At 27.4% G+C, this 57,671-nt stretch carries 54 protein-coding genes; 15 read left to right on the top strand and 39 right to left on the bottom strand.

Annotation, left to right across the window (positions count from 1 at the left end; translation table 11 throughout):
• Window positions 1-9: 9 nt before the first annotated feature.
• The 5 genes from Q0V09_RS00270 to Q0V09_RS00250 all read right to left on the bottom strand — a co-directional run bounded on the left by Q0V09_RS00270 (window position 10) and on the right by Q0V09_RS00250 (window position 4,233).
• Window positions 10-138 (bottom strand): hypothetical protein, encoded by a 129-nt coding sequence (locus tag Q0V09_RS00270; protein WP_297486675.1) that lies wholly within the window; start codon window positions 136-138, stop codon window positions 10-12.
• Between the two features lie 72 nt (window positions 139-210).
• The gene (locus Q0V09_RS00265) at window positions 211-1,029 is read right to left on the bottom strand and encodes a carbohydrate ABC transporter permease (RefSeq protein ID WP_297407548.1); all 819 of its coding nucleotides are present in this window, start codon (window positions 1,027-1,029) and stop codon (window positions 211-213) included.
• A gap of 9 nt (window positions 1,030-1,038) precedes the next feature.
• Window positions 1,039-1,920: a carbohydrate ABC transporter permease gene (locus Q0V09_RS00260; RefSeq protein WP_297407550.1), complete on the bottom strand. Its 882-nt coding sequence runs from the start codon at window positions 1,918-1,920 to the stop codon at window positions 1,039-1,041.
• 10 nt (window positions 1,921-1,930) lie between these two features.
• On the bottom strand, window positions 1,931-3,184 hold the full coding sequence (locus Q0V09_RS00255; RefSeq protein WP_297486672.1) for a sugar ABC transporter substrate-binding protein: 1,254 nt from the start codon (window positions 3,182-3,184) through the stop codon (window positions 1,931-1,933).
• A gap of 77 nt (window positions 3,185-3,261) precedes the next feature.
• Window positions 3,262-4,233, bottom strand: coding sequence for a LacI family DNA-binding transcriptional regulator (locus Q0V09_RS00250; protein WP_297486669.1), 972 nt, complete (start codon window positions 4,231-4,233; stop codon window positions 3,262-3,264).
• A gap of 124 nt (window positions 4,234-4,357) precedes the next feature.
• Here Q0V09_RS00250 and Q0V09_RS00245 point away from each other — a divergent pair, with 124 nt between their 5' ends.
• The gene (locus tag Q0V09_RS00245; protein WP_297404437.1) at window positions 4,358-5,626 is read left to right on the top strand and encodes a Gfo/Idh/MocA family oxidoreductase; all 1,269 of its coding nucleotides are present in this window, start codon (window positions 4,358-4,360) and stop codon (window positions 5,624-5,626) included.
• Window positions 5,627-5,668: 42 nt separating this feature from the next.
• Here Q0V09_RS00245 and Q0V09_RS00240 read toward each other — a convergent pair whose 3' ends face one another.
• From Q0V09_RS00240 to megL, 13 genes are all read right to left on the bottom strand, one after another.
• Window positions 5,669-6,391, bottom strand: coding sequence for a hypothetical protein (locus Q0V09_RS00240; protein ID WP_297404435.1), 723 nt, complete (start codon window positions 6,389-6,391; stop codon window positions 5,669-5,671).
• A 133-nt stretch (window positions 6,392-6,524) separates the two neighbouring features.
• Window positions 6,525-7,244: an amino acid ABC transporter ATP-binding protein gene (locus tag Q0V09_RS00235; protein ID WP_297404434.1), complete on the bottom strand. Its 720-nt coding sequence runs from the start codon at window positions 7,242-7,244 to the stop codon at window positions 6,525-6,527.
• Entirely contained in the window at window positions 7,234-8,028 is a 795-nt protein-coding gene (locus Q0V09_RS00230; protein ID WP_297404432.1) for an amino acid ABC transporter permease, read from the bottom strand. Before Q0V09_RS00230 ends, Q0V09_RS00235 begins: the two co-directional genes overlap by 11 nt.
• Before the next feature lie 12 nt (window positions 8,029-8,040).
• Window positions 8,041-8,823 carry a transporter substrate-binding domain-containing protein gene (locus tag Q0V09_RS00225; RefSeq protein ID WP_297404430.1) on the bottom strand — a complete coding sequence of 261 codons (783 nt, stop codon included), beginning with the start codon at window positions 8,821-8,823 and terminating at the stop codon, window positions 8,041-8,043.
• A 63-nt stretch (window positions 8,824-8,886) separates the two neighbouring features.
• The gene (locus Q0V09_RS00220) at window positions 8,887-9,570 is read right to left on the bottom strand and encodes a LytTR family transcriptional regulator DNA-binding domain-containing protein (RefSeq protein ID WP_297404428.1); all 684 of its coding nucleotides are present in this window, start codon (window positions 9,568-9,570) and stop codon (window positions 8,887-8,889) included.
• On the bottom strand, window positions 9,558-11,120 hold the full coding sequence (locus Q0V09_RS00215) for a hypothetical protein (protein ID WP_297486667.1): 1,563 nt from the start codon (window positions 11,118-11,120) through the stop codon (window positions 9,558-9,560). The genes Q0V09_RS00220 and Q0V09_RS00215 overlap by 13 nt, the downstream gene beginning before the upstream one ends.
• Window positions 11,121-11,346: 226 nt before the next feature.
• Window positions 11,347-12,282, bottom strand: a complete 936-nt coding sequence (locus Q0V09_RS00210; protein ID WP_297404425.1) for a thiamine pyrophosphate-dependent enzyme — start codon at window positions 12,280-12,282, stop codon at window positions 11,347-11,349.
• 10 nt (window positions 12,283-12,292) lie between these two features.
• Window positions 12,293-13,540, bottom strand: a complete 1,248-nt coding sequence (gene porA, locus Q0V09_RS00205) for a pyruvate ferredoxin oxidoreductase (RefSeq protein ID WP_297404423.1) — start codon at window positions 13,538-13,540, stop codon at window positions 12,293-12,295.
• A gap of 12 nt (window positions 13,541-13,552) precedes the next feature.
• Window positions 13,553-13,855, bottom strand: coding sequence for a 4Fe-4S binding protein (locus Q0V09_RS00200; protein WP_297404421.1), 303 nt, complete (start codon window positions 13,853-13,855; stop codon window positions 13,553-13,555).
• The gene (locus Q0V09_RS00195) at window positions 13,855-14,430 is read right to left on the bottom strand and encodes a 2-oxoacid:acceptor oxidoreductase family protein (protein ID WP_297404419.1); all 576 of its coding nucleotides are present in this window, start codon (window positions 14,428-14,430) and stop codon (window positions 13,855-13,857) included. Before Q0V09_RS00195 ends, Q0V09_RS00200 begins: the two co-directional genes overlap by 1 nt.
• A gap of 18 nt (window positions 14,431-14,448) precedes the next feature.
• The gene (locus Q0V09_RS00190) at window positions 14,449-15,096 is read right to left on the bottom strand and encodes a PAS domain-containing protein (protein ID WP_297404418.1); all 648 of its coding nucleotides are present in this window, start codon (window positions 15,094-15,096) and stop codon (window positions 14,449-14,451) included.
• Window positions 15,097-15,191: 95 nt separating this feature from the next.
• The gene (locus Q0V09_RS00185) at window positions 15,192-16,553 is read right to left on the bottom strand and encodes a Na+/H+ antiporter NhaC family protein (RefSeq protein WP_297404416.1); all 1,362 of its coding nucleotides are present in this window, start codon (window positions 16,551-16,553) and stop codon (window positions 15,192-15,194) included.
• A 67-nt stretch (window positions 16,554-16,620) separates the two neighbouring features.
• The gene (megL, locus tag Q0V09_RS00180; RefSeq protein WP_297404415.1) at window positions 16,621-17,811 is read right to left on the bottom strand and encodes a methionine gamma-lyase; all 1,191 of its coding nucleotides are present in this window, start codon (window positions 17,809-17,811) and stop codon (window positions 16,621-16,623) included.
• A 235-nt stretch (window positions 17,812-18,046) separates the two neighbouring features.
• Between megL and glgB the strand changes: the two genes are divergently transcribed.
• The 6 genes from glgB to Q0V09_RS00150 are packed head-to-tail and all read left to right on the top strand — an operon-like array spanning window position 18,047 to window position 27,987.
• A complete protein-coding gene (glgB, locus tag Q0V09_RS00175) occupies window positions 18,047-19,921 on the top strand; it encodes a 1,4-alpha-glucan branching protein GlgB (RefSeq protein WP_297404413.1) in 1,875 nt (624 codons plus the stop codon).
• 1 nt (window position 19,922) lies between these two features.
• Window positions 19,923-21,041, top strand: coding sequence for a glucose-1-phosphate adenylyltransferase (locus Q0V09_RS00170; RefSeq protein ID WP_297404411.1), 1,119 nt, complete (start codon window positions 19,923-19,925; stop codon window positions 21,039-21,041).
• Entirely contained in the window at window positions 21,041-22,132 is a 1,092-nt protein-coding gene (gene glgD, locus Q0V09_RS00165; RefSeq protein WP_297404410.1) for a glucose-1-phosphate adenylyltransferase subunit GlgD, read from the top strand. Before Q0V09_RS00170 ends, glgD begins: the two co-directional genes overlap by 1 nt.
• A gap of 11 nt (window positions 22,133-22,143) precedes the next feature.
• Complete coding sequence (gene glgA / locus Q0V09_RS00160) at window positions 22,144-23,586, top strand: glycogen synthase GlgA (protein WP_297404408.1); 1,443 nt, start codon at window positions 22,144-22,146, stop codon at window positions 23,584-23,586.
• Between the two features lie 9 nt (window positions 23,587-23,595).
• Window positions 23,596-26,028 carry a glycogen/starch/alpha-glucan phosphorylase gene (locus Q0V09_RS00155; RefSeq protein ID WP_297404407.1) on the top strand — a complete coding sequence of 811 codons (2,433 nt, stop codon included), beginning with the start codon at window positions 23,596-23,598 and terminating at the stop codon, window positions 26,026-26,028.
• Window positions 26,029-26,037: 9 nt separating this feature from the next.
• Window positions 26,038-27,987 carry a glycoside hydrolase family 13 protein gene (locus Q0V09_RS00150; protein WP_297486663.1) on the top strand — a complete coding sequence of 650 codons (1,950 nt, stop codon included), beginning with the start codon at window positions 26,038-26,040 and terminating at the stop codon, window positions 27,985-27,987.
• 34 nt (window positions 27,988-28,021) lie between these two features.
• On the opposite strand, the gene Q0V09_RS00145 is transcribed toward Q0V09_RS00150, so the two are convergent.
• Genes Q0V09_RS00145 through Q0V09_RS00135 form a run of 3 tightly spaced genes read right to left on the bottom strand, consistent with a single transcriptional unit; the run spans window position 28,022 to window position 30,144 of the window.
• Window positions 28,022-28,741: a basic amino acid ABC transporter substrate-binding protein gene (locus Q0V09_RS00145; protein WP_297404404.1), complete on the bottom strand. Its 720-nt coding sequence runs from the start codon at window positions 28,739-28,741 to the stop codon at window positions 28,022-28,024.
• A gap of 18 nt (window positions 28,742-28,759) precedes the next feature.
• Window positions 28,760-29,488 carry an amino acid ABC transporter ATP-binding protein gene (locus Q0V09_RS00140; protein ID WP_297404402.1) on the bottom strand — a complete coding sequence of 243 codons (729 nt, stop codon included), beginning with the start codon at window positions 29,486-29,488 and terminating at the stop codon, window positions 28,760-28,762.
• Window positions 29,485-30,144 (bottom strand): amino acid ABC transporter permease, encoded by a 660-nt coding sequence (locus Q0V09_RS00135; RefSeq protein WP_297404400.1) that lies wholly within the window; start codon window positions 30,142-30,144, stop codon window positions 29,485-29,487. Before Q0V09_RS00135 ends, Q0V09_RS00140 begins: the two co-directional genes overlap by 4 nt.
• Before the next feature lie 460 nt (window positions 30,145-30,604).
• Between Q0V09_RS00135 and Q0V09_RS00130 the strand changes: the two genes are divergently transcribed.
• Window positions 30,605-31,051 carry a DNA starvation/stationary phase protection protein gene (locus tag Q0V09_RS00130; protein ID WP_297404399.1) on the top strand — a complete coding sequence of 149 codons (447 nt, stop codon included), beginning with the start codon at window positions 30,605-30,607 and terminating at the stop codon, window positions 31,049-31,051.
• 55 nt (window positions 31,052-31,106) lie between these two features.
• Here the strand turns inward: Q0V09_RS00130 and Q0V09_RS00125 are convergent, their stop codons facing one another.
• Entirely contained in the window at window positions 31,107-31,745 is a 639-nt protein-coding gene (locus Q0V09_RS00125) for a carbonic anhydrase (protein WP_297404397.1), read from the bottom strand.
• 155 nt (window positions 31,746-31,900) lie between these two features.
• Between Q0V09_RS00125 and Q0V09_RS00120 the strand changes: the two genes are divergently transcribed.
• The 3 genes from Q0V09_RS00120 (at window position 31,901) to Q0V09_RS00110 (ending at window position 34,366) form a co-directional block, all read left to right on the top strand.
• On the top strand, window positions 31,901-32,548 hold the full coding sequence (locus Q0V09_RS00120; RefSeq protein WP_297404396.1) for a bifunctional 2-keto-4-hydroxyglutarate aldolase/2-keto-3-deoxy-6-phosphogluconate aldolase: 648 nt from the start codon (window positions 31,901-31,903) through the stop codon (window positions 32,546-32,548).
• Complete coding sequence (locus Q0V09_RS00115; RefSeq protein WP_297404395.1) at window positions 32,541-33,551, top strand: sugar kinase; 1,011 nt, start codon at window positions 32,541-32,543, stop codon at window positions 33,549-33,551. Before Q0V09_RS00120 ends, Q0V09_RS00115 begins: the two co-directional genes overlap by 8 nt.
• A 65-nt stretch (window positions 33,552-33,616) precedes the next feature.
• Window positions 33,617-34,366 (top strand): IclR family transcriptional regulator C-terminal domain-containing protein, encoded by a 750-nt coding sequence (locus tag Q0V09_RS00110; protein ID WP_297404393.1) that lies wholly within the window; start codon window positions 33,617-33,619, stop codon window positions 34,364-34,366.
• Between the two features lie 31 nt (window positions 34,367-34,397).
• On the opposite strand, the gene Q0V09_RS00105 is transcribed toward Q0V09_RS00110, so the two are convergent.
• The 3 genes from Q0V09_RS00105 to Q0V09_RS00095 form a co-directional block, all read right to left on the bottom strand.
• Complete coding sequence (locus Q0V09_RS00105; RefSeq protein WP_297486660.1) at window positions 34,398-35,576, bottom strand: hypothetical protein; 1,179 nt, start codon at window positions 35,574-35,576, stop codon at window positions 34,398-34,400.
• Window positions 35,577-35,611: 35 nt separating this feature from the next.
• Window positions 35,612-36,337: a sulfite exporter TauE/SafE family protein gene (locus Q0V09_RS00100; RefSeq protein WP_297486657.1), complete on the bottom strand. Its 726-nt coding sequence runs from the start codon at window positions 36,335-36,337 to the stop codon at window positions 35,612-35,614.
• 132 nt (window positions 36,338-36,469) lie between these two features.
• Complete coding sequence (locus Q0V09_RS00095; RefSeq protein WP_297486654.1) at window positions 36,470-37,471, bottom strand: D-cysteine desulfhydrase; 1,002 nt, start codon at window positions 37,469-37,471, stop codon at window positions 36,470-36,472.
• Window positions 37,472-37,722: 251 nt separating this feature from the next.
• On the opposite strand from Q0V09_RS00095, the gene Q0V09_RS00090 reads away from it, so the two are divergent.
• Together Q0V09_RS00090 and Q0V09_RS00085 are read left to right on the top strand one after the other, a co-directional pair.
• Window positions 37,723-39,129 (top strand): PRD domain-containing protein, encoded by a 1,407-nt coding sequence (locus tag Q0V09_RS00090; RefSeq protein WP_297405975.1) that lies wholly within the window; start codon window positions 37,723-37,725, stop codon window positions 39,127-39,129.
• A gap of 98 nt (window positions 39,130-39,227) precedes the next feature.
• Window positions 39,228-40,223: a YeiH family protein gene (locus Q0V09_RS00085; protein WP_297405976.1), complete on the top strand. Its 996-nt coding sequence runs from the start codon at window positions 39,228-39,230 to the stop codon at window positions 40,221-40,223.
• Between the two features lie 41 nt (window positions 40,224-40,264).
• Here Q0V09_RS00085 and Q0V09_RS00080 read toward each other — a convergent pair whose 3' ends face one another.
• A complete protein-coding gene (locus Q0V09_RS00080; RefSeq protein WP_297486679.1) occupies window positions 40,265-41,704 on the bottom strand; it encodes an SUMF1/EgtB/PvdO family nonheme iron enzyme in 1,440 nt (479 codons plus the stop codon).
• A 244-nt stretch (window positions 41,705-41,948) separates the two neighbouring features.
• Window positions 41,949-43,991 (bottom strand): NAD-dependent DNA ligase LigA, encoded by a 2,043-nt coding sequence (gene ligA, locus Q0V09_RS00075; protein ID WP_297486651.1) that lies wholly within the window; start codon window positions 43,989-43,991, stop codon window positions 41,949-41,951.
• A 126-nt stretch (window positions 43,992-44,117) separates the two neighbouring features.
• On the opposite strand from ligA, the gene Q0V09_RS00070 reads away from it, so the two are divergent.
• Window positions 44,118-44,402 (top strand): co-chaperone GroES, encoded by a 285-nt coding sequence (locus Q0V09_RS00070; RefSeq protein ID WP_297405979.1) that lies wholly within the window; start codon window positions 44,118-44,120, stop codon window positions 44,400-44,402.
• Window positions 44,403-44,425: 23 nt separating this feature from the next.
• Here the strand turns inward: Q0V09_RS00070 and pcp are convergent, their stop codons facing one another.
• The 11 genes from pcp to secA form a co-directional block, all read right to left on the bottom strand.
• Window positions 44,426-45,067 carry a pyroglutamyl-peptidase I gene (gene pcp, locus Q0V09_RS00065; RefSeq protein WP_297405980.1) on the bottom strand — a complete coding sequence of 214 codons (642 nt, stop codon included), beginning with the start codon at window positions 45,065-45,067 and terminating at the stop codon, window positions 44,426-44,428.
• A gap of 15 nt (window positions 45,068-45,082) precedes the next feature.
• The gene (locus Q0V09_RS00060) at window positions 45,083-46,000 is read right to left on the bottom strand and encodes a DUF979 domain-containing protein (protein ID WP_297405981.1); all 918 of its coding nucleotides are present in this window, start codon (window positions 45,998-46,000) and stop codon (window positions 45,083-45,085) included.
• An 8-nt stretch (window positions 46,001-46,008) separates the two neighbouring features.
• Window positions 46,009-46,683, bottom strand: a complete 675-nt coding sequence (locus Q0V09_RS00055) for a DUF969 domain-containing protein (RefSeq protein WP_297405982.1) — start codon at window positions 46,681-46,683, stop codon at window positions 46,009-46,011.
• 158 nt (window positions 46,684-46,841) lie between these two features.
• On the bottom strand, window positions 46,842-47,723 hold the full coding sequence (gene hslO, locus Q0V09_RS00050; RefSeq protein ID WP_297486648.1) for an Hsp33 family molecular chaperone HslO: 882 nt from the start codon (window positions 47,721-47,723) through the stop codon (window positions 46,842-46,844).
• A 12-nt stretch (window positions 47,724-47,735) separates the two neighbouring features.
• Window positions 47,736-48,233, bottom strand: a complete 498-nt coding sequence (locus tag Q0V09_RS00045) for a helix-hairpin-helix domain-containing protein (RefSeq protein WP_297486645.1) — start codon at window positions 48,231-48,233, stop codon at window positions 47,736-47,738.
• A 7-nt stretch (window positions 48,234-48,240) separates the two neighbouring features.
• A complete protein-coding gene (locus Q0V09_RS00040; RefSeq protein ID WP_297486643.1) occupies window positions 48,241-49,635 on the bottom strand; it encodes a coproporphyrinogen III oxidase in 1,395 nt (464 codons plus the stop codon).
• A gap of 19 nt (window positions 49,636-49,654) precedes the next feature.
• The gene (locus Q0V09_RS00035) at window positions 49,655-50,458 is read right to left on the bottom strand and encodes an undecaprenyl-diphosphate phosphatase (RefSeq protein ID WP_297486640.1); all 804 of its coding nucleotides are present in this window, start codon (window positions 50,456-50,458) and stop codon (window positions 49,655-49,657) included.
• Window positions 50,459-50,466: 8 nt separating this feature from the next.
• Window positions 50,467-51,462 (bottom strand): ADP-glyceromanno-heptose 6-epimerase, encoded by a 996-nt coding sequence (rfaD, locus tag Q0V09_RS00030; protein ID WP_297406027.1) that lies wholly within the window; start codon window positions 51,460-51,462, stop codon window positions 50,467-50,469.
• Window positions 51,463-51,476: 14 nt separating this feature from the next.
• Window positions 51,477-52,316, bottom strand: a complete 840-nt coding sequence (locus Q0V09_RS00025) for a PHP domain-containing protein (protein WP_297406028.1) — start codon at window positions 52,314-52,316, stop codon at window positions 51,477-51,479.
• 75 nt (window positions 52,317-52,391) lie between these two features.
• On the bottom strand, window positions 52,392-53,126 hold the full coding sequence (locus Q0V09_RS00020; RefSeq protein ID WP_297406029.1) for a hypothetical protein: 735 nt from the start codon (window positions 53,124-53,126) through the stop codon (window positions 52,392-52,394).
• 9 nt (window positions 53,127-53,135) lie between these two features.
• Window positions 53,136-55,754, bottom strand: coding sequence for a preprotein translocase subunit SecA (secA, locus tag Q0V09_RS00015; RefSeq protein ID WP_297406030.1), 2,619 nt, complete (start codon window positions 55,752-55,754; stop codon window positions 53,136-53,138).
• 227 nt (window positions 55,755-55,981) lie between these two features.
• Between secA and Q0V09_RS00010 the strand changes: the two genes are divergently transcribed.
• Window positions 55,982-57,022: a putative sulfate exporter family transporter gene (locus Q0V09_RS00010; protein ID WP_297406031.1), complete on the top strand. Its 1,041-nt coding sequence runs from the start codon at window positions 55,982-55,984 to the stop codon at window positions 57,020-57,022.
• Between the two features lie 28 nt (window positions 57,023-57,050).
• Here Q0V09_RS00010 and gmhB read toward each other — a convergent pair whose 3' ends face one another.
• A complete protein-coding gene (gene gmhB, locus Q0V09_RS00005; protein ID WP_297406032.1) occupies window positions 57,051-57,596 on the bottom strand; it encodes a D-glycero-beta-D-manno-heptose 1,7-bisphosphate 7-phosphatase in 546 nt (181 codons plus the stop codon).
• Window positions 57,597-57,671 lie beyond the last annotated feature (75 nt).

The raw sequence follows: 57,671 nt of genomic DNA, 5'->3' as shown, positions 1-57,671 counted from the left end.
AACTCTATTTTAGAGTTCCTCTTCTTTATAAAAAATTCCAAATACAACTAAATAAATTCCATAAATAATATCTTTTATAGAAAAAACTCTTTCTTGCTTTAAACCACTAAACAATCTTTCTCTTAACCATTCTTTCATCTTTACCCCCAAAATAATAAAAGTTAAATCATTAATATCCTACTTCTTTTCTTTATCTTTTTCAATTTTTTTTTATTTTATTCCACTCGATGCCATTCCCTCTATAAATTTTCTCTGAAATATTATAAACATAATTAACATTGGCAAAACCCCTAAAATTGCTCCTGCCATAGCTAGAGGATAATCTGTTCCATGTTGCCCTGCTAAAGATGCTAATCCTGCTGATAAAGTCATTTTATCTGTTGATGTATTAACTATAAGAGGCCACATCAATTGATTCCAACTTGCTAATGATGTTATTATTACTAAGGCTACTAATCCCGGCTTTACAAGTGGAAGCATTACTTTATAAAAAATTTGAAAATGATTACATCCATCAATAACAGCTGCCTCTTCTAACTCTTTAGGAAGTGTCATAAAAAATTGTCTCATTAAAAATGTTCCAAATGAACTAAAGAGCCCTGGTAATACAAGTCCTGAAATTGTATTTAGTAATCCTAATTTTTGTATAATTATGTATTGAGGCAAAAGAAAAATTTGTCCAGGTACCATTAAAACAGCTAATAACATCATAAATATAGAATTTCTAAAAGGAAACTCTATTCTTGCAAAAGCATATGCTGCCATCGAACAAAATATTATCTGACCAATAGTTCTTACAACAGTATATATAATTGTATTATAATAAAATTGCATAAATGGCATAGTTTCTATAATTTTCCTATAATTTTCCCATTTATACTCTTTCGGAAAAATAATTGGTGGAATTTGTATGCTTTCTCCCAAACTTTTAACTGATGTTAAAAACATCCATATAAATGGAATTAATGTAAATATTACACCTAATATTAATATTACATGCAAAAATAATTGTTCTTTTTTATTATTCATAGCTCCTCCTTAATAATTTATTAATTTTTTTTGAAGTTTCATTTGAACAACAGTAAAAATTAATATAATTATAAAAAGTATTACTGCTATTGCTGCTGCATAACCTTTTTCTGACATTTGAAAAGCATTGGTATAGAAAAAATAAACTATTGTCATACTGCTTTCAAAAGCTGGATTACTTCTACTTACCATCATAAAAATCAAATCAAAAATTTGAAAAGAACTTATAAAAGACATTACTGTCACAAAAAATAATGTGGGACTTAAAAGAGGTAAAGTAATTTTAAAAAAGCAAATTATAGAACTAGCTCCATCTATTTTAGCTGCTTCATAATACATCTTAGGTATTCCTTGTAACCCTGCGAGTAAAATAACCATGTTATAACCAATACTTGACCATATAGCAACTATTATCACTGCATATAAAGCTGTCTCAGGATCTGACAACCATGCTCTTCCTTCTATATTAAATTTATCTAAAATCTGATTTAATATTCCAAAATCTTTATTGTACATCCATTTCCAAACCATAGCTATTGCTGTTGGCATTGTTACTGCAGGTAAAAAATAAAGCACTCTATATATTGTCAATCCTTTTATCTTACTATTAAGTATTGTTGCTATAATTGTTGAACACATAATTCCAATGGGCACTGAAAAAAATACATATATAAATGTATTTTTTAATGCTTTATACATTTTAGGATCTTTTACTATTTCTTTATAATTTTGTAAGCCTATAAATTCAAATTTTCCAAAAGCTCCTAAATTTGTAAAACTAAAATATAAGTTTTGAAAAAATGGAAGAATATAAAATATTGTAATTCCAATAACTAGAGGTAAAATCATAATGTAAGCCCAGATATAATTTTCTAATTTATCTTTTCTCATTATTCCTCCTTTAATTTTTCTCCTCTAAAAGAATTTTATTCATTTTTTCATTTATGATAGAACAAGCTTCTTCTGGTGACATTTCCCCTATCCAAACTTTATTTAAATACTCTTTTTGAATATCTTCCCATTTCGCTGTCATTAATGATGCCGGATATTCTATTCCTTTAGGATTCATATCTCCATATCCTTTTAAATTTAAATTTTCATATGATTTTAACCATATCTTTTGTGATTTAATATTTGCTGGTATAACTACTCCACTTTCTGCCTGAATATCATGTGCTTCTTTTGATGATAAATGTACTATTAATTTTTTAGCTTCTTCTGGATATTTTGTTTTAGAATAAATAGCATAACCAAGTCCATGAATTATTGCTGCATCTTTATTTTTTAGTGGAAGTTTTACTAGATTTATTTTATCTTTAATTAATTCATTGTTCATATAAGGTTTTATCATCCATGACCCTGAATATGTCATTGCTACTTTTTGAGATTGAAATAAATCAGAGGCTCTTGTATCAGAAACTTCACCTAATCCTGGTATTACTCCTTCGGATATTAAATTTTTAATTTCTTTTATCGCATCTATTGTATTTGGATTATTAAATCCACTTGTTTTTTTATCTGTGGAAATTACTTCTCCTCCAAATTGAGAAATTATCTCATAATAATCTTCTTGCCCTTCATAACTTAATGCTAATCCATACATTCCACTTTTTGCTTTAATCTCTTTAGAAGTATTTATCATATCCTCCCATGTCCAGTTATCATTTGGTTCAGATATATTATATTTTTTAAATATCTCTTTGTTATACCAAAGAGCTGTTGTATCTATATCTTTTGGAGATGCTAAAAGTTCTCCATTATAACTATACATTTTTATCATACCTTTTGGTAATTCCTCTATATTAATACTTTTATTATCAACTAAATTTTGAATTGGTAAAATCATATTAGCACTTGCATATTTTTTAAAATTAGGAGCATTTATCCAAAATATATCTTGAAGTTGTCCTCCAGTTGCAGAAGTTTCTAATTTTGTCCAGTATTGTGAAAATGGAGTTATTTCTACAATTACATTAATATTTGGATTTCTCTTTTCAAAATCTTCTATTATATTTTCAACTATTGGTTTTTGATTAGCATCCCATAATGCAACTTTTAAAATTTTCTTTTTTATTTCTTTTTTATCTTCATTTCCACAACCTGTAATTCCAATTAACACTCCTATTCCTAATAATAAAACTATTAATCTCTTCAATTTAAACCTCCTAAAATATTTTTTGAATACGTATGTATTTTTACAAATATACTTCAAAGAAGGCTTAATGTCAATGTCTATTTTATTGTTGATTTTCTTTTTACTATTTTGGGTATTAAAAAGATATTTTTTATTTTTTCATCTTTTTCTAATAATATATCTATTGCATTTTCTATCATTAACTCTGTTGGCTGAGATATACTAGTTATATTTAATAAATTAGCAACTATTGTATTATCAAATCCTACAATACTAATATCATTAGGTATTTTATAGCCTAATAACTCTAATTTTTTTATAGCTAAATATGCAACTTCATCATTTGAACACATAAAAGCAGTACACTCTATTTTTTGATTAATTGAAAATAAATTTAAATTATCAATGGATATTTTTTCTGAATCAATATTATAAAACCATTCTTTTTTGAAATTAATATTAGCTTTTTTCAATATATTTTTTAGCCCTTCAAATTTTGCATTATATCTAGTTCTATTATCTCCTATATATCCTATTTTTTTATGCCCTAATTCCAATAAATATTCTCCAACCAATTCTCCACCTTTAAAAAGAGATGTATAAACACTATTAAATCTAGGATAGTCATTGTTTATAGCTACAAATGCGATATCTAAAGAGTTTAAAAAATCTAGATTTTTTTCATCTACTGGTGCTATTAAAATTCCTTCTACTTTTCTAGCAAGCATCATTTTTATATGTTCTTTTTCTAAATTTGAATTTTTTTCAGAATTCATTATTAATAAACTATACCCTTTTTCTCTGGCTATTTTCTCTGCATATTTTGCCATTTCTAAATAATAATAATTTGAAAAACTAAAAACAATTAAACCTAAAATTTTGCTACCTACTCCTCTCATTGTTTTTGCACTTTCATCAGGTACAAATTTATATTTATCTATAAAATACTGTATTTTTTCACGAAGTTCCTCTTTTACCATATGAGGTTGATTTATTGCTCTTGAAACAGTTGCTTGAGATACCCCTGCCATTCTTCCAATCTCTGACATAGTTATTTTATTTTTTTTCATAAGTTATCCTCCTATATTTGTTACATAATACACTTTTAAAAAATAAAAATCAATTATTGACAATTTAATTTAAATAGAATATACTTTTAAAAATGAATACGTATACAAAACAAAGGGGGATTTTATGTTAAAAATTGGTCTTATTGGTGCTGGTAATAGAGGTAAGGATATTTATGCTAATTTTATTTTAAATTCTACAGATGAAGCTCAAATAATTGCTGTTGCTGAGCCTAATAAAATAAAGAGAGAACAAGTTATTTCTGCCCATAACATTAAGCCAGAATTTTCTTTTTCAACATGGGAAGATTTTTTGAAAAAAGATAAATTTTGTGATGCTATTTTTTTAGCTACTGGTGATGATCTTCATTTTGAACCTATTACAATTGCAATGGAAAAAGGATATGATATCCTTCTTGAAAAACCAATGTCCAATAAGGCTGAAGAGTGTGTTAAAATAGCTGATATGGCTGAATTTTATGGAGTTAAAGTTATGGTTTGCCATGTGCTTAGATACACTCCATTTTTTAGCAAATTAAAAGAACTAATTGATAGTGATATTATTGGAGATATTATTGATATTCAACACAATGAAAATATTGGAAACTTCCATTTTGCCCATAGTTTTGTTAGAGGAAATTGGAGAAATTCAAATGAATCTAGTCCACTTATTCTTCAAAAGAGCTGTCATGATTTAGATATTCTTTCTTGGTTGCTTAATGGGTCTCCTTGTAAACAAATAGCTTCTTTTGGAAGTTTAAAGCATTTTAAAAAGGAAAATGCACCAGAAGGTTCTTCTACTCGTTGTTTACAATGTAGTTTAATAGATTCATGTATCTATTCTCCTAAAAAAATATACTATAATAATATTGGATCTTGGCCCACTCTTATAGCTACAGAAATTCAAACAAAAGAAGCCCTAACTAACTCTCTAGAACATAATCAATATGGTAGATGTGTTTATCATTGCGATAATAACGTTGTAGATAATATGGTCTCTATTATTGAATTTGAAAATGGAGTTAATGTTACTTTTAATTTATGTGCCTTTACTGATGAAGTTTGTAGAACTATTAAAATTATGGGAACTAAGGGAGAAATTAGAGGTAATGACTTAAAAAATAATATCGAAGTTTATGAATTTGGAAAAGGACAAGGACGTTTTGATAATGGAGCTATTACCACAATTACACCTGAAGTATTAATTGGAGGACATGGAGGTGGAGATACTGGACTTATGAATGATTTTATTGACCTTTGCTTAGGAAAGAAAAATGATTCTAAAACAAGTCCTAGAACCTCTCTTGAAAGTCATATTATGGCTTTCGCTGCTGAAAAGTCAAGAATTGAAGGGAAAGTTATAAATATTAATGACTTTATTAATTCTTTAAGATAATATAAAAATCCTCATCCATAAAATTATAGATGAGGATTTTTTTTATTTTTCAAAATATTTATTAATTAAATTTACTAAATTAGCCATTTCAGTAGGAAGTTTACCATGTTCAGCTTCAAGACCTTTAACTAATTTTTCTAATTTATGTGCATGTTCTCCTAAAGTATGAACATATACTTCACCATCTTTACTTCTAAAGAAAGTATATTTAGATACTCCATTTAAATTCATATAAATTACAATAAAATCATTTACACTTTCTATTTGAGCATATCCTGTAAAAGTACCTTGAACTTCATTTAAAACCTCACCATTAATATTAATAACTGAATTATCCTTAACTATTACGTTTACAAGTTTTGATAAACCTAATACTTGAGCATCATCAGTTACTACAGTATCTCCTGTTAATCTTGTACTTCCAAATACTTTTGCTCTTTCACATATTTTTGAATAATCTGTAACTAATGCTGATTCATATACTTTTGCATTTCTTCTAACAACAGCTTCTTTAGATATTGTTGCCTCTCCATATACTATTGCACAGTCACATACTTTTGCATCTTCTTCTACTCTCGCTTTTTCATATACCATTGCTTCATTGTAAATCCATGAATTTCCACTTTGAGATAAATTTTCCTCTCTTTGTACATATCCTCCAAGTTGCCCATCCTTTACATCACTAAAATTTCTCAATGATTTTATTCTGTAAAGTGTTTGTCCTCCGTGGTTAATAGTTTCATTTGTTAATTCATATTTTTTCATTTGACACATCTCCTTGAAAATATCTTATAGTTGTAAAAGAAATAATATGTATAGTGAGCTCGTCTTTTTTTTCACTATATTTATATGTCCTCAGTATAGACCCCTTTTATTTATTTTTCAAGTGCTTTTATTTTTATTTTTTTAAAAAATTCTTTAATTCCTCTGTTTTAGGATTTGTAAAAAACTCATAAACCCTTCCTTCTTCTGCTACTTGACCATCATATAAATATATTACATAATCAGCAACCTCTTTAACAAAGTCTAAATCATGAGTTACTAAAATCATATCTTTCTTCTCTTTTTTTAACGTTTCTATTGATTCCTGAACTTCTTTTGTTAAATTTGGATCAAGTGCTGATGTTGGTTCATCAAAAATAAAAAAATTTGGTTTTATTCCCATTGCTCTGGCTATAGCAACTCTTTGCTGTTGACCACCTGATAATTCATGTGGTTTTTTAAATTTATGATCATTTAAAGAAAATTTTTCTAACATTTCATTACTAATTTTACTACTTTTTTCTAATGAAAATTTATGGACAACTCTTAAAGGTAACATTACATTTTCAGCTGCATTTAAATGTGGAAAAAGATTAAATCCTTGAAATACTACTCCTATACTTTTTCTATAATCTGATAATTCTATATTATCTTTTGGAACTTTTTTTCCATTTATATGTATATCTCCTGAATATGCATTTTCAAGTCCAGATAATATTCTAAGAAGAGTTGTTTTCCCCCCTCCTGATGGACCAATTATTCCTAAACAGTGAATATCTTTCATATTTAAATTCAAACTATTTAAAACTCTATTTTCATCAAAAGATTTATTTAAATTTTCTATTTTAATTTCCATAAGTAAACTTCCTTTCATAATATTTAGAAATATAAGATATTGGATATGTTAATATTAAATAACCTATTGCTAATATACAATAATTTTCTATAGGTGAAAATGTTAATGAATCAACTTCTTGAACATTTTTTGTAAACTCATTCACAGCTATAATTGATAAAAGAGATGAGTCTTTTATTAAATTTGCAAATTGACCTGTTAGTGGTGCCATTATCCTCTTTACAACTTGTGGAAATATAATATATCTATATGTTTGATATTTTGTTAACCCTAAGACTTTTGATGTTTCCCACTGTTTTTGTTCTATACTTTCAATTCCACTTCTAAGAATCTCTCCAACATAAGCTCCTGAAAAAATACCCATAATAACAACACCCATAACATATCTATTTTCCATATTCATAGCTGTTCCTATAACATAAAAAAATATATATATTTGTACAATTAATGGAGTTCCTCTTACTATCTCTATAAATATTTTTGAAAAATAATGAAAAGGTAAAAATCTACTCTTTTGAAAGTAGATTAATACCAATCCAATTACTATACTTAAAATTAAAGATAAAAAAGAAATTAAAAAAGTTATTCCAAATCCTAAAATAAATTTATATCTATATTCTTTTATTATATCTTCCCAATTATATATATAATCCAATGAATTAAAAGCATATAATATTCCAATCCCAACCAAAGATATAACTATCAAATAATTTATATACATAATATGTTTTTTTATGTCTTCATCTTCTTTTTTTATAAAAATGCTTTTAATTTTTTTTTTCATAATCCTCCTATGTTAATCAAAAAAGAAAGGAATATTTTTACTTTCAAAAAATTCTTTCTCATTTTTCAAATATTTTTCTGATAATTTATCAAATCCACCAGTATTTTTAAATTCTATTAGAAATTCATTTATTTGTTCGCCTAATTTTTCGTCTTTTTTCCCATATGCTATAGCCCAAGGCTGTGCTTTTTCTTCAAATCTTTCAAATAATGGAGTTGTTGTTTCTTGATTTTTTTCCCAAAATTTATATACAGTTAATGGATCATAAATAAAAGCATCTACTTTACCTTGAGCTACTTCTAACATACAAGCACTCTCTTTTTCAAATACTAAAAGTTTCGCCTTTGGAAAATATTTCTGAGCTACTGTATGACCGCTTGTCCCTTTTTTCACTGCTAATTTTTTCTTATTACTATTTAAATCCTCTGAACTTTCTATTCCTGAACTAATTCCTGCTAATATTGCTAAATGAGATGATGCGTAAGGTACTGAAAAGGAAACTGATTTTTTTCTACTTTCTGTTATTGACATTGATGATAAGATAATATCTATTTTCTTTGTTTTTAAAGATGGTATTAAACCTCCATAGGACATATCTTCTATAATTATCTCTCTTCCTAAGCTTTTACCTAATTCTTTGGCTAAATCAACACTTATTCCAGTTGGAACTCCATTTTTATCAGACATCTCAAAAGGAGGATATGCTAGTTCCATTCCTATTATCAAAGGCTTTGCCAATGCTCCACTAAATAAACCTAAAAATAAAACAAAAAAAAGCCAGAATTTTTTCATCATAAATATCTCCTCCAATTTTGATTTGATTATTATGATAATACATTATTTCTAGCTTCTTTCCTTTTATAACTCTATTCTATTTTTAAATAAATTTATATTTTCTTCTAAAATTTTTAATTTACTTCTACTTATAGAAAGTTTTTTCCCTCCATTAAAAGTAATTATTTCCCCTTTATAATCTAATTCTTTTACTAAATTTTTATTTATTATTGTTCCTCTATCTAAACGAAATAGAAATTCTAAAGAATTTAAACTCTCTTCAACATCAGAAAAAGATTTTTTTATAGTATATATTTTCCCTATTTTGTCAACGATTTCTGTCTTTCTACTTATCCTACAATAATTAATATAAATAATATCTCTTGAATCAACAATTGCTTTATAAAATGGATCATTTAATATAAGTTCATACCTTTTTTTAGGTTTTTCCATAACTTCATTTATGATATTTTCTATTTCAAAATAATCATTTTTATAAATACAATCATAAACTATTTTATTTTTAAATAATTTTCTTACTCTTTTAAGATCAATCTCTTTTGAGATTAAAGCAATAGTTATAAAAGCATTTATTTTAAATTTCTCTATCCTTTCATCATCCTTTTCCCTTTGAATATCAATTAAAAATATATCTAAATTTTTTAATTCATCTTCATTACATTCATTTATTTTATAACACTCTATATCCATAAGCTCTTCAAGTATCTCTTTCAAATTGGAATCTATATTTATCCCTATTTTATACACTTATCCAACTCCTTTTGAAGATAATTCATTCTAATTTTACTAGCTATTACAGATATTGTTTTTGCTAATTCTAATAAATATTTCTCCTCTTCATATATAAGACTATCTCTATTATTTTTAATTAAAATCAATCCTAAAAATCTATTTTTATTATATGACAATCTAATTCCGCCAGAATAATCCCCTAATATATCATCTTTTTTTATAATTATTTTATCTTCTAAATATATTTTTTCTTTTATTAAGGTTTTATATTCATCTTTTTTTATTAATAATTTTACTTTCAATCTTTTGACATCTATATTTTTTTCAATTTCTTTTGACAGTTGCTCTTCAAAATCTTCCTTTGTTTCAATTAAATAAAATCTATTAATTAAACTTTCAAATGATTTTTTTTCAATAGACAAAATTCCTTCAAATAAATAGGTATATATATTCATAATTATAAAAATTCCCCAAAATATCAAAATAGATAATATATCTTTTGTATATAATAAAAATACAAATGAAAAAATCAACAATAATGATACTCTTAAAAAGATATTTTGAATATTTTTTGAATTTTCTACTTCGGTTAATATTATAAACCAGAATAAAAACATCTCTTCAAATAAATTCAAATAAAAATAAACTTGATGATTATATGCATAGTTTTGAATTATTAAAGAAAAAATCAATAAACTTAAAATTACAATTTGTTTTCTCTTCTTTATTTTTTTTAAATTTTTTTTCACTTTTTCATTTAATGATTGTATTAATAAAATTGAAAGTATTAATACTGGTCCATCTATCCATTTATATAAAACTAAAAATATACTCTTATAAAAAGTTGTCTTTTCATAAAAATATATAAATATATTATTTGAACAAGAAATACTAAAGAAAATAATACTATTTAATATATAAATTGCAACTAATGTATATATTATTTTTTTGAATTTTTTACTTCTATTTATTTTTACAATATTCAACACATAAAATATCAAATAAAAATTCAAAAGTATTGAAAATGTCAAATTTATCTCCATCATATATCTCTCAGTAAATGTTGCTGAATTTGTAAAAATTATTTTAGATAATAATAATAGTAATGGAAATAACAACTCTTTATTTTTATTAAATATATCTCTATAGAAATAAAAAATAAATCCATTATATAAGAAAATTATACCTGTAAAAATGTTAATGAAGATTATTTTTTTATTAATTCCCATTATATTTTTCACTTTTATTTTCTCATTAAAATATTTTTGATCTTTTTTTATTAGAAAAGTTTCTTCCCCTTTTCCCAACTTAACTTTTAAGTAATAACTTCCTTTTTTTAAATTAGGATACATATTTCCATTTATATAATTTATACCTTTAACTTTATTTTTTTCCATATTAAATAGCTCTAAACTTTTTGATTTTTCATTAAACGGATCAACTTTTGATAAATTTGTAGAAACAAACATATACTCTTGAACATCCCTTGCTAAATACATAAATGTAAAATGGAAAAGTATAAACACTCCTATTATTAAAAACATAATTTTTTTAAAATTAATCATTTTTCCCCCTTTTTATACAACTGAAATATACAATATTATTTGTATTTAGTAAATATAAAAATGACCCTTCTTTCGAAGAGTCATCAAAGTCTATATGCTTAGACCTCGGGGCAACTTTATGCAATTCTTATTTTTATATTATACTTTATTTTAAAATATAATTAAACACTTCCTCACATTTTGCACCGTTTTAAACACATTTCTATCAATTTAAAACACAAATTACCTAAATTTCTCCACATCTTTTTAATAAAGCATTCCATCTTCTATCTACATCTTCTTGGATTTGTTCTATTAAGTGTTTATTTTCTGGTTTAAATAAATGAGAAAATCTTCCTTGAATTTTTAAAAATTCTTCAATTGGTAATTTTTTCTTAGGCTTATAAGATAATTTCCATTCTCCATCTATTACTTCAAATAATGGCCAATAGCAAGTTTCAACTGCTAACTTACAAACTTCCATTAATTTTTCTGTTGAATATCTCCATCCTCTTGGACAAGGTGCTAACACATTTAAAAATGCTGCTCCTTTTGTATATATTGCTTTTTCAGATTTTTCATGCATATCTTTAAAGTTTCCCATAAATGTTGTTTGTGCAACATATGGGATATTATGAGCTGCCATTATATCAGCTAACTCTTTTCTTCCTTGAGGTTTTCCTGTACAATCTATTCCTACTGGTGTTGTTGTTGTATCTGCATATTTTGGTGTTGCTGATGATCTTTGAATACCTGTATTCATATATGCTCCATTATCATAGCATACATAAACCATGTCATGCCCTCTTTCCATAGCACCTGACAATGATTGGAAACCTATATCATAAGTTCCTCCATCTCCACCAAAAGCTATGAATTTATATGTGTCATTAACTTTTCCTCTTTTTCTTAAAGCGTTATACGCTCCTTCTACTCCACTTAATGTAGCTCCTGCATTTTCAAAAGCTGAGTGGATAAATGAATCTTTCCATGCTGTATATGGATACATAAAAGTTGAAACTTCTAAACATCCTGTAGCATTAGCTATTACTGCATGATCTTCTTTTTTTAAAGCTCTTAATACTGCTCTAGCTGCTACTCCTGCTCCACAACCAGCACATAATCTATGTCCACCAGTAAGTCTATCTGGTTTGTTCATCTCTTCTTTAAAATTATAAGCCATTTCTTCCTCCCTAACCTCTTACTCCTAAATGTCTGTATACTCTACCGATTTCAAAGTCTGCTCCCTCTGGAAGTAGTAACTCTGGATTATAAGCTATTTCTATTTGATCCATTAACTCTCTTGAATGAGCTTCATGTAATAATTCATTAAATACACCTTTAATTGTATCAACTGTAACATCTCTTCCACCTAAACCATAAACAAAGTTAATCATTTCTGGTCTTTCATGAGAATCATAAAGTGCTGATCTTATCTCTGCAAAAAGTGGTCCACCCGCTCCTGAGAATCCTTCGCATTTATCCATTACTCCAACAACTTTAATTCCTGTTAAAGCGTGTTTAATTTCATCAAATGGGAATGGTCTGAATACTCTTATTTTAATAAGGCCTACTCTTTTTCCTTCTGCTCTCATTTCATCTATAGCTTGTTTTGCTGTTCCTGCTGTTGAGTTAATTAAAACAATTGCAACATCAGCATCTTCCATTTTATACTCTTCGAAGAAACTATATTTTCTTCCAGATAATGCTTCAAATTCTTTAGCTACATCTAATATTACTTTTCTAGCATTTATCATTGCATGAGCTTGTTGAACTTTATGCTCCATATAGAAATTTGCAGTATCATATGGTCCATGAGCTATTTGTCTTTCAACATTTAATAAATAATCTTCTGGATGATATTCTCCAACAAATGCTTTTACTTCTTCAGTTTCTAAAAGTTCAATATTTTCAACAGCATGTGATGTTATAAATCCATCTTGGCAAACCATAGTTGGAAGTTGTACGTCTTTATGTTCAGCTATTCTCATAGCTTGAATATAGTTGTCATAGGCTTCTTGATTTGTTTCACTATATATTTGAATCCAACCAGTATCTCTAGCACCCATAGAATCACTATGATCTGCATTTATATTTATTGGACCTGTTAAAGCTCTATTTACTAAAGCCATTGTTATTGGTAATCTCATAGAAGAAGCTACATAAAGCATCTCCCACATTAAAGCTAGTCCACATGACGATGTTGCTGTTACTGTTCTAGCACCTGCTGCTTGAGATCCAATACACGCTGACATTGCACTATGCTCAGATTCAACTGGAATAAATTCTGTTGTAACTTTTCCATCTGATACATATTTAGAAAAGTATTGTGGAACTTCAGTTGATGGTGTTATTGGAAATGCTGGCATTACATCTGGATTTATTTGTCTCATAGCTGTTGCCACAGCTTCGTTTCCTGACATTCTTTCTCTTATACTCATCTCTCTCTCCTTTTACTCTTTTGTAAACTCTATAGCATTAAATGGACAAACTGCGTAACAAACACCACAACCTTTACAGTGATCTTGATCAAAATCAAGTCTTTTTCCATCTTTTACTGGAATAGCAGAATCTGGACAAACAGGAATACAAAGCATACATTGTTTGCAGGCATCTTCAATAAAAGTTACCTTCATTGTTCTCCAATCTCCAGTTTTAAATTTTTCAGCACTTCCTGATTCATATACTATTCCACCTGGTGTTATCTCTTGCCAAGTTATTGTTTCATCAATTATTCTTCCATCTTTATTTCTCATTATCCATTCACCTCATCCATAGAACGTTTTAATGCACACATATTTCCTTCTAAAACTTGTGGTTTGCTAGCAAATTTATGTTTAAAAGATTCTTCCATATTTTTTATAAACTCTTCTTCTGGAATAATTCCACTTACTTTAACAACTGCTCCTAACATTGGTGTATTTGGAAAATATTTTCCTAAACACTCTTCAGATATCTTTCTAGCATTACAAGTATATACTCTTCCTGTATACCCTCTTAATTCTTTTCTAAGTTCTTCAGGAGTTCTTTCAGAGTTTATTATAATTGCTCCACCCTCTTTTAATCCTTTTTCAACTTCAATATTTTTTATTAGAGTCTCATCTACTACAACTACAAAGTTTGGTTCATAAATATTTGAGTGAACTCTTACTGGTTCATCTCCGATTCTATTATATGCTGTTATTGGTGCTCCCATTCTTTCAGGTCCATACTCTGGAAATCCTTGAACATACATTCCACTACTAAATGCAACGTCTGCCAATAAAAGAGAAGCTGTTTTTGCTCCTTGTCCACCTCTTCCGTGCCATCTGATTTCAATCATATTATTCATTTTTTACCATCCTTTATCTTAATCTATTTTAGTTAAGTAACGATATATTGTAGGCTCTGAAATATTCAGAGCCTCTGAAACTTCTAAAACTCCACCTCTTAAATCAAATATACCTTTCTTTTGAAGTTTTTTTATTATATTTAATTTTTCATCCATTTTCATATCTTTCCACGATTCTTTTCCCTTTAATAATTCTATTAAAGCAGTATTTATCATTGATTTCACCGAATGTGGAAAATCTGCTTTTATTTCTAAAGACTCATCTCCTTTAGTCTTGAGATCAAAATTCACAAATTTTTCTATTTCATGAGCTAATTCTAAATATTTTGTAATATTTATATTTACACAAATTAACCCTATTATTTTTCCAATCTCATTTTTTATAAAATATGTAGAAGATCTTAATACTTTCCCTCCAACAAGTCCTTTAGAATTACTTATAAAATCCTGTTTTTCATATATTTTTTCTTTCAGAATTTTCATCCCGAGTTCACTTATAGGAGCACCTTTTTTTCTTCCACTTATATGACCATTATATATTTCAACTCCAGATTCATTTATATCTATGAGGTCATGAAGTATCACTTCAACATTCTCTCCATAGCAACACGACATAAATTTGGCTATTTTTTTGTATTCTTCTAATATTTTTATATCTTTTTCCAAACACTATCGCCTCCTTTGTTGACAATATATATATATACTCCTATGAATTGTAAAAGTCAATAATATTTTTATTAAAGTAATAATATTTTTATCACTTATGCATCAATAGCTCCATCATTTATCGGTGTGTAAGGATTAATTTTAGGTACTGATAAAAACTTTTTATAATATGGAATAAATATTGAAATAATTGTAAATATTAATAAAAGTTGTTGATACCACAATAAAGGAATAACTTCGAATGGAGTGGCTTTCCCTCTTGTAAATCCAATTAATATTAACATTTGAGCTCCGTAAGGTATTATTCCTTGTGCTATACACGAAAATATCCCTAAAAGACCAGATACTCTTCTTTTATCAATACCATGTTCTTGAGATATTTTTTTAGCGATTGGACCATTTATAATAATTGCAACTGTATTATTTGCTACAGCTAAATCTGTTAATGCAACTAGCATTCCAATTCCAAATTGTGCACTTTTCTTCCCTTTTATTAACTTGTCAACCTTCCCAAGTATCCAATCTATTCCACCAGCCTTTGTTACAAGAGCTGCAAGTCCACCAGTTAATAAAGATAACAAGAAAATTTCATTCATATTTGTAAATCCCATATATATCTCTTTTGTAAATCCAATAACATTAAATGCTCCATAATAAATTCCTATTGCTCCAGATATTAATATTCCTCCAGTTAATACAACAAAAACATTTATTCCAGCAAGTGATAAAACTAATACAAACAAATATGGAAAAACTTTTATTAAATTATAATCATAACTTTGAGCTTGAATAATATCTAAAGGTTTTCCGAAAACCAAAAATAAGATAAATGTAATAATAGCTGCTGGTAAAGCTATTCCAACATTAGCTAAAAACTTATCCTTCATCATACAACCTTGTGTTCTTGTTGCTGAAATTGTTGTATCTGAAATCATTGATAAATCATCACCAAACATTGCTCCACCCATTACTGCTGCAAGTAAAATTGGCAATGGAATATGAGCCTTATCTGACAACTCTATTGCTATTGGAGCGATTGCTACAATTGCTCCAACTGATGTTCCTGTTGCTGTTGATATAAAACTTGTTATTAAAAATATTCCTGCTGTTATATATTCAACTGGAATATATGTAAGACCTAGGTTTGCTGTTGATTCTACTCCCCCCATTGCCTTTGAAACTCCAGCAAAAGCTCCTGCAAGTAAATAAATAACGCACATAATAATAATATCTGAATTTCCACATCCCTTTATAAAAGTATCAAATTTTTCATCTATGCTCTCTTTAAAAAGAACAAAGGCTGCAACAATTCCACAAGCAATTGCTACTGGTGACGGTAATTGATAAAAGGCCATTTCAACTCCTTTTAATTGAAAAAATACTCCTGTTCCTAGATAAACTAAAATAAAAATAACAAATGGTATAAGTCCTTTAAAACTTGCCTTACTTTTGTTCATATTTCCTCCTGAGTAATTTTTATAAAAAAAAGACTGCTTATAAAGGCAGTCTTTTGGATATTAAGTGTTATGCTAATTCTAACCCTTTTCTTAGGTCATCAATTATATCTTCTGCATCCTCTAGTCCTACAGAAATTCTTACTAATCCATCTGTTATTCCTGCTTTTAATCTCTCTTCTCTTGAGTATGGTGAGTGAGTCATTGATGCTGGGTGTTGAATTAATGTTTCTGTATCTCCTAATGATACTGCTAAAGAACATAATTCTAAGTTATTTAGTAAAGTTTTTCCAGATTCCATTCCACCTTTTAGTTCAAAAGCGAAGATTCCTCCAAAAGCTTTCATTTGCTTCTTAGCTATATCATGTCCTGGGTGAGTTGCAAGTCCTGGATAATATACAGTTTCTATTTTGTCATGTGCATTTAAGAATTCTGCTACTTTTTTAGCATTTGCACAGTGTCTTTCCATTCTAATTTCTAATGTTTTCATTCCTCTTATTATTAAATATGCATCCATTGGACTCAATACAGAACCTGTCATATCTTTAACTCCAACTAATCTAATTTGAGTTATTATATCCATTGGTCCTACTACAAAACCTGCAATTACATCTCCATGTCCATTTAAGTATTTAGTTGCTGAATGAACAACTATGTCAGCTCCAAGTGTTAATGGCTTTTGACAATAAGGTGTCGCAAATGTATTATCTACTACTACTACAGTATTTGGATTTGTATGAGCTACCTCTGCAACCTTTTTAATATCTACTATTTTTAGGTTAGGGTTTGCTGGTGTTTCTAAGTAAACAATTCTTGTATTTGGTTTCATTGCAGCTTTTACAGCTTCAATATTTGATGTATCTACAAAATCTATTTCAATTCCAAACTTTGTAAGACCATGACTAAGTAATGCAAATGTACATCCATATAAAGTTGTATCAGAAATTATATGATCTCCTGCTTTTAGTAATGTCCACATAGTTGAAGAGATTGCTCCCATTCCTGATGCTGTTGCTAATCCTGCTTCTCCCTCTTCTAATAGAGCTATTTTTTTCTCTACTACCATAGTTGTAGGATTTGCTAATCTTGAATAAATAAATCCATCTTCTTCTAGAGCAAATCTTCTTCCTCCTTGCTCCGCTGAATCAAAAACAAATGTTGAAGTTTGATAAATCGGTGTGCATAAAGTTCCAAAAGGATTTTTTTCACTTCCACCATGAATAGCTACAGTTCCAAAACCATTTTTCTTTTCGTTGTTCATTTTTATTCCTCCTACATTTAATTAAAATTTATTTTTTCGAAATATTTTTCACTTTCTTTATGTTCTGATTATATAATATTTACTCCAAAATGCAAACATTTATTTCAATAACCGTTATATAACACTTTGGATAATTAAAAATAAATAAATAAATATTTAGGTAGAAAAGGATTATTATTGAAAAGTTTGTATTATCTTTTTAACTAAAAATAAAAAAAGAAGGGGGCCTTTTTTTATGGAAAATCTTAACTTAAACATTTCAAATTATAATCTTCATACTATTTTTGGAGCACATATAAAAATAAAAAAAGAAATTGTGGGAACTCAATTTACCGTATTTGCTCCAAATGCTAAAAAAGTATCAGTTGTAGGGAATTTTAACCACTGGAATTTTGATAAAAATCCAATGACCCGGATTTCTGCTCAAGGAATCTGGTCTCTTTTTATTCCTAATATCTTACAAGGAGAAATATACAAATATAAAATTTTAACAAAAGAAAATCAATTGATTATAAAAAGTGATCCTTTTGCATTTTTTTCACAAATAAGACCGCATACCTCATCAATTGTTTATGATATTTTCAATGATTTTTTATGGAGCGATGACAAATGGATAAAAAAAAGAGAGCTTAGAAACATCTATAAATCTCCAATATCCATTTATGAAATACATCTAGGATCTTGGAAAAAAAATGATACTTGTTTTTTAAACTATAGAGAGATTGCAAAATTTTTAATTCCATATTTATTAGAATTAAATTTTACTCATGTTGAATTTTTGCCATTGACTGAACATCCTCTTGATGATTCTTGGGGCTATCAAGGAGTTAGTTATTTTTCAATTACAAGCCGCTATGGTTCTCCTCAAGATTTTAAATATCTCATTAATGAATTACATTTAGCAGAAATAGGCGTTATTTTAGATTGGGTCCCTGGACATTTTTGTAAAGATTCTCATGGCCTTTATCATTTTGATGGAAAACCATTATTTGAATATACAAATAATACTTTAAAAGAAAATCCTCTTTGGGGAACTGCAAATTTTAATCTAAAAAATAATTTTGTTAAGAACTTTTTAATTTCAAATCTAATTTTTTTATTTGAAACTTTTCATATAGATGGTGTTCGAGTTGATGCTGTTTCTAATTTAATATATTTAGAATATGAAAAAGAAAAAACAGGACTAACAAATGAATTAGGAAGTGATACTAATCTAGATGCTATTAATTTTTTAAAAGAAATGAACGAAGCTATTTTCAAACGATATTCCACCCCTTTAATTATTGCTGAAGAAGCTACTTCTTGGCCATCTGTTACAAAACCAACTTATATGGGAGGGCTCGGTTTTAATTTCAAATGGAATATGGGTTGGATGAATGACATTTTAAAATATATGTCTCTAAGTCCTAAAGACAAAGTAAACTCATCTAATTTATTAACTTTTTCACTTATGTATTCATTTAACGAAAATTTTATACTTCCTTTATCTCATGATGAAGTTGTTCACGAAAAAAAATCTCTCTTAGATAAAATGTACGGAACATATATTGAAAAATTTGATTCATTAAGAATGTTTTATGGTTTTATGTTTGCTCATCCTGGAAAAAAATTGATTTTTATGGGGGGAGAAATTGGACAATTTGTTGAGTGGAGATTTTATGAAGAGTTAGAATGGAAACTTTTAAAATTTCCTCAACATGACTCTATCAAAACATATTTATCTCACCTTAATTTATTTTATAAAAACGAATCAGCTCTATGGGAAAATGATTTTTCATCAGAGGGATTCCAATGGATCAATCATCAAGCTCACAAAAATAAAGTTATAACTTTCATTAGAAAAGGAGAACATAAAAACAATTTTTTAATTATTGTTTGTAACTTTACTACTAATCAATATGTTAACCATTGCATTGGAATTCCTAGAATGACTAAATATATTGAAGTTTTCAATAGTGATAAAGATATTTATGGTGGGAATAATTGCTTAAACAATGAGATTATTCTTCCTTTAAATAAAGAAATTGATAATCAACCATTTTCAATTTCAATAAACGTTGCACCTCTATCTACAATTTTTTTCAAACCTATTTTCTTAAAGGAGGAGTAAAATGAACAAAAAAATGATCGCTATGATTCTTGCCGGTGGCCAAGGTAGTCGTCTTAAGTTATTAACTAAACATGTAGCTAAACCTGCAGTTCCTTTTGGTGGAAAATATAGAATTATTGACTTCCCCTTATCTAATTGTATTAATTCTGGTATTGATACTGTTGGTGTTGTTGTGCAATATAAACCTTTTATTTTAAATAGATATATAGGTATTGGTAGTTCATGGGATCTTGATATTGATGATGGTGGTGTTAGTATTCTTCCTCCATATGCTACAGAAAATGAAACTTGTTGGTATAAAGGAACTGCTGATGCAATCTTTCAAAACTTTGAATTTTTAAATATGTATAGTCCTGAATATGTTTTAATTTTATCTGGAGATCATATTTATAAGATGGATTACAATAAAATGTTGCAACATCATATTAATACAGAGGCTCAAGGAACTGTTGCCGTTATTGATGTTGATATTTCAGAAGCATCTCGTTTTGGAATAATGAACACTCTTTCTTCTGGAGAAATATTTGAGTTTGAAGAAAAACCAAATAATCCTAAAAATACTTTGGCTAGCATGGGAATCTATATTTTTAATTGGAGCACTTTAAAAAAAGTTCTTAAAGAAGATAATTTAGATTCTACTTCATCTAAAGATTTTGGAAAAAATATTATTCCAAAAATGATTAAAGAAAAATATAAATTAATGACATATAAATTTTCTGGATATTGGAAAGATGTCGGAACTATTGATAGTCTCTGGTCTGCAAATATGGATCTTCTAAACAATAAAAACCAGATGAATTTATTTGATAAAAATTGGAGAATATATTCTCAACCAACAAACAAACCTGGTCATATTATTGAAGGAAATGCCAATATTAAAAATTCTATAATTTCAGAAGGATGCATTATTCGGGGAGAGGTTATTAATTCAGTTTTATTTTCTGGTGTCATTGTTGAAGAGGGTGCAAGTGTTAAAAATTCAGTTCTCTTGGATAAATCTATTATAGAAAAAGATGCCCAAATTGATAGAATTATTGTGGGTGAAAAAACTATTATTAAAAAATCAAAAATTATTAAAAGTTCCAATGAAATTTTACTTATAAAAGAGGAGGATAATTAATGCTTAATAATCATATTGGAATTATAACTGCCTTTGAAAATAGAGATCTTCTTAAAAATTTAACTTCTCATAGAGGGTTATCTACAGTTTCTATTGCTGGAAAATATAAAGCTATTGATTTTCCTTTATCTAATTTTATTAATTCTGGAATTAAGAATATAAGTATTTTAGCTGAAAAGAATTGTCGCTCTCTTAGAAATCATGTTGAAATGGGAAAATCTTGGGGATTAAATAGAAAAAATGGAGGACTTTTTATCAATAGTAGTGATGCTCTTTGTGATACCCAACTCTTAAATGAAAATATTGATTTTTTATATAGACAACATGGGGAAACTGTTATTATTTCACCAACTTATATGCTTGCAAATATTGATTTAAAAGCTGCAACTACCTTTCATGAGTCTTCTAAAAGTGATATAACTGTCATTTATAAAAAAACAAATGATACTTCTAATTTTATTAATTGTGATCTTTTAGAGTTTAACGAGCTAAATACTCTAACAAAAGTACAGTGTAATTTCAATCAAAAAAAAGATCAAAATATCTCTTTAGAAATTTTTATTTTAAAAAAAGATTTACTTCTTTCTCTTATTCAACCACATGAAAATTGTACCTTACCACTGAAAGAGATTATTTATAAAAGCAAATACAACTTAAAAATTAAAGGTTTTGAGCATAAGACCTATCTTTCTTGTTTGAATTCTTTAGGAAATTATTTCAAAATAAATTTAGAAATGATTAATAGCTCTATTCTTCAAGAAATCTTTTTCAATGAATATCGACCAATTTATAGTAAAATAAAAGATTCGATTCCTACCCATTACTATAATAAATCACATGTTAAAAATTCTATTATATCAAATGAATGCTCTATTAAAGGAACTGTTATTAATAGTGTTCTTGGAAGATATGTCACTATTGAAGAAGATGCTCATGTTGAAAATTCTATTATTTTACAAAATTGTACTATTAAATCAGGTGCAAAACTAAAGAATTTAATTATTGATAAAAATGTTAGTGTAGAAAATGGAACTGAAATAGAAGGAAATCCTTTTTATCCCATTGTTATACAAAAGAAATTTTCTTTATAGGAGGTTATTTTATGTCTGCTATTAACATACTTTTTATTACATCAGAATCTGATCCTTTTATAAAAGTTGGTGGATTAGGAGATGTATCCTATGCTTTACCTAAAGCATTAAAAAAAATAGGTGTAAATATAAAAGTCATTCTTCCTAATCATGGAACTATAAAAAATAAATTTAAAAAAGAGATGAAATTTGTTAGTTCTTTTTCTGTCCCTGTTGGTTGGAGAGATCAAAAAGCATCTTTATTTTATCTTAAATATAATAATATAGATTTTTATTTTATTGATAATGAGTATTATTTTAAAAGACATATTCCTTACGGAAACTATGACGACGGTGAAATATTTTCTTTTTTTTCTAGAGCAACATTGGAATCAATAAAATATATCCCAAATTTCAAACCTAATATTTTACACTGTAATGATTGGCATACTGCTATAATTCCTGTTCTCCTAAAAGAGTTTTATTCTCATTTAAATTTATATAAAAATATTAAAACAATTTTTACTATACATAACTTAAAATATCAAGGAGTTTTTAATCCAACTGTTTTACAAGATCTTTTAGGTTTAAATAACAGCTATTTTTCAGAAGATAAACTAAAATTTTATGATAACATTTCATTTATGAAAGGAGGATTAAACTATTCAGATATTATTACTACAGTAAGTGATTCTTATGCTAAAGAAATTATGTATCCTTTTTTTGGAGAAAATCTAGATGGATTAATTTATCATTTAAAAGATAAAATATTTGGGATTATAAATGGGATAGATTATTCTTTATATAACCCAAGAAATGACTCTTACATTTCTAATACATATGGAATTACAAACTATTTAGAAAAGGTTAAAAACAAAACTTCATTACAAAAGAAATTAAACCTTCCTATTAATGAAAATGTCTTTGTTATTGGTTTAGTTTCTCGATTAGTTAGCCAAAAAGGACTTGATTTAATAAAAAGAGTTCTTGATGAAATATTAAATTTAAATATTCAATTCATTATACTTGGAAGTGGAGACTTACAATATGAAGATCTTTTTTCCTATTACTCTCAAATTTATCCAGATAAACTTTCTGCTAATATTACCTTTAGTAGTTCTCTAGCTAAAGAAATTTATGCTGGATGTGATCTTTTTTTAATGCCATCACTTTTTGAACCTTGTGGTATAGGTCAATTAATAGCTATGCGTTATGGTACTGTTCCTTTAGTAAGAAGTGTAGGAGGCCTTAAAGATACTGTTTTCCCCTTTGATAAAACTACTAAAAAAGGAAATGGCTTTACTTTCCATAGTTATAATGCACATGACATGCTTAGTTCTATTGAAAATGCATATAATCTATATTACACTGATAAAAAATCATGGAATATTTTAATAAAATCTTGTATGAGATTTAACTGCAATTGGAATGAATCAGCAAAAAAATACAAGTCTCTTTATTCATCTTTAATTTAGGAGGTCATTGTGAATATTAGTAAAAGAAAATTTAAAGAAGATTATTTAAAAAGACTCACTTTTACTTTTGCAGTAACTGCAGAAGAAGCATCTTTAACTCAAAAATATTTTGCTCTTGGAAAACTTATTAAAGACTATATAAGTGAATCATGGGCTGCTACTAACCATACTTATAGTCAAAAAAAAGCAAAACAAGTTTATTATTTCTCTATGGAATTTCTTATTGGAAAATTATTAAATACATATCTTTTAAATCTTGGTTTAAGAGATGTTGCTAAAAACTCTTTAAAAGAATTAAATATTGATTTAGATTCACTATTAGAGCTTGAAGACGATGCTGCTCTTGGTAATGGTGGCCTAGGAAGACTTGCCGCTTGTTTTATGGATTCTTTAGCTACTCTTTCTCTGCCTGGTCATGGTTGTGGAATTCGTTACAAACACGGTTTATTTAAACAAGTTATTGACGATGGTTATCAAAAAGAGATTTTAAATACATGGCTAGAAAAAGATTTTATTTGGGAAATTAAAAAACCTGAAAAAAGTGTTCTAGTTAGATTTGGTGGAAATGTTATTTTAAGAGAAACTCCAACTGGATTAAAACCAGAATATGTTAATGATGAGAAAATACTAGCTGTTCCATATGATATTCCTTTAGTTGGTTCAGAAAATAATCAAGTTAACACTCTTAGACTTTTTAGTGCTGAACTTCCTCAAGAGGATTTTCAATTATACGAATTAAAAAAAGGTGAATATCAAAAACATCTTGATAAAAAATTTGATGTTGAAGCTATATCTCAAGTTTTATACCCTGATGATTCTAGTTATGAAGGTAAACTTCTTAGGCTGAAACAAGAATACTTTTTTGTAAGTGCAGGTATTCAAAGTATTATTCGATCTTATAAAAAACTCAATGAACCTATTTGCAAATTAGCAGATTTTGTAGCTATACATATAAATGATACTCATCCTGCTGTTGCTGTTGGAGAACTTATGAGAATTTTATTAGATGACTTAAAAATAGAGTGGGATTTAGCTTGGAATATAACTACTAAAACATTAGCATATACTAACCATACAATTTTAGCTGAAGCACTTGAAAAATGGCCATATGATATGTTTAAAAAAACTTTGCCTAGAATCCTTATGATCATTCAAGAAATTGATAATCGATTTATTGAAGAAATTAAAAAGAGATACCCTGATAATCCTAATAAAATTAATATTATGAGAATTATTCATAACGGAGAAGTTAGAATGGCTAATCTTGCTATTGTGGGTTCTCATTCTATTAATGGTGTTGCTAAACTACATACTGAAATTTTAAAGAAAAAAGAACTTCACGATTTCTATCTTATGTTTCCTAATAAGTTTAATAACAAAACAAATGGAATAACTCATAGAAGATGGTTAAAAAATGCAAATCCAGCTTTAACTAAACTAATTAAAGAAAAAATTGGAGCAGATTGCTTATCTTGTACTAGTCGATTTATTGATCTTTTAAAATATGTTAATGATGATAATACTTTAAATGAAATAGATACTATTAAACTTTTAAATAAAAAAAGAGTTATTGAGTATGTAAAAAAACATCAAAATATTGAATTAAATCCATATTCTATTTTCGATGTCCAAATAAAAAGATTACATGCTTACAAAAGACAATTATTAAATATTTTTCATATAATATATCTTTATAACAGATTAAAAAAGAATCCTGAACTTGATATAGTACCAAGAACATTTTTCTTTGGAGCAAAAGCTGCTCCTGGATACTATTTAGCTAAAAATATTATAAAATTAATTAATTCTGTTGCCCATGTTATTAATAACGATGATTCTATTCAGAATAAAATAAAAGTTGTTTTTTTAGAAAATTACAATGTAAGTATTGCTGAACTAATCATTCCTGCGGGAGATGTTAGTGAGCAAATATCTACAGCTTCGAAAGAAGCTTCTGGTACTGGAAATATGAAATTTATGATGAATGGAGCTATTACTCTGGCAACTCTTGATGGAGCTAATATTGAAATAGCTGAAGAAGTTGGAAAAGATAATATTATTATTTTTGGATTAACATCAGAAGAAGTTATTGAGTACTACTCAAAGAATAATTATAACTATGAAGAATCTCTTAATAACTTTCCTGAATTAAAAGAAATTTTAGAACAATTACATAATGGCACTTTCTCTAATAATGTAGATGAATTCAAAGAAATTTTAGATCATCTGTACAATGAAAAAGATAATTATTTTGTTTTTAAAGATTTCCCAGCTTATGTTGAAGCACAAGAAAAAATTAATTCTCTTTATGAAAACAAGAAAAAATGGCTTCAAATGGCCCTTATAAACATTGCTCATTCAGGAAAATTCTCATCAGATAATAGTATTCGAGAATATGCAAAAGATATTTGGCATATTTGCGAAACTAAAACTGAGTGTTAAGAGAATATTATGAAGAAAATCTCATATTCTCCTTCAAATAATCTTGTGTTATTTGACTCTCAAAACTTAGAATTTAAAAATCCATTTGGTGCTGTTCCTTGTAATGAACAGATCACACTAACTATACATATTCATAAATCTGTTCTATGTAAAGGTGTTAATCTTTTTCTTATTAAAGATAATAAAAATAATATTAATAATTCAAAAATTAAAATAATACCATTAAAAAGATCAGATCTTTCAAAGAATTATGAAATTTGGAGTGTTAAATTTAACACTCCAAAGTTTCCAAAATTACTATTTTATTATTTTGAAATAAATGGTAAAAACAAATTTTTTTACGGCAATAATAATCTTAATCTCGGTGGGATAGGAGACATCTATTTTAATAATCCTAAATTATTTCAAATAACTACATATTATAAGGATTCTTTTACTCCAAGTTGGTTTAAAAACTCCATTGCCTATCAAATTTTTCCTGACAGATTTTTTAATGATAATTATAACAATTGTATAAAAAATCCTAAAAAAAACTCTTTTATTTATGGTCATTGGGATGATATACCCTTATATATTCGCGGAGAAAATCAAAATATTCTACGCTGGGATTTTTTTGGAGGAACTTTAAATGGAATTTCAAAAAAAATTCCATATTTAAAATCTATAAATATTAATTTAATCTATCTAAATCCTATTTTTAAAGCAACAAGTAATCATCGATATGATACTGGTGATTATCTTAATATTGATCCAATATTAGGAAGTAACAATGATTTTAATCATCTAATTAAAAATTGTAAAAATGAAAATATAAATATTATTTTAGATGGAGTTTTTAATCATACTGGAAAGGATAGTATCTACTTTAATAGAAACAATACATATGACTCTATTGGTGCTTACAATTCTAAAAAATCACCATATTACTCTTGGTATAAATTTAAAAAATTTCCAACTTCTTATGAATCTTGGTGGGGAATTGACGATCTTCCAACTGTTAATGAATTAGATCCAAATTTTTTAGATTTTATTATTGAAGGAAAGGATAGTGTAACCAATCACTGGTTATCTAAAGGAATTATGGGGTGGAGATTGGATGTTGCTGATGAACTTCCCAGTTATTTTATTGAAAAATTAAAATATAAGTGTAAAGAACTAAATGATGAATCCATTTTAATTGGTGAAGTTTGGGAAGATGCAAGTAATAAACTTAGCTATAATCAAAGAAAAGAATATTTTAGTGGATTACAATTAGATTCTGTTATGAATTATCCACTGCGTGAGTACCTTTTAAATTTCTTAAATTTTTCAATTGATTCTTCCACTCTTTGTATGTTTATGAAAAGTTTACAAGAAAACTATCCTAAGGAAAATTACTTTTCTTTATTTAATCTTTTAAGTAGTCATGATGTTAAAAGAATAAAAACTGCTGTTATTGATATTCTTCCCTCTCCTACAGATAAAGATAAATTACAAATTACTCTTAAAAGTCTTAGTCTTATTCAATTTACTCTTCCTGGAGTTCCCGTTATTTATTATGGTGATGAAGTCGGTTTAGAGGGTGATAAGGATCCTGATAACAGACGAACTTACCCTTGGGGAAATGAAGATTTAGATCTTTTAAAATGGTATAAAAAAATAACTTCTTTTAGAAGTGATTATAGTCTTTTAATTCAAGGAGAAGTTTTATTTTTCTCTCCACATATTGATATATTTGCTTATTTTAGATACTCTAAAGATAAAAATAACTTCATATTGGTTATGTGGAATAGATCTAATAAAAATATTTTAAATTTTTCTTTTAATTTAAAGGATTTTCTCCCTATATACAGTAAAAATATAGCATCAAACATCTATCAATGGAATGCTCCCCTTAACATTCCACTTGATTTTTCTACTGATTTCCTTATTAAAATCCCCCCACTAGAGACACTTTTGTTTTATAATAAAAATGTCTAAAAAGCCGAGTGATTCCCCTTACTCGGCTTTTTAATTACATATATTTTTCAATTAGTTTATCATATGTTCCATTCTTTTTTAACTCTTCTATAGCCTTATTAATTTCAGATAATAATTTTGGATTATTTTTACTTATTGCTATTGCATACTCTTCTAAATCACCTTTTGAATCACATAATTTTATTCCTTTATTATGTTTAACATAATTTATTGCTGTTTGAGAATCTAAAACTACAGCATCAATTTTATTGTTTTGAAGTTCCATTATAGCTCCATAAGATGCATTATATTTTTTACTATTTACATCCTTCATCTCACTAATAACTAAATCTCCTGTAAATCCTAAAACAACTCCCACAATCTTTCCATTAAGATCTTTAAAACCTTTAATATCTTTATTATTTTCATTTAATATGATAACTTGATTAGCTTCATAATACGGAGAAGAAAAATTAACTGCTGCTTTTCTGTCTTCTGAAGCTGTCATTCCTGCAATAACAATATCTACTTTATTCATTTGTAATGCTGGAATCAAACCATCAAAAGCCATATCTTTTATAACAATATCTTTATTTATTTCTTTCCCAATAGCATTAATTAAATCTATATCAAACCCTACAATTTTTCCATCTTGTAAATACTCAAATGGCGGAAACTCTGCATTTGTACCCACATATATTTTTCCTTTACCAAAAGCAGAAACTGATAATATAAATATTAAAACCCCCATAACTATTTTTGATACTTTTTTCATTTTATTCCTCCCTTTATTTTAGTGATTCAGTACTTTTTCTATAAATTCTTTTGCTCTACTTTGTTTATTTCCATTAAACAATTCATCTGGTGTAGTATCCTCTTGTATTATTCCTTTATCCATAAACAAAACTCTATCTGCTACTTTTCTAGCAAATCCCATTTCATGAGTTACAACTACCATTGTCATTCCCTCATCTGCTAGAGATCTCATTACATCTAAAACTTCTCTTATCATTTCTGGATCAAGTGCTGATGTTGGTTCGTCAAATAATATTATATCTGGATCCATACAGAGTGCTCTCGCTATAGCTATTCTTTGTTTTTGTCCTCCCGATAGTTGTTCTGGATATGCTAAAGCTTTATCTTTTAATCCAACTTTCTTTAATAAATCTATTGCTTTTTCATCAATAATCTCTTCTGAAATTTTTTTTATTTTTCTCGGAGCTAATGTTAAGTTTTCTAAAATAGTTTTATGGGGAAATAGATTGAAATGCTGAAATACCATCCCTATTTTTTCTCTCACTTTATTTATATCTGTTTCAGGACTTGTTAAATCTTCTCCATTTATTAGAACATGTCCAAATGTTGACTCTTCAAGTCTGTTTAAACATCTTAAAAATGTTGATTTCCCACTCCCTGATGGACCAATTACAGCAACAACTTCCCCTTTTTTTATCTCTGTTGAAATTCCTTTTAAAACTTCTAATTCTCCAAAATTTTTATATAAATCTTTTACCTTTATCATGCTGTTTTCAACCCCTTTTCCACATGTCTCATTATTTTTGTAAATATTCCTACTAATATTAAATATATTAATCCAACCATTAATAATGGTTCTACTCCTCTATATGTTTGAGAAGTTATAATACTTGCAGATCTTAAAAGATCTACCCCACCTATAAATCCAACAATTGAAGTTTCTTTTAATAAAGTTATAAACTCACTAACTAATGCTGGTAAAATTTTTCTAATTGCTTGTGGCATTATAACCTCTTTCATAGATATCTTGTAATTCATTCCAAGAGCTCTTGCTGCTTCCATCTGGCCTTTATCTAACCCCTCTATTCCTGCACGAATTATCTCAGCTACATAAGCACTTGAATTTATTCCAAAAGCTATTCCTGAAATTAAAAAAATCGGCATATCTCTAAAACTTGCAAAAACTATATTTGCTAAAATTAAAAGTTGTACAACTGCTGGTGTTCCTCTTATTAAATCTATATAGATAATAGCTATTTGTTTAAACTTTGACAATCTCAATAAAGCTAATAGTACTCCCACTACAATTCCAAACACTGCTGAAAATAAAGTTACACCTACTGAAAATCCTAATCCTTGTATCATATATTGATATCTGTGTCCATCAATAAAAATTGCTTTTAACGTTTCTAAATAATCCATTACTCACTCCTTTTATTTTAATTTATTTATATTTTGAATAAAAAAGAGCCCAAGAGATATACTCTCTTGGGCTCATTAATTTTATATACTAAAATTAATATAAATATATAAGCTTCTTATCCAAAAAGAAACTTTTTATAGTTTTCACTATAAATTTAAATTTGGAAAATCAGCATTAGCCAATAAGAATATAATAGAATATTGAGTTTTATTTTTCTTTACCCTTATCCTATTAACTCTAAATAACATAATGTGACCTCCCTTATCTTTTTATTTTTATAAGCATGATTATAATCTATGATTACTTAAATGTCAACTGTTTTTTCACTTTCAAAAAACTGTTATAGAACAGTTAGTGTGTTCTGAATTTGACATTAACATAAAAAGGAGTAAAATGAAAACAGATAGAAAAGTTACTTAGAAACAGTAATAAAACAGTTTCATTATAAGGAGGTTTATTATGGATATGAATAAAGATTTAATATTTCAAATGAATAAATTCGTTGGAGATTTACATGTTTTTAAAACTAAATTACATAATTTCCACTGGAATTTAGTAGGAGAGCAATTCTTTGTTATTCACCCAATGCTTGATGGAATTATGGGAGAAGTTGATACTCAAATTGATGCTGTTGCTGAAAGACTTCTTATGAAAAATGAAAGACCTTTCGCTTCTTTAGAAGTATATTTAAAACATACAGTTATTAATGAAATTGAAAGTAAAGCTTATAATGGTAAAGAAGTAGTTACATGTATGCATGAAGACTTTAAACTTCTTTTATCTGAAATTAATATTATCATTAAAATTGCTGAAGATGTTGACGATCAAGAAACATTAGCACTTTTAACTGATGCTGCAGCTCTATATCAAAAACATATTTGGATGTTTGGAGCTTGGTTAGCTTAATTCGCCATGAGTTAAAATAAAAAAAGGGATGACCATCCTGCGGCCATCTCTTTTTTTATTTGTTATATTCTGTAGGAATTATCCCCTTACTTTTCCACTCTTCTATTGGAACTTCTATCTCTATAATCTCTCCATGTCTTATATCTAAAATCCATCCATGAATTTTTGGATATTTCCCACTTTCTATTTTATTTCTCACAATTGCTAATTCAAAAAGATGTTTTAATTGTTCTAATACATTTAACTCTGTTAATCTATCTAATCTTTCATCTTCATCCTCTATCTCATTTAATTCCTCTTTGTGTTCTACCTCTATTTTTTTTATCGGCATTAACCAACTTGATAAAATGTTAGATTTTCTACATTTATCATGTGCCGCTTTAATTCCCCCACAATTATAATGTCCTGAAACTATAATGTGTTCTACTTCTAAAACATCAACAGCATATTCTAATGTAGCTAAACAGTTCATATCATTAGAAAAAATTTGATTGGCTATATTTCTATGTATAAAAAAACTCCCAGGCTCACTTTGAGTAAAAGTATCTATAGGCATTCTACTGTCTGAACATCCTATGTATAAAAATGGTGGCTTTTGTCCCTCTGAAAGTCTTTTAAAATAATCTTTATCCAAAGATAATTTTTTTCCAACCCATTCTAAATTATCTTCAAGTATATCTTCATACTGTCTCATTTTTTCCTCCTTGAAAAAGTATTATTTTATATCATACTCTATTTTACAAAAATGTGCTAGTTTAATTTCATATATGAAACTTTATAAAAAAATTACCATTGTTTTTTATTTCTTTTTTTTTTAAAATTAATATAAAAACAAAGGGGGAATTTTTAATGTTAAATAAATATAATATTATCAATAAATTAATTGAAACTGGTATTGTAGCTGTTATTAGAGCTAATAGTTTAGATGAGGCTAAGCGTATCTCTATGGCTTGTATTCAGGGGGGTATAACAGCTATTGAAATCACTTATACAACACCTAATGCCTCTTTTATTATAAATGAATTAAACAAAGAGTTTTCTCATAAAAATCTACTTATTGGAGCTGGTACAGTTCTTGATAGCGAAACTGCAAGAATAGCAATACTTTCTGGTGCTAAATACATTGTTTCTCCAGCTTTTGATGAAAACACTGCTAAACTTTGTAATAGATATCAAATTCCATATATGCCTGGATGTATGACAATTACTGAAATGATCACTTCTTTAGAATTAGGATGTGACATTATTAAACTTTTCCCTGGAAGCAATTTCGGTCCTGATTTTATAAAAGGGGTTAAAGCACCTCTTCCTCAAATAAATATAATGCCTACAGGTGGGGTTTCTTTAGATAATGTGCAGGAATGGTTTAAAAATGGTGTAATTGCTGTTGGAGTTGGTGGAAAGTTAGCAAGTGGTAAAAGTGAAGATATTACAAATACTGCTATTGAATTTATAAAAAAAATTAAAGAGATTAAAGAGGTGATAAATAATGTTTAAAATTGTCACTTTAGGTGAAATTATGTTGAGATTATCCACTGAAAATAATAAGCGTTTTTCTCAATCGTCATCTTTTCAAGGAGATTATGGAGGTAGTGAAGCTAATGTGGCTATTTCTTTAGCTAATTTTGGAATAAATAGTGAATTTGTTACTAAAATCCCTAATAATCCCTTATCTGAATCTCTTCTTAAATATTTAAAAAGTAATGATGTTTGTACTACTAACTGTATTTTAGGAGGAGAGCGTCTTGGAACTTACTATCTTGAGGTTGGAACTAGTGTTAGAAGTTCCTCTGTTATTTACGACAGAAAATACTCTTCTTTTTCTACGTTAAATTTTTCTGAATTAAATATTAATAGTATTTTAGATAATTGTAAAATTCTTCATTTGTCTGGCATCACACCAGCTCTGTCTAGCTCTTGTAGAGCTCTTATGTTATTTATTATAACAGAAGCTAAAAAAAGAAAGATTCTAATTAGTTTTGATTTTAATTATAGAAGCAAACTTTGGACAATTGAGGAAGCTTCTAAAGTTTTAACTACCTACCTACCTTATATTGATATTTGCTTTGCAGGAATTCTTGATGCTAAGTACATTTTAAAAATATCTCTTGAAGAATCTTCTTTAAACTTTAAAGATAATCTAAGAAGCTATTATAGTATAATATCTAAAAAATATCCCAACATAAAATATTTTTTATCAACAGAAAGAATTGTTCACTCAGTTCACGAAAATAGTTTAACTGGATTTTTATATACTAATAATAAATTGTTCACATCTCAATCTTATAACTTTCAAATTGTTGATAGAGTTGGTGGTGGTGATGCCTTTGCTGCTGGTGCTCTCTATGGTATCTTCATGTCTTTACCCGCACAGGAAGTTATTGATTTTGCCACTGGCGCATCTGTTTATAAACATACTATAAAAGGAGATGCTAACCTTGCTAAAAAAGAAGAAATTTATAATTTAATTAATAACAATATTTCTAGTGTTTCTAGATAATTTGTTTACAACTTAATATCCATAAGTTATTATATAGATAAAATAGTAACTTATGGGAGGTTTACATGAACAATTTAGTTCCATCTGTGGAAAAAATTGATAAAATTTTTAATCACTTATTTCTTTGTGAAAATGCTACTCAATCTGAAATTTCTAAAAATTTAAATATTTCTAAAGCTACAACTAATAGACTTTTACACTCTCTTATAATGTTAAACTATCTAAGTTTTAATGGTAAAGAATATTCCCTTGGAGAAAAATTCAAATATTTTTCTAGTAAATTTCACGATACTACTTTATTAAAAAATATATCCTTACCTTTTTTAGAAGATCTTTCATTAAATTTTAAAGAAACTTTTAAAATAAGTGTTTTTGAAGATAATAAAATTAGAGTTATCAATAAAATAGAAAGTAATGATATACAAAAAATTTCTGTACCTGAAAATGCTATCTTTCCTCTTCATGCAGGTGCTGCTAGTAAACTGCTTATATGTCAATTTAGTGAAAAAAAACTTAATTCTCTTCTCCCGAATATTTTACCAAAATATACTCAATATACAATTGAATCTAGAGAAGAATTAAAAAAAGAACTCTTTAAAATTAATATAAAAAAAATAGCTTTTGATAATAAAGAACATTGTGAAGCCATTTGCGCAGTAGCAATTCCTATATTCAGTAGTAATAATCGAATTATTGCTGCTCTTAGTTGTCCCATGTTTAGTTCTAGTTTTAAAGATGACTATGTTTCAAAATTAATTATCTCTATGAAAAAAGCATCAAAACAAATAACAGATAAAATTAATAATTTCAAATAAAAAAGGAGCAGAATATCCTGCTCCTTTCATCTTAGATTATATGATTTGTTGCTGCTTCAACTTTTTTAGCTATCTCTTTAACTGTTTCTTTTGTTATTGCTACATACTCTTGTAGCTCTTTTTCTGTTAAAAATGGAATTGGATTTTCTTTTGCATATTCTTCAGTAACAACTAAATTAATTACTGCTGAAGTTTTCTTAATCATTCCAGCTCCACCAATCTCTTCATGTAATTCATTACTCATAAAACTTATTCCACCACAATCTTGACTTACAACAAGAGCTATTTCACCGATTATATTTACTTTCTCTTCAGATGTTTCAGCTTTACTTAAAGCTTCTCCTAAAGATTTAATCTTTTCTCCAACATTTTTTGTATTTGTTCTTAAAGCATCTTTTGTTCTTTTCATTCCTGTTAAATGATGTCTTATTGGAAGAGTTAATGTTGAACAAGCATTTTTAATCGCTTCAACTACATAAGGATTATCATCCTCTTCATCTCCTCTTACAAAGTATGTATTTTCTGCTAATCCTTTAGAAAAACCTGAAGATATCATAGCCTCTACAACAATTGTAGGCAATTTATCCATTCCTAACTTTTCTATAATCTCTTTTTTAGAATAATTCGGTGAATTTCCTTCTAAATCTTCATTGGGACCTAATCCTCCTACAGTTGCATTTACAGTTCCTAACACACTTGTTGGAATTCCATCAATATCTAAAACTGTTCCAACTATATTTCCATAATTTCCTGGTACAGTTTCTACTGTTCCAATGAATTTTTCTGGATAATTAACTAAAAAACTATTTAGTGCTGCATTAGCTAGAGCTGTTTGAACTGCTACTGGAGTTTCTGTTACTCCTTGTCCATATATCCTTCCAAACTCTTCAAGAACTATTGTATGTGTATTTATTACTTCTTTTCCTACAATTCTATTTATCATATTTTTTTCATGCTTTGTTATGCCACGTCTAGCTATTCCATATCCAGTTCCACCATTTTCTAAAATAGCTACTACTTTATTATCTTCAAATATAAACTCTTTAACTTTTAATGATATTCCTGTTGCTTCTTTAAATAAGCTTAAAACAACTGAAAGACCAGGAGAATCATCTTGAACTTGGTTATTCAAACTATGACAATGCCCACATCCAACATGACCTGCTATTGCTACAATTCCCTTCTTTTTATCGCTCAAATTTATTTTCACTCTATATGCCTCCCCAAAATTTTATTATACAACAATTATAAGAATAATGAAAATCCTGATATTGATAATAAAACATATACTACTTTTAAGAATTTTTCTTTTGATAATATTTTAGCTAAATATCCACCAATTGCAACTCCTAAAAATACTCCTGGTAATCCTATTAATGTCACAATTGTGTTATGAGCTGTAAACTGTCCTGTTAAAAACTGATTTACCATCATATAACCATTCAAGAATATCCATACAAAACATAAAGTTCCTCTAATTTGATTTTTCTCTTTTAATTTCTTAGCAACATAAATTATTAATAAAGGTCCTCCTGAAACAAATAACCCTTGAAATATTCCCGCTAATATTACTACTCCAATTAAAGCTTTATCTCCAAAATCTAGAGCTCCTTTATAAAACATCTCTTTAAAAGCTATTAAAATTATAAATGCAGCATAAACTTTCAATAAGATAGCTGATTCCACTACTCCTGAAAGGTAAATTCCACTTACTAATCCTATCCCCATTAAGGCTAATAATTTTTTTGCTTCTTTCCAATCTATTTGTTTATAATTTTTTGAAAATATAATTAATGAACTAATAAGTCCATAAGTATTTACTGCAACCTTTGCAGTATCTAATCCTTGTAAATGTATTGATGGTGGCATTGCCAGTAATGATCCTGCAAATCCAGTTAATCCCTGAATAATATTTGCAATAAAAATTCCTAATCCAAATAATAAATTTCCGCTTGATAATATTTCTTCCATATTTCCTCCTAGTTTTTTTGTTTATAGTTTATATTTGAATTTTCCAATTAAAAAAGCTGTTATTAACTAAATAATAACAGCTTTTTTAAAAAGAAAATCCTCCCTTCTCTTTTTACAGAGAAGGGGAATTTATTATTTTTTTAAAACTGTTGCTTCGTATGCATATAAAGCTGGTGATCCACCTGTATGTAAGAAAAGAACGTTATCCTCTTTCTTAAACTTTCCTTCTCTAACCATTCCAATTAATCCTGCCATTACTTTTCCTGTGTAAACTGGGTCTAATAAAATCCCCTCTGTTCTAGCAAGTAATTGAACAGCTTCTACCATTGCATCTGAAGGTAAAGAGTATCCTGGACCTACATACTCATCTGTTACTTGAACCATATCCTTTGTTATTTCAGTAGCTATTCCTACTCTTTCCGCTGTTGCTTTAGCAAGATTCCAAACTGCATTTGTTTGAAGTTCCTTATTTCTATTTACACTTACTCCTGTTACAGGTATATTTCCATTAACTCCAACCATTCCAGCTATAATTCCAGCATGAGTTCCAGCTGATCCTGATGGTATTACCATATGATCAATATTGATTCCCTTTTCAAATAACTGAGACATAATCTCTTCAGCACAAGCTACATATCCTGTTGATCCAATAGGATTAGATCCTCCCCCAGGTACGATATAAGTTTTTCTTCCTTCTGCTTCTAATTTAGCAGCTAATTTTTCTAACTCTTCCATCATATTTGTTCCACCAGGTACAACAAAAGTTTCCTCTACACCTAATAAGTTGAATAAAAAGTTATTTCCACTTCCTTCTGGCTTATAGCTTCCTGCTACTCTCTCTTCTAATATCATTTGACACTTTAATCCCTCTTTAACTGCTGCTGCAAGAGTTAATCTACAGTGATTAGATTGAACTGCTCCACATGTTAAAATTGTATCTGCACCTTTTGCTATTGCATCTGCCATTAAGAACTCTAACTTTCTAGTTTTATTTCCTCCAGAAGTTAATCCTAAAAGGTCATCTCTCTTTATATAAATAGTTGGTCCTCCTAAAGCTTTTGAAAAATTTTCTAATTTTTCAATAGGTGTTTGACCTTCTGTATATCTCTTTCTTGGGAATTTTGCTAAATTCATTACTACCATCTCCTCGTTATAAAATTATTTCGTTTTTTATTTCTTTATGATACAAATATAACCGAAAATATACTAAAAGTAAAGTTTATTGACGCTTATTTTCATTAAAAAAAACATTTTATTCTTGATAATCTATTGATTTTAATGGTAAAATACCAAGTATATATCATTTGATTTTTTTATTTTTAAAAAAAAGTAACCCTTTACAAATAAAAAATTAATTATATAATAGAAGGTTTAAGGAGATGAAATTGAAACTTACAAAAGATGATTTTGACTTTATAAATACGCTTATATTATTAAATAAAAAAAAAATAACTCCCCTTGATTTTCCTAGCTTAAAAGGATCTCAAATACAATATAAATTTGATAAAATCAACTATTTATTAAAAATAACAAATAAAAGCATTATAAAAAAAAGATTTAACAATTTTTATATCCATAATTTTTCAGATTTAAAAAATATAACTTCTAATTTTGATTTTACTTTTTTTAATAAAACACAACGACTTAATATAATTATCAAAAAACTACTTATTGATAACTATATTAGTATTGGTCCTTTAGAAGAACTTTTTTCACAAAGTAAAAGCTCTATAAAAAAAGATTTAAAAGAACTAAAAGAAAAACTAAAAGAAAATTCATTAAATTTAATTTATAAAAATAGATTAGGACTTACAATAGAAGGAAGTGAAAATGATATCCGTTTTTTCTTTTTAAGTTATTTTTTAAAAAATTTCAATTTCTTTTTTAAAAACATAAATATTCGTGAATCAGAATATCTAATTTTCAATATGCTAAAAGGTAAAAATTCATCTTTCGAAACTTCTAAAATATTATCTATTGTTTTATCTGTACAATATTATAGAATAAAAAATAAATTGATTCTCACAAAATTAAAAGATCCTCTTTTTACAATATCTAATAATTCAGAATATAAACTTAAAACTTATTATAAATTTATTGATAATATTTCTAATGTTTTTGATAATTATTATGAGAAATCATCATTATTATTTTTTTTATTTGGACTTTGTTATTCAGGAAACAATCCAATAATTTTAAAAAAAGAGGAAATATTTTATTCTAATCTTATTAATATTTTAAAAAACATTGGAGATGACTATAACTTAAATTTACATTCTGATAATTACCTTATTAAAACTTTAGGATCACATTTAAAATCAGCTATTTTTAAAATTTCAAATAAAATACCTATTATCAATCCATGTTTACAAGAAGGAATTGTTGACTATGCTGATTTAATAAATAAAATAAAAAAAGAATGTAAAGAACTTGAAAATACTTTTAAAATTAAATTTAATGACGATGAAATTATATTTATCTTTTTTCATATAAAATCAAGCATGTTAAGACTTGAAAAAAATAAAATTCATAAAAAAAATATTTTGCTTGTTTGTAACCTTGGTGTTGGTGCTTCTAAAGTTTTAAAAGATCAACTTTCTAAAAATTTTCTGCTTAATATTATTGATGAAATATCTTTTTATCAATTCCAAGTATATAATTTAGAAAAAGTAGATTTTATTATTCACACTGTTGATTTTTTAAATAGTCATATTCAATCTATTAAGGTTAATCCTTTATTAACTATTAAAGATGTTCAAACTCTTGAAAAATTAGGATTTATCAAGATCTAGTTATTTTTTAATTTTTTTTTCATAAAAAAGTACCCTTTACAAAAATTAATATTATATATAAACTAAATCGAAATATATATTAACAAAGGGGAGTTAAAATGTTAAAAAAATTATCAACAGGTCTTGCACTTACTTTTTCAATTGCATTTATTGCACTTAGTCTTTATGGAACAGAACTAAATAAGCAACTACATATTAGTTCACTTCTATATGCTATTATTATTGGTATGATTTTTTCTAATTTTACTAATATTAATAAAATGGAAATTTTTCAACCAGGTGTTAAATTTACAAGTAAAAAAATTCTGAGATTTGGAGTTATTTTACAAGGATTCAAACTTAGTCTTACAGAATTAACTAAATTAGGTTTTACAGGAATTATTTTCATAGCTTGTCTTTTAACAGCTACTATTTTAACAATTAAATTTGTTTCAGATAAATTTGGCTTAGATGAAGAGTTAGGTATTTGCTTAGCAGCTGGTACATCTATTTGTGGCGCATCTGCCATTGCAACTATAGGTCCTATAGTTGATGCTGATGAGAAAGATACAGCCTTTGGAATAGGAGCTATCACATTCTTTGGTACCATTGCTATGTTTGTTTTCCCAATGATCTATAAAGCTCTTAATTTAGATCCACAATTTTATGGTGCATGGGTTGGTGTTACTCTTCCTGATGTTGCTGAAGTTGTTGCGGCTAGTGGTGCTGTTGGATCACCTATTGCTGAATCTATGGCAATTCTTACTAAATTAACTAGAGTTTTATTTTTAGTTCCAGTTTCTATAGCGTTTACAATATGGAAATCAAGAAAAAATGGAAATCAAGAAGGGAAAAAAATTGATTTTCCAATTTATGTTTTAGGTTTTATTCTTGCTGTTATTATTAACTCTTTACAGATTATTCCACCAGAAATAAATAAATTTATTCCTAAATTTGCAAATATAGTTTTAACTATTGCAATGGCTTCTCTAGGATTAAAAATAAATTTAAAAAAATTATTTAAAGTTGGTATTAAACCTTTTATCGTTGGTTTTATTGGAATGGTATTTATACAAACCTTTGGTTGTCTTGGTGCATATATCCTTTTTAATTAATTGTAAAAAAATAAAAAAAAACCAGAAAATTTCTGGTTTTTTTATTTTGCTGTTCTAACTACTCTTAATCCTATATTACTGCCATATCCTACTGCTCCACCATAATAACGGTAACTTGGAGTACAATAATTTTCATAATTTCCCCAAGATCCCCCTTTTAATCTTCTATATCCCTCTGTTATATCATACAAATATGGCTTTTCTTTTGAAATTTCACCTTGAGTTTTAGTATCATAACACCATTCCCAAATATTCCCACTCATATCATAAATTCCTAATTCGTTTGGATCTTTTTTTCCAACTTCATGACTTTTTCTAAAAGAATTATCCCAATGCCATGCCACTTCATCCAAATTATCACTTCCACAATATTTTGTTAAACTTTTTCCTAAAGTTTTATCTCCACCTTTAGCTATCCATTCCCATTCTGCTTCTGTTGGCAATCTAAATCCTTCTGTTTTTCCAAAATCTGCCATATTTGCTTCTACTATTTCTCCCGATAAATAGTTTATTTTTAAATTTCCACTTTCCAAATTATAAACTGGCAAAAATCCATAAGCTTCACTTAAATTATTGCAGTATTCTAAAGATTTCCACCAAGATATCCTTTCTACAGGTAAATTTTCACCTTTATCATGACTTGGATTCTCTTTCATTAAATCAACCCATAAACTTTGAGTTACTAAAAATTTAGAAACATATAAATTTACAATTTCTATTTCTTCAAAAGAAAAACTAGGTTTAAATATTCCTCCTTTAGAATAAACTAAATCACTTTTTCTCATAATTTTTTTTATAACTATATTTTTTTCTAATTTTTCAGATGATAATCGAAACTTTAATTCTTTAACAGATTCTTTAATTTTTTTAATTTTTTTCTCAAATATTTCTGATAATGGTTTGTTATTTTCAATAATATTTATAGTTTTTTCAATAGTAAAATTTTCCTCTTGAATAAATAACTCTTCTATTAAAATTTTTGATATTTTTTTCATCTCATAACTGCTATATCCTTGAAATAACAATGATAATTTTTCAAGAATTAAACTATTTTCATCTATTTCTAAAATTTTTAAATAAATTTTTAAAATATCTATTCTTTCCTCGTTGTTTGGTAAATCTATAAAAAATATCTCATCAAATACATTATTTTTTATTTCATTAAGAGAAGTTGAAAATATGTCTCTAAGTATTAAAATTGGAATTATTCTATCATTTTTATCTTTTAACCAATTACACAATTCTAAAAATATATTTTTTTCAAAATTTCCCCTTCCATCATTTAAATCAATTTCATCAATCCAAAGAATACATGGTTCTAATTTTTCTATTTTTTTTAGTAGAACTTTTATATTATATCTTAACTCATTAATTTCTTCTCTTAAGAGCATCTTAACATTTATTTTTATTAAGGGTAAATCAAAAATTATTGATGCTAATTTAGGTATTAAATTTTTACCACATCCTGGGAATCCTGTTATTAATATTCCCTTTGAAAAATCTTCATTTTCTTGATCTATTTTTTTTTGAATATCATATGCTTTTTTTCTTTTTATTAAATTCTTTAAAGGCTACTCTTTCTATTACAGAAGACTCTACAATATATTTTTCCTGTAATTTATTTTCCATATCTATCCCCCCGAATTGAAAATTGAAAATTAAATACTCAATCTAAGCTACAACTATTATAATACATATTATTCTAAAATAACATATTTTTTCTTTTTATTTAATCATCTGTATAAACTCATCCTCTGTTAATATATTTACAGTTCCTAGCTCTTGAGCTTTTTTTAATTTACTTCCTGCATCTTCACCAACAATCAAATAATTCAATTTCTTATTAACGCTTGAACTATTAACTCCTCCTAAAGATTCTATTAAATCTTTAATCTCTTCTCTTTTAAATTTTAATAATTTTCCTGTAAATAAAAAAGTTTTTCCAAATAAATTTTCATTTACTTTTCTTTCGCTTTCTTCTTCTTTTTTATTTTCAATAGAAAAATTAATACCAATCTTTTTTAATTTATTTACAATATTCAAACTTTTTTCATTTCTAAAAAAAGAATAAACTGATTCCGCTACCTTTTCTCCTACTCCATCAATAGATAATAACTCCTCTTTTGTCATCTTTTCTAAATTATTAATATTTTCACTTTTTTTAGAAAGTAAATTTCCTAAAAATTTTCCCACAAAAGGTATTCCTAAAGCATATAAAGTTTTCCCATAAGGTCTACTCTTACTTTTCTCAATTGATAATAGTAGTTTTTCAACACTTTTTTCTCCCATTTTATCTAATGTTATCAATTCCTCCTTATGTTCATGTAACTTATATATATCACTTATATTTTTTATATAATTTAATGCTAACATTTTTTCCACTATCTTACTTCCAAAGCCAGATATATTCATTCCATCACGAGATACAAAATATTCTATAGTTCCTTGAATTATTGCTGGACAATCTTCATTTACGCATTTTAAATCAACTAGTCCCTCTTCTTTTTCTAATTTGTGATTACATATAGGACAATCTTTTGGAGCTATAACTTCTTTTTCCTCTCCTGTTCTTAAATCTTTAACAGAACTTACAACTTGTGGTATTATCTCTGCTGCTTTTTCTATAAAAACTCTATCTCCTATTCTAATATCTTTTCTTATTATTTCATCAATATTATGCAAACTTGCTCTTTTTACTTTACTTCCTGATAATTCTACCTCTTCAAGTTCTGCAACTGGTGTAACCTTTCCTGTTCTTCCCACTTGCCAAGTTATATCTTTTAATAATGTTGTCACTTGCTTTGCTGGAAATTTATAGGCTATTGCCCATCTAGGACTTTTAGTTGTATATCCAACCTCTTCCCATAAAGAGATGTCATTTAATTTCAACACTAATCCATCAGTTTCATAATCTAATTTTTCTTTTTCTTTCTCCCAATAATCAATTCTATTTTTCATTACATCCATACAAGTAATCTCTTCAGCTATTCCAGTTGTTTTTAATCCTAACTTTTCTAAATACTCTAAACTTTCTTTATGTGTCTTCATATCATATTTTTCTGCATCAACTAAAAAATAAAAATATGCATCTAATCCTCTTTCTTTAACTATATTAGCATCAAGTTGTCTCAATGTTCCACTTGCTGCATTTCTTGGATTAGCAAAAATATCCTCTCCATTTTCAAGTCTACTTTCATTTAATTTTTTAAACTGACTTATTGGTAATACTATTTCTCCCCTAACTTCTAAATCCACTTTTTCTTTTAAATAATTTGGAATACTTTCTATAGCTAAAATATTGTCTGTAACATCTTCTCCTTCTATTCCATCCCCTCTTGTAACTCCCTTAACTAAAACTCCATTTTCATATTGAATACTTATACTTGCTCCATCTAGTTTCAATTCTAAAATATACTCTAAATTAGAATATCTATTTTCTAAATTTTTATTAACTCTCTCTCCAAAAGCTATTACATCTTCAATATTATAGCTGTTGCTCAAACTTAACATCGGTTTTTTATGTATTACTTTTTTAAATTTTGACTCTTTTAAGTTAATTGCTCCCACATTTTTTGATGGAGAATTCTCTTTTTTTAAATGAGGATTTTCCTCTTCTAGTTTTTCAAGTTCTTTTAAAATTTTATCAAATTCAACATCAGATACTAATGATTCATTTTTAGTATAATAAAAATAATTATATCTTTCTATTTTTTCTCTTAAATCTTTTATTCTATTTTCAGCTTGATTATTATCAAATAATTTCAACATTATCCCTCTCCTATTTTTTCTTTATTTTTCTAAATTATATCATAATTTATACAACATTCTTTTTATCTTATTTGATTTTTTCTATTTTTTTTGTTAAAGTTTAATAAAAGATCTTTAGGAGGAACTATGAATATTAAACCTATTGGAAAAAGAGTTTTAATTGAAAAAATACAACAAGAAGAAAAAACAACTAGCGGAATTCTTCTTCTAGCAACAAATACAGAAAAAACTTACAGTCTTGGAAAAATAATATCTTTAAGTGAAAATTCAGAAATAATCGAACAATTTAATGTAAATGACTCTATTATTTTTAAAAATTCTTCTGGCTTCCAAATCAATACTGACGGTTTAGAATTTATTATGCTTGATTTAGATGAAATTCTAGGAGTTATAGAAAATAAAAAAGACTAGTTTTTTAAACTAGTCTTTTCTTATTAAAACTCTTTCCCACCTGTTACTTTTATGTCTTTTTCATACTTAGATAAAGCTTCAATAGCTTTTTCTAATCCTTTTGTTATTGTACTTATCTCCATATATGGCATATTCTTTTTTTCTACCACTTGTTCTGGTATAAATGGAACATGAATAAATCCACCTTTTATATTTAAATTATTTTTATTTATATAATAAAGTAAAGAATACATTATATGATTACATACAAATGTTCCAGCTGTATTTGAAACTGAAGCAGGTATCTTTGCTCCTTTAATCTCTTCTACCATGGCCTTTATTGGTAAATTAGTAAAGTATGCATTTTCTCCATCCTCATATATTTCTGTATCAATTGGTTGATTTCCTTCATTATCAGCTATTCTACCATCATCAATATTAATTCCAATTCTCTCTATTGAAATATCATATCTCCCTCCAGCTTGCCCAACACAAATTACTACATCTGGATTTATTTTTTCAATCTCTTTAAATAATAGTTCTGATGATTTTTTAAATACTGTTGGTATTTGTAATTTAGATACTTCTATCTCTCCAATATTTCCTTTTATTCCTTTTACTGCTTCCCATGCTGGATTAATACTTTCTCCTCCAAATGGATCAAACCCTGTTATTAATACTTTCATCTTCCCCTCCTTAAATTAAAATGCTAACATATACATTAAAAATATATGAATAAACAGTAATGGTAATGCTACACCTACTTGTTTTAAAATAACTCCATTTTTATTCTTCATCTCTAATATAGAAGCAGGTACTATATTAAAATTAGCTCCCATAGGTGTCAATAGTGTTCCACAGTATCCTGCTGTTAATCCCATAGCACCAACCACTGCTGGGTCTCCTCCTTGAGCTATTACAAATGGATATCCTATTCCTGCTGTTATAACTGCAAAGGCTGCAAAGGCATTTCCCATTATCATAGTAAATATTGCCATTGCTAAACAATAAACAACTACCCCTACTAGTTGATTCCCTTCTGGTACCACACTTCCCATTAAATCAGCTATTACTGTTCCTACTCCCGCTTTAGAAAAAACTGAACCTAAAGATCCTAAAAGTTGTGGTAAAACAATTGTTACTCCCATTTGCTGAAGTATTCTACTTGAATCATATGGAATCTTATCAACTTTTTCACCAGTTACAACCATTGCTATAATTAAAGCTGTAATAGCTCCTAATCCTAATCCTATAAGTCCACCTAAATTTGTAAATTGTGCTACTGAAAATGCTACAACTCCTATCATTATAGCTGGAACAAATAATTTATTTCCTATTTTCTTTGCTTGTTCAACTCTGAATTTTTCACTACTATTTGTAAAATTAGCCATAGATACTTGTTTCGTTGCACTTAGTACTCCCATAACTAAAAGTAATGCTCCTACTACAACTGGACTTATATATGGTCCTCCAATAAATAAAAATCCAAATATAAACCAAAACATTCCTGATCCTATTCTCTTGGGATTTTCCTTATCTATTATTGAGTAAATTCCACTTACAATTAAAACAATTCCACACAACACATACATCATTTCTAACATTAATTTTATATTCATTGCTCCTCCTATTTGCTTTTGTTATTTTCTTTCATTTTTTCAAATTTCTTATCCATACGATAATATTGAATAAACGAAAGTAATAAAGCTACTAAGGCAACTGGAATAGAAGCTTTAGATACTGAATATGCCTCTACTTTAACTCCTAATTCTTGTAAAGTTCCTACAATAAGAAGAACTCCTGCTGAAGCAACAAACACATTTTGACCATAAAAATTAGCGTAATTTTCCGCTGTATTTGTATATCCTTTTAAATCCTCATCAATTTCCTCTGTTATTCCTCCATTTTTTTCTATAGCTCCCTTAGCCATAGGATAAATTAGCGGTCTTATAAATTGAACGTGTCCACCAAGTCTTATTGATAAAGCTGCTGCTACCATTCTAATAAAAACATATATTGATAAAACTTTTCCTGCTGTTGCTCCTGTTAAATTTGATATACAAATTGAAGCTCTTTCTCTAAGACCATTTCTTTCTAATATTCCTACAACTGCTAAAGTTAAAAGTAATAATGTCATATATCTTGTTTGAATAAAAGCACTTCCTAAAATCTCTAAAATTTCAACAAAATCTATTCCTGCAACTAATCCTGTAGCTACTCCTGCTGCTAATACAACGGCAATTGTATCTAACTTAATAACAAATCCTACTAATATAATTAATATTCCTATTAATTTAATCATTTCCCCCTCCATAATGTCCTAAATTTTTAAACGTACTTATATATACCATATTTATCTATTTTTGTCTATATTTTTATTATTACGTTCTAATTTTATACTATTATCAATACTGCAATAATAAAAAAGAAGATTGTTCCCAACCTTCTTTTTGTCTTTAATTATAAAACGTCTTTTAAATCTTCTCTTGAGAAAGAGTATTTTTTCCCACAAAAATGACATTGAACCTCAATATTTCCATTCTCTTTTAATATATCTTCCAATTCATCTTTAGCTAAAGTTATTATTCCTTTATAAAATTTTTCACTATTACAATCACAAGCATAATTAACTTCTCTCGTGTCTAAAATACTGTATTCTTCTATTAACTTAGTATTATTCTCATCTTCCATATCTTCATATAGTAGATGTAATATTCTTTCTAAATCCATTCCACCTTTAAATAATTCAGTTATATTTCTTATAGCTCCTATTTTATTTTCTAATTTAGAAATAAAACTCTCTTCAGCATTTGGCATTAATTGAATCATATACCCTCCTGCTGATCTAACTGTATTTTCATTTTCTAATTCTACACCAAGTGCTATAACAGTTGGTGTTTGCTCTGACGTAACATAGTAATAAGCTATATCATATGCAATTTCTCCATCTTCTATAGTTGATACTCCCACATACGGATCTTTAAGTCCTAAATCTTTAATTACATTTAAGACTCCTTTTCCAATTAAATTTTTAACATCTGGTTGTCCATTTTCAAGAGATGGCAAATCTACCTCTGGATTAGACAAGTAACCCTTTATTCCATCTTTATTAATAGTTGCTATCATTGTTGATAATGGTCCATCTGTTGTTGTTCTAAGTGTTAAAACATCATTTCCTTTTAATGTGGTTCCCATCATTACTGTCCCAGATAATAATCTTCCAAAAGCAGCTATGGCTGTTGGACTACATTTGTGAATATTTAATGCTTCTTGAACAATCTCTTTTGCATCTACAAGAACAAATCTTGAGCTTTTTGTTGTTCCTCTAATTACTTTACTCATTTTTACTCCTTTTTAAAAAGATACAATATCTTTTAACTCTTTATATTTTTCCTTAGAAATAATTTTTTTAAATTGATTATTATTTCTAATTTTTTGTTTTTTTCTAAATATTTCTATTTTTTTTATCTCTTTTTTATTAAAACCATAGTATTTTAAAACTTTTAAATTTGCAGAATTTATATTAAAATTTTTTAAAGTAATATTTGATGATATTTTAAAGAAAACTTTCAATCTTTCAAAAGTTTTTTTACCAATTCCAGATATTCTTCTCATATCCTTTAGATTTTTAAAACCACCAGTTATATCTCTATATTCAATTATTTTATCTACATATCCTTTAGAGATGCTTACTTTTAACATATCTGCTTTTGAAGCTCTATTTATATCTAATAGCATTCCTTTTTCATCTAAAGTATTTCTTCCTTGAATAACTTTAAAGCTACTATTTAATTGTGGATAAATCAAAGATATGTTACATAAAAATATCATAAAAAAAACTATTTTTTTCATAACTCTCCTATTCTGAAAATAACTCTATTTTTTTTAAATGTCTCATTTTCATCTCTGCAATATACAAAGCTGGATCTTTAGGATTTACAAGTCTTGTTATTTGATCTATATATTCAGATTCTTTTTTCATAGATTTGCTTATAGCTCCTCCACCAAGACCCATAGTTTGTTGATTTTCCTCTATCATTTCTATATTAAATCTAGACTCATATCCTGGTATTGAGTACCCCACATTTTCTCCCCAATCTAAGCTATTTTTTTGTCTATACATATAATAAGGTTTCATTCCCTTTTCAAAAACTAATTCTTTTATTTTATTCTCAACTAAAACTCTTTCTACCTCTGACTCAACAAAGTTTTCTCTATATAATGGTGAACCTTTTTTCTTCGCTAAAGCATGTACTGTTAAATTTTCAATATCATATTTTTTTAACTCATTTAATGTATTGAAAATATCTTCTATACTTTCCCCAGGAAGACCTAGTATAATATCCATATTTAAAATAAATCCTAATTCTTTTATATCTTTATAAATTTTATCAAAGTGTTCTCTATTAAAAATTCTATTTAAGTCTTTAAGTGTTTTTTCTTTAAAGGTTTGAGGATTTAAACTAACCCTATCAACACCATATTTTTTTAAAACCTCTAATTTTTCTCTCGTTATAGCATCTTCTCTTCCAGCTTCAAAAGTAAATTCTTTTAAATTACTCAGATTGATATTCTCATGTATAGCCTTTAAAACTCTTTCTGTATCTTCAACTGTCAATGTACTTGGAGTTCCTCCGCCAATATATAACGATTCATATTTAAAATCTTTTTCTCTTGAAAGTTCTCCAACAAGTTTTATCTCTTCAAGAAGAGTTTCTACAAAACTTTTATAAAATCTTCCAAGAGCACTTCCTATTTCATAAGATGCAAAAGAACAATATCTACATTTTGATGGACAAAAAGGTATTCCAATATACATGTTCATTCTTTCTTTATTCAAGAGTTTCTCTTCTGTTTCTATAACTTGCATTAACAGCTCTATCTTTTCATCTGTTGCTAAATACATATTTTTCAATAATTTTTTCACTCTATCTTTTGGAAATCCCATATTTAAAAATCTTCTTGTCATTTTAGTAGGACGAACTCCTATTAAACTTCCCCAAGGATATTTCTTTTCATATGCCTTTAATAAAGTTCCTTTCAACATAATTACTTTCTGATCTTCAACTAAATGTTCAAAATCTTCCTCTATCATTATTCCTTTTTTACCATCAATTTCAACTTCAATTTCTATTGTATTATTTATATTCTTTGCTTTTGCTACTATATTTTTATCCATACCCTCAGGTAATAATATTCTTATAAATTCCTCAACACTTTTTTCGCTTAGAGGAAAGTTTGTTACTATTGACACTGCTCCAACTCCAATTCTTTTATTTCATTAAAAGTAAAACTAAAATACCTAAAATGATTCTATAAATTCCAAAGACCTTAAATGTCTTTTGACGAATATACCCCATAAACCATTTTATAACAATATATGCTACCACAAAAGATACAACTGACCCTATTCCTAATAATTGCCACTCTAAAGTAGTAAAATTCAACCCATTTTTTAATAATTTTAATAATGTTGCTCCTGCCATTGTTGGAATTGCTAAAAAGAATGAATACTCTGCTGCAACTCCTCTAGAAACTCCTAAAAGTAGTGCTCCTAATATTGTAGCTCCTGAACGAGATGTCCCTGGTATCATTGCTAAACATTGAAAAAATCCAATTGTTAATGCAAGTTTATAAGATATCTCTTTTATAGAATTAATATTTCCCTTTAAATTTTTTCTTTCAATTAAAATAAAAATAATTCCATATAAAATCAGCATAGAGGCTACTATTGTTGTATTATCCATAAAAAACTCTGATATATAATCATCTGCTAAAAGTCCAATTACTCCAGCTGGTAAAACTCCAACAATAATTTTACTCCACAACGATAATTTTTTATTAAACTCCTCTTTTGTCTTCACAAAGGGAGTTAAGTCTTTCCAAAAATAAGCAACAACTGATAAAATTGCTCCAAATTGAATTATAACTAAAAAACTATCCATAAATCCTTTTGATACCTGTGGTGAGTTTATAAATCTTTCTACAAGTATCATATGTCCTGTACTACTTACAGGTACAAACTCTGTCATTCCTTCAACTATTCCTAGTATTATAACTAGTAAAAATGGGTTCATTACTCCTCCTATAGGTAACTATCTTCCTTTTTTAAATAAGATACATAATCTGCTACTCCCTCTTCTAAAGAGTGGAATGGTTTATTATATCCTGCTTCTCTTAACTTATCCATTGATGCCTCTGTAAAATATTGATATCTTCCTCTTAAATCCTCAGGCATTGGTACAAATTCAATTACATGCTCAGATTTTAATTTCAAATTTTCACTTGCATTCTTCATTGTTTCCATAGATAAATCAAAGAAACTTCTAGCTTTTCCAGTTCCTATATTATAAACTCCTGATGGTACTTTATTAAACATACAGAAGTAAAGCATATCAACTACATCTTTAATATAAACAAAATCTCTAAGCTGCTCCCCATCATTATATCCCTCTTTATGAGATTTAAATAATTTTACTCCACCATTTTCCTCATATTGATTAAAAGTATGGAATACCATTGATGCCATTCTTCCTTTATGATACTCTTGTGGACCATAAACATTAAAGAATTTAGCTCCTATCCATTGTTTTGGAGCTTCTTTTTGTTTAAATGCCCAATCATCAAAAAACTTTTTAGAATATCCATATTTATTTAAAGGTAATAATTTCTTTAATTCTTCTGGTGTTCCTTCATCAGAATATCCTTGTTCTCCTCCACCATAAGTTGCTGCTGATGAAGCATACACATAAGTTATATCTCTTTTTGTACAAAATTCCCATAACTTTTTAGAATATTCATAGTTATTTTTCATCAATAAGTCACCATCAGTTTCAGTTGTTGCAGAAATCGCTCCCATATGTAATACCCCTGTAACTTTTTTAGCATTTTCTTCAACTGCAAGCCAATCAAATAACTCCTCTTTATCACACCAGTCGGTATAATCTCTCTTTCTTAAATTTAACCATTTTTCTTCATGTCTTAATTTATCAACAGCTAAAATATCTGTTATTCCCATTTCATTTAATTTCCAAATATAAGCACTTCCTATAAATCCTGCAGCTCCTGTTACTATAATCATAATAATTTACCTCCTTATTTTCTACTCATAAATTTTTCTACATCTTCACCATAAATATAAGCTTTCCCAATATCTATTCCAATTCTATTCTCTCCATGGAAATCAGAACCACCAGTTTTTAATAAATTATATTTATCTGCTAATTTTGAAAAATATTTTTTTTCTTTTGATGTATAAGAACTATAGTTTGTTTCTATTCCATCTAATCCTGCATCTATTAACTTTTCTAAAATCTTCTCTATTTTCTCTCTTGATTCACAAATAAAAATAGGGTGTGCAAGAGAAGATATTCCTCCACACTCTTTTATTAATTTTATTATTTCAATTGGATTTGAATCTCTTTTCTCAACATAAGCTGATCCTGTTCTTCCTAAATACTGTTTAAAAGCTTCGCCTTTTGAATATACATACCCTTTATTCATCATTGCATTACAAATATGAGCTCTACTAACTATATTTCCAACAGCCTCTTTTTTTATATCTTCTAAAGTTATTTTTAGTCCTCTATCATTTAACTTCTTAACAATTTTAATATTTCTTTCATCTCTAGCTTCTTTAAGTTTTTCTAAATTTATTTTTAATTTTTCACAATGAATATCTAAAAAATAACCTAATATATGAATTTCTAATCCTTCTAAAGAACAAGAGAACTCTATTCCAGGGATAAAATCAATACCTATTTTTTTAGATTCTTCTATTCCTTCTTCAATTCCATCCATTGTGTCATGATCAGTTATAGAAATTCCACTCATTCCATTTCTTTTTGCTCTTTCTAAAAGTTCTTTTACAGAAAAAGTTCCATCTGAATAAGTTGTATGTAAATGCAAATCATAATATTTAGTGTCTAAGCTCATATAAACTCCTCCTAAAAGAAATATTTGCTTTTCAAGTAATTATGGCGCCTTAAAAAGGCGCCATAATTTTATTTTTTAATCATCCCATTTATCTAATTTCGAAAAATACTCAGAATAAGCAATATACATTGCTTTTGCATTTATATTATTTTTCTCTAATTTTGTTTTATCCTCTTTTTTATAAATATTATTTACTTGGATCATTCTTGGTGATACTTCTATTGTATACCATGATCTTGAATCAAAAAATTCACTTCTTTTCATAAATCTATTTAAAAGTTTTCTGAAATTCTTAGTGTCTTTTTCTGACATATCATTTTGCTTAGAATAAGCTATTATCTCATTCCATTCCTCTTGTGTAGCTACTTTATCTTTTATATGGTTAGATGGATTTTGTAATCTAATATATGATTGAGTCACCATATATTTAGCAAGTCCACTTGGATCTTTTAAATTTTCATCCTTTAAAAAATATTCTCTTGGTAACTTATCTACAATTTTATCTAAAATAGATATAAACTTTTCTTGTTGATCTTCTGTTATAGTTTTTTCTGTTTTTAAAGAATCTAAAAATTTAACCTGTTTTTCATCTAATTTACCTGTTTGAGCCAAGAATTTTATAGGATTTTCTGCTCCATACCAATCTTCTAATTCAGATTCTCCTACCATTACTTTTCCAAAAGTTTCTTCCCAATTTTTCATTGCAACAGTATTTATTTTATATTTTTCTTGAATATTTACGTCATTTCTTCTTAAAGCACTACATCCTACAAGAGATGCCATCATTATCAGTAAAATAACCTTTTTCATTATTCCTCCCTACACTCTTCCACAACATTTTCCGTATATTTTTCCACTTCCACAAGAACATGGTGAATCATAATCTAACTCTTCCATATCTCCTGGTTCAAGAATTTCATCTTCAGGATTTTTCACTACAACTTTAAACATATATGATGTTACTTCAGTTTTAATAGTTGAAAGCATTTTAGAATACATATCTCCTGAAATTATCTTATATTCAACTAACGGATCTTTTTGTCCATAAGATCTTAAATAAATTCCTTCTCTCAAAGCATCTAGTGCTTTTAAATGTTCTCTCCATCTTGAATCTACTACTTCAAACAATACATATTTTTCAACTTTTCTCATTATTTCTGAAGTCAATTCATTTTCTCTCTCTTCGTACTGAGCCAGTATTTTATTGAAAAGAATATCTACATATTCTTCAACTGTTAATCCTTTATATTCTTCGAAATCTGTTATTTCAAAATCATACTTTTCTTTTAATAGTTCAGCTACACCTTTAATATCCCATTCTTCTTTATATTCTCCAACAAATCTTTCCACAACGATATCTGAAATACTAGATTTTAACATTCCTAATATTGTCTCTTTTAAATCCTCTTTCTCTAAAGCTTCATTTCTACTTGCATATATTGCTTCTCTTTGTTTATTCATAACATCATCAAACTCAAGAAGATTTTTTCTAATACCAAAGTTTCTAGATTCAACTTTCTTTTGAGCATTTTCTATCGCTCTATTTATCATTTTATGTTGAATAGATTCCCCTTCTGGTAATCCTAATCTTTCCATAACATGTTGAATTTTCTCTGAACCAAATAATCTCATAAGATCATCTTCTAAAGATAGATAAAATTCAGAGGCTCCAGGATCTCCCTGTCTTCCAGCTCTTCCTCTCAATTGATTATCTATTCTTCTAGATTCATGTCTTTCTGTTCCTAAAATAAATAATCCTCCAAGACTTATAACTTTTTGTTTTTCCTCTTCACACTCTTTTTTATATTTATTTAAAACACCTGGAGCTTCAACTACATCAATATTTCCAATTTCATCCATAGCTCTAAATTCTGGATTTCCTCCAAGCATAATATCTGTTCCTCTACCAGCCATATTTGTAGCTATTGTAACAGCTTGATATCTTCCAGCTTGTGATACAATTTCAGCTTCTTTAGCATGAAGTTTTGCATTTAAAACATTATGTGGAATTTTTTTATCTTTTAACAAATTAGAAAGTTCTTCTGAACTTTTAATTGAAGCTGTTCCTACAAGAACCGGTTGTCCCTTAATATAAAGCTCTTCTATTCTTTTTATAATTGCATCTATTTTTTCTTTTTTATTTTTATAAACTAAGTCTGGAAAATCAGTTCTTTTTATTGGTTTATTTGTTGGTATTACAACTACTTCTAAACCATATGTATGCATAAATTCAGAAGCCTCAGTTTCTGCAGTACCAGTCATTCCTGCTAATTTTTTATACATTCTAAAGTAATTCTGAAGTGTTATTGACGCTAAAGTTTGATTTTCTCCCGCTACATGAACGCCTTCTTTAGCTTCTATTGCTTGATGTAGTCCATCTGAGTATCTTCTTCCTTCCATAGCTCTTCCTGTGAACTCATCTATTATAATAACTTCTCCTTCTGTTATTAAATAGTCTCTATCCTTTATAAATAGCTCTTTAGCTTTTAATGCTTGATTTAAGTAATGAGTTAACTCAACATGCTCTGGTGAATATAAATTATCAATATTTAACATTTGTTCTACATTTCTAATTCCTTTATCTGTTAATACTATATTTTTAGTTTTTTCATCAACTTCATAGTCTCCCCACTGTTCATCAGGAATTGTCATTTCTTTCTTTTGCTTTGCTTCTATTTTTTCAGTTTCTGTACTTCTTTCTAATCTAAAAGCAATTTGACAAAATATTCCATACCATTTTGTTGTTTCAGAAGCTGCTCCTGAAATAATAAGTGGTGTTCTTGCTTCATCAATTAGTATTGAATCTACTTCATCAACAATACAGAAATTTAATGGTCTTTGAACTTTATTTTCTGCACTATTTACCATATTATCTCTTAGATAATCAAAACCAAATTCAGAGTTTGTACCATATGTTACATCAGCTAAATAAGCAGATTTTCTTGCATCATTTTCTAAACCATTAATTATTACTCCTGATGTTAATCCTAAGAAATCATAAACTTTAGCCATTATTTCTCTATCTCTTTGTGCTAGATAATCATTTACTGTTATTACATGGACACCTTTTTTACTAAGGGCATTTAAATAAACAGGAGCTGTTGCTACTAATGTTTTTCCTTCTCCGGTTTTCATCTCTGTTATTTTACCTTCGTGAAGAACAATTCCACCAACTAATTGTACATCATAATGTCTCATTCCATGAACTCTTTTTGATGCTTCTCTTACAATAGCAAAAACTTCAACTAAAAGATCATCTAAAGTTTCACCCTTTTCAAGTCTTTCTCTAAATTCCTCTGTTTTTCCTTTTAATTCTTCATCTGTAAGTTTTTCTATTTCTGGTTCTAACGAGTTTATTAATGTTACTAATTTTTTAATTCTTTTTATCTCTCTGTCATTTCTTGTACCGAAAATTTTCTTTAATAAATCTCCTAACATTCCCTTATCCTTCCTAGTCTTTTTTTATGTTCTACTATTTCATATAGTACCATAATTAGATTTAATAGTCAATTTTATAGGTAGTTCAAATCCCTTTCAAATTAAGGTCTTATGTATAAAAGAAGCTATCTTTTTTATTTTTGAATATCGATTCAGAAAATTGTTTTATTTTTCACAAAAAAGTGTTATAATAACCAATAAATTAAATTAATAAGGAGATTTGTAAAATGAAATATATCAATCAATTTAAATCTAGAATTCCTGGAGTTGTTCTTTGTATTTTTCTAGCTCAACTAGGTGTTTTCTTTGGTAAATTTATCCCAAGTATTGGTGGTGCTCCTTTAGCTATATTCTTTGGAATTTTAGCCGGTAATACTTTTGCAAAATCAAAAAAGTTTGCAGATGGCTCAAAATTTTCTGAAAGTGATTTATTATCATATTCAATTGTTCTTTTAGGTGGAACTTTAAGTGTTAAAACTATTTTTCAACTAGGTTTTAATGGAATTGGATTTATTTTAATTCAAATGATTATTACCCTTAGTGCTGCTATATTTTTAGGAAAAAAATTAGGTTTTTCCAAAAAATTCCAATCTTTAATGGCTAGTGGTAACGCTGTTTGCGGTTCTTCTGCTATTGGAGCAACTGCTCCTGTTGTTAAAGCTGAAGATGCTGAAAAAGGTATATCAATAACTATTGTTAACCTAACAGGAACTGTTCTTATGTTTGCATTAATTCCAATTGCTAAAACACTTTTCAATTTTGACCCATTAAAAACATCTGCTTTATTAGGTGGTATTTTACAATCGGTTGGACAAGTTGTTGCTGCTGGAAGTATGGTCAATGAACATGTTTTAGAAATGGCAACTATATTTAAAATTGTTAGAATTGTATTTTTAGTTTTTGTAGTGATGTTTTTTGCCAAAAGACACTCTTTTCAAGATGAACAAGAAATTATTAATGACACTGAATTTGTTTTAGAAAAAGAAACTTATGCTAAAGAGAAAAAAAATAAAATATCTGTTCCTTGGTATATAATTGGATTTTTTATTCTTTGTTCACTTTTTTCTATCGGTTTAATTCCTATAGAAATCTCTAAAATTTTCAAATCGATTTCTTCAAAATTTGAAATAATAGCTCTTGCTGGAATTGGAATGAGAGTTAAAATTGCTGAGCTAATAGCTCAAGGACCTAAAGCCTCTCTTTATGGTTTAGCTGTTGGAAGTGTTCAAGTTATTTCTGCCCTTATCTTAATAAAAATACTATTTTAAAAAATAGCACCCTACAAAGGTGCTATTTTTATTTTATAATTTTTGCAACTTCTAATAAATCTTTAGCTACACTATATTTTTTATTACACTCTTTTTCAATATTTTTTCCATAACCTGTTGTTACTAATATTGATTTTAAACCTGCTTTTTCTCCCGCTTCTAAATCACTTAATTTATCTCCAACCATATATGAATTTTCAATATCTATCTCATATTTTTCTAATCCTTTGAATATCATTCCAGGATTTGGTTTTCTACATGAACAATCTATTTTATATTTTCCTATCCCCTTTTCCAAATGATGAGGACAATAAAAACAATCAAGTATATCAATTTCAAACTCTTTTAATTTTTCTATCATCTTACTATTTAATAAAGTTAAATCTTCCTCTGTATAATATCCTCTAGCTATTCCAGATTGATTTGTAACTACTATAAATTCATACCCTAACTTTTTAAGCTCTATTAATCCAACAATTACATTTTTTTCAAATTCAAAGTCTTCCCATTTATGTAAATATGATTTTTCAACATTTATAGTTCCATCTCTATCTAAAAATATTATTTTTTTCATAATCTCCCCTTTTTTCTAAAATTATAACATGATTTTTACAAAAAATAAAAAAAAGATTGGCAACTTCCTATCCTC

The sequence above is a fragment of the uncultured Cetobacterium sp. genome, from assembly GCF_947039425.1.
In the GTDB taxonomy this organism is placed as follows: Bacteria; Fusobacteriota; Fusobacteriia; order Fusobacteriales; family Fusobacteriaceae; genus Cetobacterium_A.
This window is presented reverse-complemented; position numbering and strand designations above follow the sequence as displayed.

Coding starts and splice junctions, on each gene's coding strand:
- gmhB (WP_297406032.1), bottom strand. CDS start 57,596: ATGAAAAAAATAATATTTTTAGATAGAGATGGAACTATAAATGTTGAA.
- Q0V09_RS00150 (WP_297486663.1), top strand. CDS start 26,038: ATGAAGAAAATCTCATATTCTCCTTCAAATAATCTTGTGTTATTTGAC.
- Q0V09_RS00095 (WP_297486654.1), bottom strand. CDS start 37,471: ATGAATTTAGCAAAATTCCCAAGAAAGAGATATACAGAAGGTCAAACA.
- Q0V09_RS00250 (WP_297486669.1), bottom strand. CDS start 4,233: ATGAAAAAAAATAAAATAACTATGTCAGAGATTGGAAGAATGGCAGGG.
- Q0V09_RS00120 (WP_297404396.1), top strand. CDS start 31,901: ATGTTAAATAAATATAATATTATCAATAAATTAATTGAAACTGGTATT.
- Q0V09_RS00270 (WP_297486675.1), bottom strand. CDS start 138: ATGAAAGAATGGTTAAGAGAAAGATTGTTTAGTGGTTTAAAGCAAGAA.
- Q0V09_RS00215 (WP_297486667.1), bottom strand. CDS start 11,120: ATGATTAATTTTAAAAAAATTATGTTTTTAATAATAGGAGTGTTTATA.
- porA (WP_297404423.1), bottom strand. CDS start 13,540: ATGAGTATAAGAGAAAGAATGTCAGGAAACGAAGCTGTGGCAACAGCT.
- Q0V09_RS00070 (WP_297405979.1), top strand. CDS start 44,118: ATGAATATTAAACCTATTGGAAAAAGAGTTTTAATTGAAAAAATACAA.
- pcp (WP_297405980.1), bottom strand. CDS start 45,067: ATGAAAGTATTAATAACAGGGTTTGATCCATTTGGAGGAGAAAGTATT.
- Q0V09_RS00020 (WP_297406029.1), bottom strand. CDS start 53,126: ATGAAAAAGGTTATTTTACTGATAATGATGGCATCTCTTGTAGGATGT.
- Q0V09_RS00200 (WP_297404421.1), bottom strand. CDS start 13,855: ATGAGAAATAAAGATGGAAGAATAATTGATGAAACAATAACTTGGCAA.
- Q0V09_RS00265 (WP_297407548.1), bottom strand. CDS start 1,029: ATGAATAATAAAAAAGAACAATTATTTTTGCATGTAATATTAATATTA.
- Q0V09_RS00045 (WP_297486645.1), bottom strand. CDS start 48,233: ATGAAAAAAATAGTTTTTTTTATGATATTTTTATGTAACATATCTTTG.
- Q0V09_RS00240 (WP_297404435.1), bottom strand. CDS start 6,391: ATGAAAAAATATGAATTAACAAATGAAACTATTAACCACGGAGGACAA.
- Q0V09_RS00085 (WP_297405976.1), top strand. CDS start 39,228: ATGTTAAAAAAATTATCAACAGGTCTTGCACTTACTTTTTCAATTGCA.
- hslO (WP_297486648.1), bottom strand. CDS start 47,723: ATGAGTAAAGTAATTAGAGGAACAACAAAAAGCTCAAGATTTGTTCTT.
- Q0V09_RS00230 (WP_297404432.1), bottom strand. CDS start 8,028: ATGAAAAAAAAAATTAAAAGCATTTTTATAAAAAAAGAAGATGAAGAC.
- rfaD (WP_297406027.1), bottom strand. CDS start 51,462: ATGATTATAGTAACAGGAGCTGCAGGATTTATAGGAAGTGCTTATATT.
- glgB (WP_297404413.1), top strand. CDS start 18,047: ATGGAAAATCTTAACTTAAACATTTCAAATTATAATCTTCATACTATT.
- Q0V09_RS00210 (WP_297404425.1), bottom strand. CDS start 12,282: ATGGCTTATAATTTTAAAGAAGAGATGAACAAACCAGATAGACTTACT.
- Q0V09_RS00170 (WP_297404411.1), top strand. CDS start 19,923: ATGAACAAAAAAATGATCGCTATGATTCTTGCCGGTGGCCAAGGTAGT.
- Q0V09_RS00245 (WP_297404437.1), top strand. CDS start 4,358: ATGTTAAAAATTGGTCTTATTGGTGCTGGTAATAGAGGTAAGGATATT.
- Q0V09_RS00055 (WP_297405982.1), bottom strand. CDS start 46,683: ATGATTAAATTAATAGGAATATTAATTATATTAGTAGGATTTGTTATT.
- secA (WP_297406030.1), bottom strand. CDS start 55,754: ATGTTAGGAGATTTATTAAAGAAAATTTTCGGTACAAGAAATGACAGA.
- Q0V09_RS00185 (WP_297404416.1), bottom strand. CDS start 16,553: ATGAACAAAAGTAAGGCAAGTTTTAAAGGACTTATACCATTTGTTATT.
- Q0V09_RS00260 (WP_297407550.1), bottom strand. CDS start 1,920: ATGAGAAAAGATAAATTAGAAAATTATATCTGGGCTTACATTATGATT.
- Q0V09_RS00145 (WP_297404404.1), bottom strand. CDS start 28,741: ATGAAAAAAGTATCAAAAATAGTTATGGGGGTTTTAATATTTATATTA.
- Q0V09_RS00135 (WP_297404400.1), bottom strand. CDS start 30,144: ATGGATTATTTAGAAACGTTAAAAGCAATTTTTATTGATGGACACAGA.
- Q0V09_RS00115 (WP_297404395.1), top strand. CDS start 32,541: ATGTTTAAAATTGTCACTTTAGGTGAAATTATGTTGAGATTATCCACT.
- Q0V09_RS00140 (WP_297404402.1), bottom strand. CDS start 29,488: ATGATAAAGGTAAAAGATTTATATAAAAATTTTGGAGAATTAGAAGTT.
- ligA (WP_297486651.1), bottom strand. CDS start 43,991: ATGTTGAAATTATTTGATAATAATCAAGCTGAAAATAGAATAAAAGAT.
- Q0V09_RS00195 (WP_297404419.1), bottom strand. CDS start 14,430: ATGAATAATATGATTGAAATCAGATGGCACGGAAGAGGTGGACAAGGA.
- Q0V09_RS00235 (WP_297404434.1), bottom strand. CDS start 7,244: ATGGAAATTAAAATAGAAAATTTAAATAAATCTTTTGATGAAAATAGA.
- Q0V09_RS00130 (WP_297404399.1), top strand. CDS start 30,605: ATGGATATGAATAAAGATTTAATATTTCAAATGAATAAATTCGTTGGA.
- Q0V09_RS00010 (WP_297406031.1), top strand. CDS start 55,982: ATGAAATATATCAATCAATTTAAATCTAGAATTCCTGGAGTTGTTCTT.
- Q0V09_RS00035 (WP_297486640.1), bottom strand. CDS start 50,458: ATGAACCCATTTTTACTAGTTATAATACTAGGAATAGTTGAAGGAATG.
- megL (WP_297404415.1), bottom strand. CDS start 17,811: ATGAACAACGAAAAGAAAAATGGTTTTGGAACTGTAGCTATTCATGGT.
- glgD (WP_297404410.1), top strand. CDS start 21,041: ATGCTTAATAATCATATTGGAATTATAACTGCCTTTGAAAATAGAGAT.
- Q0V09_RS00110 (WP_297404393.1), top strand. CDS start 33,617: ATGAACAATTTAGTTCCATCTGTGGAAAAAATTGATAAAATTTTTAAT.
- Q0V09_RS00125 (WP_297404397.1), bottom strand. CDS start 31,745: ATGAGACAGTATGAAGATATACTTGAAGATAATTTAGAATGGGTTGGA.
- Q0V09_RS00025 (WP_297406028.1), bottom strand. CDS start 52,316: ATGAGCTTAGACACTAAATATTATGATTTGCATTTACATACAACTTAT.
- glgA (WP_297404408.1), top strand. CDS start 22,144: ATGTCTGCTATTAACATACTTTTTATTACATCAGAATCTGATCCTTTT.
- Q0V09_RS00100 (WP_297486657.1), bottom strand. CDS start 36,337: ATGGAAGAAATATTATCAAGCGGAAATTTATTATTTGGATTAGGAATT.
- Q0V09_RS00060 (WP_297405981.1), bottom strand. CDS start 46,000: ATGAATATAAAATTAATGTTAGAAATGATGTATGTGTTGTGTGGAATT.
- Q0V09_RS00225 (WP_297404430.1), bottom strand. CDS start 8,823: ATGATGAAAAAATTCTGGCTTTTTTTTGTTTTATTTTTAGGTTTATTT.